Source organism: Novosphingobium sp. (assembly GCF_019748365.1).
In the GTDB taxonomy this organism is placed as follows: domain Bacteria; phylum Pseudomonadota; class Alphaproteobacteria; order Sphingomonadales; family Sphingomonadaceae; genus Novosphingobium.
Window position 1 is genome coordinate 54,745 of sequence record NZ_JAIEPN010000003.1, and the last position, 48,600, is coordinate 103,344.

Here is a 48,600-nt window from a genome sequence, read left to right on the forward strand (position 1 = left end):
GGCTCAAGGAAGAGAAGCGGGCCTGTGTTGCCTTTGCAGAGTTTCGCCAGACCTATCCCACCGAGCTGGCTGGCCGCTTGAAGTCTCAGTACGAGGCTGCAACCAAGCCGGTGGCGTGCAATTGATAGCGTGCTGGAAGCCCGTTTCGCTGCCGACTGGCTAGCGATCTGGCCCGAGAAAGCTCCTGTAGGCCTCGCAGTGTCGGGCGGGCCGGACAGCCTCGCCCTCCTGCTTCTTGCGCAAGCCACACTTTCTGGTGCCTTCAAAGTAGCGACAGTCGATCACGGACTGCGACCGGAGAGCGCCGACGAGGCGCGCTACGTTGCCGGAATATGCGCCGACCTCGGCATTCCGCACGAAACCCTGACAATCGCGCTGCTGTCAGGCCCGGCCTTGCAGGAGCGAGCGCGCGAAGCGCGTTATCAGGCGCTTGGTGAATGGGCGGTGCGCCATGGACTGGCTGCGATCGCAACGGCACATCATGCCGACGATCAGGCAGAAACGCTGATGATGCGGCTCTCGCGCGGTGCGGGCGTTCGCGGGCTTGCGGCCATGCGTGCTATTGCCCCTCTGCCGGGGAACCGTGACTGCCTTCTGCTCCGCCCTTTGCTCGGCTGGCGCCGTGACGATCTCGCGAAGATCGTAGTCGCTGCCGGAATCGAGCCGGTGCTTGATCCGTCGAATCGGGATCATCGCTTCGAGCGGGTCAGGATGCGCGCGGTGCTTACCAGCTTGACGGAAATCGATCCTCAGTCGATTGCAGCCAGTGCGCGGCATCTTGCGGAAGCCGATGCAGCCATCGATTGGGCGGCCGAGCATTGCCTGGCGGCGGTGAGAACCACGGGCGGCGTCGCCTGCTGGGATCATCGGGGCGTTCCCCGGGTCGTGGCGCTTCGCGTGCTTGAGCGTATCCTGCTCGATCTGGGCAGCCCGAAGCCGCGTGGAAATGCCCTGGCGCGTTGGCACGACCGTCTCTCCGCAGGCGAGATTGCGACACTCGCCGGGGTGCGCGGCGACGGCCGGAGGGCAGAATGGCGCTTTGCGACCACGCCAAAGCCGCGGCGTGTGCCGGATCCTTGTGAGGGACGTCCCTAGGGGCAAGAAATTCGCGCCGAAGGTTATATTGCGATTCCCCATGGGCGTCCTACATTGGAGAAGCAAAATCATCACGGATCGAAAGCCGCGCCATGAACGACGACCAGCCGCAGGGTAACCCCTGGATCAAGAGCCTCCTGATCTGGGGCGGCATCTTTCTCGCGCTGCTCCTTGTCGTCTCAATGTTCAACACGCGAACTGATCCGGCAGGGACCATGATCCCGTACTCGGACTTCCGCGCCAGTGTCGTGCAGGACAACGTCCGCGACGTGCAGGTCGGTCCAGACCGGATCACCGGCACGCTCAAGAACGATCAGCAGTTCAGCACTGTCCCGGTCCCCGGTGATGTGGAACTGACCAAACTGCTGCAGGAGCATGGCGTGCGCTATGCCGGCAAGGCGCAAGAGGAACCGAACCTTCTGCTCTACATTCTGGCGCAATCGCTGCCGTTCCTGCTGATTCTGGGTGTGGCTTTCTTCGCTCTTCGCCAGGTCCAGAAGGGCGGCGGCTCCGGCGCCATGGGCTTTGGCAAGTCAAAGGCTAAACTGCTGACCGAGCGATCCGGCAAGGTGACCTTCGACGACGTTGCCGGCATCGACGAAGCGCGTGAGGAATTGCAGGAGATCGTGGAGTTCTTGCGCGATCCCAGCCGCTTTTCGAAGCTTGGCGGTCAGATCCCGAAGGGCGCGTTGCTGGTCGGTTCGCCCGGTACCGGCAAGACCTTGCTCGCACGCGCGATTGCCGGCGAGGCAGGCGTACCGTTCTTCACCATTTCCGGCTCGGATTTCGTCGAGATGTTCGTCGGCGTTGGTGCCAGCCGCGTGCGAGACATGTTTGATCAGGCCAAGAAGAACGCGCCCTGCATCGTGTTCATCGACGAGATCGACGCGGTTGGTCGCCACCGTGGCCATGGTCTCGGCAATTCGAATGACGAGCGCGAGCAGACCTTGAACCAGCTTCTCGTCGAGATGGATGGCTTCGAGGCGAATGAGGGCATCATCATCATCGCCGCGACGAACCGGCCGGATGTGCTCGATCCGGCGCTCCTCCGTCCGGGCCGCTTCGATCGTCAGGTTGTCGTTCCGATTCCCGATATCGACGGTCGCGAAAAGATTCTCAGTGTGCACATGAAGAAGGTGCCGCTTGCCCCTGATGTTCTCCCGCGTGTCATCGCGCGCGGAACGCCGGGTTTCTCGGGTGCCGATCTTGCCAACCTCGTCAATGAGGCTGCACTGCTTGCCGCCCGCCGCAACAAGCGGCTGGTTGCCATGCAGGAGTTCGAGGACGCCAAGGACAAGGTCATGATGGGCGCCGAACGCCGCTCGATGGTCATGACCGACGATGAGAAGAAGATGACCGCCTATCACGAGGCGGGGCATGCAATCGTGTCGATCAACGAGGCTGCCTCCGATCCGATTCACAAGGCGACCATCATCCCTCGCGGCCGCGCGCTCGGTATGGTCATGCGCTTGCCGGAGCGGGACAGCTATTCGTATCACCGCGACAAGATGCACGCCAATCTCTCGGTGAGCATGGGTGGTCGTGTCGCTGAGGAGATCATCTTCGGTTACGACAAGGTATCGTCCGGCGCATCGTCGGATATCCAGTATGCGACCAGCCTGGCGCGGAACATGGTGACCAAGTGGGGCATGTCGGACAAGCTGGGACCGCTGCAGTATGAAGAAGCGCAAGAAGGCTATCTCGGCATGGGCGGTTCGCAGCGCACCATGATGTCCGATGAGACCAACAAGCTCATCGACAGCGAGATTCGCACCCTTGTTGACGGCGCGCATGCGCGGGCGACCGAGATTCTCAAGTCCAACGAGGACAAGCTTCATCTCCTGGCGCAGGCGCTGCTGGAGTACGAGACCCTGAGCGGCGAGGAAATTCGGGCCCTGATGGAGAACGGAAAGCTTGACCGGCCGGAGGCCCCGAGTGGCGCCACGCGGCCGGCGACTTCGGCCGGCGCCACGGTGCCCCGCGCTGGACGACGTTTCTCGGGATCAGGCGATCCTCACCCTGCCGGAGCGTAAGCAGAGAAACACAGTCAACATGGGTACCGCCAGCGAGGCGATCGTCATCCGTGGTTATGGCGCGCAGGATGTCATGAAGCTCGTACCCGTCGAGGTCGCTTCGCCTTTGGCTGGCGAACTGCTAATGCACCAGCATGCCGCTTCGGTGAACTTCCACGATATCTACGTTCGCTCGGGCTCCTACCGAACTCTTGACCTGCAGGGCCCGTGGGCACCGTTGCAGCGGTAGGTGAAGGCGTGGCGGAATTCGCAGTCGGTGCTCGCATCGCTTACATCGCCCGGAACTATGGCGGATACCCCCGGATCCGTATCATCAGCGCTGCGCTGGCCGCAGGATGCCATGAAGTCATTCTCTAACGCGAGGAAGACGTTACGGCGTGCGTGATGGCTTTCACGGGCGGCGAAGGTGTCGGCGCGGTCTACGATGCAGTTGGCGCGGACACGTGCGAGAGGTCTCTTGCTTCGCTGGCGATCAAAGGGCACCTCGTTCACTACGGTCAGGCCTCTGGGCCTATACCACCGTTCGACCTGTCGCGGCTTGGCGCAAAGTCGGCGAAAGTTTGGCGACCGTTCCTCTGGCCTTACATCTCGACCCGGGAGACGCTTGCTTGCCGCTTCCCAAAAACGCTTTGCGGCGATGGCGGCAGGGGCATTGCCGGTCACCCTTGGCGGTCGTAGCAACCTCCGCGACGCAGCAAAAGCACATGCCGCGCTTCAGGCGCGCGCTGCCGGCCCGTTCGTTCTCGATTGCTGAAACAGGCTCGGCGTTAGCCTGCGCTTGCTTCTGCCGCGATTGACACGAGATAGATGACCAGCGCCGCCAAGGCGAAGACCAGCAATGCTCCCGTGCGAACAAAGCCCCCCAGCCGGGAGGTGCCGTACGTTCCCCGCAACTGCTTGTACATGTGGATGGGCGGGACCAGGGCCATCAGGCCCGCTACGGGATCGGCACCAAGGGCTCCGGCGATCATGCCGGCTGCGAACAGCAGGGTCATGAAGCTGAGCGAGTAGGTCACGAAGACGGTATGGTCGTACAGATGGAAGCGGCGGCTGAAGGGAAACAGCAGCCAAAGGAACGGGACGGATATCGGCACCAGAGCCCAGCTGTATTTGTACGCGTGGCTCTGCATTTTATAGAGCACCAGCTTGGGATTGCTCTGGGTCTCGTCAATCACCTCATCAAGGATCGAAAAGCCGGTCGAGGAAAGCTTTTCCCCGCCGATTCGACGCATTGCGGAAAGCGCACGTTCCTGCTGCTCGATCTCGGTGTCGAGATCGTCGGTATCGCCGCCCTTCGCTTCCACTTCAGCACGCTTCGCCCGAGTTGCCTTGAGCGACTTCTCCACTTCTGCAGAGCTCTTCGACATCCCGACGTTGATGGCAACCTTGCCATCTTTGCCAAGATCGAGGTCACCGGCAGTCTGCTGGATTACGGCAAACATGATGAAAACGCTGAACAGGAATAGCGCGAGCGGTGAAACGTAGCGCGCGCGGCGCCCGTCGATGTATTCGCGCGTGAGGTTCCCCGGGCGGAAGATAAGCATTGGCAGCGTGCGCAAGATCTTGCCTTCGAAATGGAACACGCCGTGGAGCAGATCGTGGAAGAATGCACCCAATGTGCGATGGACATGCGCTGTCTGGCCGCAATTGTGGCAATGGCTCCCGATCAAGGGCGTGCCGCAGTTCAAACATGCGCTTTCGTGCGTATGCCCATTGTCCACCGCGCCTGCATCGGGTTCGACTGCACGCGCCGCAAGGCCCGCACCGATGGCATCACCCAGTACCTGTGCCTCGCTCATGCCGCCGCAGCCCCGCCTCGTTCAATTCAAACTACAGCCTACGTTAGCCAATCCGCTGCGTGGTGACCATGCCCGCAGAACGGCAAGGCCGGAATGCTCTGGCCCCTTGGTCGTTGAGCTGCATGCCGCAGGTTTACGCCGAATTAACCTTGCGGGTGCAGGGCTGCCAACGTGCTTGCAGTGCGCGGCACCCGGACCGGACGACCGGGTACGGCAGCGGAAAGGGAAGCAACCGGAGTGTTGGGCCCACGTGAGGAATTGGGGCTGGCCGGCTCGGCGACGTTCGGTCGCGCGCGCCCCGCCGTGGTGCCTGCACGTCGCTCGCCCATCCTGCCACCGCCAGAGCCGCCACCGCCTCCAACCTTTCGGGAAAGCAATCACCCAGTTGCAAAGCGGTGGACGCAAGTCTGCCAGCGCATTGAACGCTGGGCGGATCAATACACGCTGGCCCCCGATCTTGCCGAGAATGTCGGCAGTGCGGGATGGTTTGGCGGGCTGGGCCTTATGGTTGGCCTCATCGTGCTTGCGCTGATGTTCTGGCCCCGCTTTGCGCCCCTTGAAGCAGCGCCTCTCACGCCGTTGGACGAAGCATCGCAAGTCGAGTTCCGCGCGCAGTCCCTGCGGCCATTTGCAAAGGGCTCGACGCAGGGGCGCCACTTTGCCGCAACCGAGGCGGTCACACGACTGGCAGCGGCGCCTGAGCGCCCTGAAATCCAGCTTTCCGCAACTATCGGAGAAAACGACAGCCTGCCGCGCATGTTGCAGCGCGCTGGCGTCGGATCAGGCGATGCGGGGCAGATCGCGGCCATGGTCGCCAGCGCCGTCCCCCTTGCGGACCTTGCTCCGGGTACGCGCTTTGCCATCACGCTCGGCCCACGCAGCAACGCGTCGGATCCCCGGCCGCTCATGGCAATCGGCTTTCGTCCGCGCTTCGATCTCGCCATTTCAATCAGCCGACAAGGCGATGGCCTGACGCTTTCCCGCAAGCCGATCGCCGTTGATGTCACACCGCTGCGGATACAGGGACTGGTTGGCACGAGTCTCTACCGGTCTGCTCGGGCGGCAGGGGCGTCTGCTGGCGCTGTCCAAGACTATCTGCGCGCAATCGATCAGGCGATTCCCTTTGAAGAGATCGCGCCGACCGACACGTTCGACCTGGTCGTTTCCTACAAGCACACCGCCGATGGCGAGGGCGAAGCCGGAAATCTGCTCTATGCCGGCGTCGTCCGGTCAGGTCAGCCGCGCGCGCAATTGCTGCGCTGGGGTGCGGATGGAAGCTTTACATCACTGGCAGACCTCGCGGGCGGCGGACAAATTGACTCGGGCCTGTTTGGTGCTCCGGTCAGCGGACATGTGACGTCCGGTTATGGCATGCGTCGTCATCCCATCCTTGGTTATGTGCGCATGCATTCTGGCGTAGATTTCGCGGCGTCCTGGGGTTCGCCAATCTATGCCGTCACCGATGGCCGTGTGGAATATGCTGGGTGGCACGGAGGGCATGGCAACTACGTGCGGCTCGACCACGGCAGCGGCATTGCCACGGGTTACGGCCACATGAGCCGGATCGCCGTCGCGCCGGGGACGACGGTCCGGCGCGGGCAGATCATTGGCTATGTTGGCTCGACCGGCCTCTCCACCGGGGCCCACCTTCACTACGAGGTCTATCGCGGAGGGCAGACTGTGGATCCGTTCTCGATCCGGATGGTCCAGCGCCGTCAGGCGGTGGATCCCAAGCAGGTGGCTGCCTTCAAGGCGCGCTTGCAGGCCCTTCTCTCAGTCCGGCCAGGCGCCATTCTGGGCACGCAGAACTAGGCAGGCGATGTGGCCCGTTGCCCAAAGGTGCTACAACGCCTAGTACGAGCGCATGTCTGCTGGCTATCCCAACATCCGCCTGCGCCGCACCCGCGTCACCGCGTGGAGCCGCGCCCTGCACCGCGAAGTGCTTGTCACTCCTGCTGATCTGATTTGGCCCCTGTTCGTGACGGAAGGCCACGGTATCGAGGATCCGATCGGTTCCCTGCCAGGTGTGTCGCGTTGGTCCGTCGATCTGGTGGCCGAGCGCGCTCGCGAAGCGGCTGCAGCAGGCATTCCTTGTGTTGCACTGTTCCCGAATACGCAGCCGGAACGGCGCAGCGAGGATGGCGTCGAAGCGCTCAACCCCGATAATCTGATGTGCCGGGCGATCAAGGCCATCAAGGACGCGTGCGGAGAATCGCTCGGCGTTCTGACCGATGTCGCTTTGGACCCTTACACCAGCCACGGGCAGGATGGCCTGATTGATGGCGAGGGGTACGTCCTCAACGATGCTACGGTTGATGTGCTCGTCGGGCAGAGCCTCAATCAGGCGGCTGCGGGCGCAGACATCATTGCGCCGTCCGACATGATGGACGGGCGCATTTGTGCGATCCGCGATGCGCTTGAAGGGTCAGGCCATATCAATGTCCAGATCATGGCCTACGCGGCGAAGTATGCCTCCGCATTCTACGGCCCGTTCCGCGATGCAGTCGGATCGCGCGGCCTGCTCAAGGGTAACAAGAAGACCTACCAGATGGATCCCGGCAACGCCGAAGAGGCTCTGCGCGAGGTCGAACTCGATATCGCCGAGGGCGCGGACAGCGTCATGGTCAAGCCCGGCCTGCCCTATCTCGATATCGCACTGCGCGTGAAAGAGGCCTTTCAGGTGCCGGTCTTTGCCTATCAGGTCAGCGGTGAGTACTCGATGATCGAGGCGGCCGTGGCGGCGGGGGCTGGCGACCGCGACGCTCTCGTTCTCGAAACCCTGCTTGCGTTCAAGCGTGCGGGTTGTTCCGGCGTTCTCACCTACCATGCGCTCCACGCAGCGCGTCTGATGGGCGCCTGAAGCCGGGATGATCGAGACAGAGCGGCTTGTTCTGCGCCCCTGGCGCGATGCGTACCGCGAGCCATTCTGGGCCATGGCCTGCGATCCACGGGTGATGGAGTATCTTCCTCCGCTGACCCGTGCTGAAAGTGACGCTGCGGTGGATCGGATGATCTCAATCGAGCGCGAGCACGGTCACGTCTTCTGGGCCTTGGAGCGCAAGGTCGAGGGAGATTTCATCGGCTTTTGCGGCATACTTCCGCCTCGATCGCCTATCTTCGAACATGAGATCGGCTGGCGTCTTGCGCATCACGCCTGGGGGCAGGGCTATGCGCGTGAGGCGGCTGAGGCATCACTGGCCTGGGCGTGGGCCAACCTGCCGGTTACGGCCATCATGGCGATCACCAATCTTGCCAACACGCGCAGCTGGGGCTTGATGGAACGCTTGGGCATGATCCGGTATCCGGATGAGGACTTCGATCATCCCGAACTTGCAGAGGGTGATCCGCTGCGACCGCATATTCTCTACCGAATCCTCAGGCCCCAGCCCAAGGCGGATTGAAGGGAGCGCCATGCATCAGGACGTAACCATCGCGGCCATCCACGGCAAGGCACCGCGTATTCACCCGAGTGCTTTCATCGCACCGGGCTGTCGGATTATCGGTGATGTCGAGATCGGACCGGAGGCGTCAGTCTGGTACAATTGCGTGCTCCGCGCAGATGTGAACCGGATCGTGATCGGCGCGCGTACCAACATTCAGGATGGGACCGTAATCCATTGCGACAGTCCCGATCCGCGTCATCCGCAGGGCTTCCCCACGCTGATCGGAGACGATGTTCTCGTCGGTCACATGGTCATGCTGCATGGCTGCACGTTGGAAGACCGGGCGTTTGTGGGACTTGGTTCGGTGGTAATGAACGGCGCGGTGATCGAGGGTGATGGCATGCTGGCAGCGGGCGCACTGCTCACGCCGGGCAAGCGCGTCGCTTCGCGCCAGCTTTGGGGCGGCCGCCCTGCGGCCTACATGCGCGACCTTACCGATGCAGCCATCCACGAGATGCAACTGGGCGTTGCGCACTATGTTGGCAATGCACATGCCCACAGCACCGCACTGACCGGCCGTGGCGCGACCGAAGACTGATCTTCCCTCCGCCGAGGCACTGCGGTCACTGGCGGACGTCAATGGGCGGCTTTCTGTCAGAGTGACACCGGGTGCGCGAAGCGAGGGGGTGGAGATTGTCTCCGGCCGCGTCCTCATCAAAGTGAGGGCCAAGCCGGAAGAGAGCAAAGCGACTGCCGCAGCCATCGATCTGCTGGGGCAGGTTCTGGCCGTTTCGCCCTCGCAGATTGTCTTGTTGCGCGGCGCAACTTCGCGCGAGAAGCTTTTCAGGATTCCGCTGGCAGCCTGATTGCGGCGAGGGTCATCATTCCCGCCCAGGCTGCCGCGATCCACAGGCAGCCCAGAGGCCACTGGCTTTGGAAGAAAGCGCCCAGCACGGCCCCGATCAGCAGACCTGCCCAAAGCAGCCCCCACTGTATCCATCCCGCCTCTGCCTTGCCTGCGATCCGCAGAGCCAATCCCTGCCCGAGACGAACAAGCGCACCGGTCATGTAGGTCAAGCCAACGGTGACTTCACCGCCGCGTTGAAAGGTATTGTTCGTCACCCCCATAGCCAGCACCAGGGCGGCCGCCATGATCGGCTCATTGCCCAAGGCGCGCGCTGTTGCGCCGATCAGCAAGAGGAACGCGACCGTCCCCAGGATGACCGGCTTGCGGCGACTACCGACGCCGAGCGCCAACAGAGCCCCCAGCGTGACACCGCAGACAAATCCGGCAATCAGCAACGCAGGGATCAACGCCGCGCGCGATCCGGTGCTGAGCGCCACGCCCAGCCTTGTCGAATTGCCGGACATGAATGAGACGAAATAGCCATTGGCTGAAAGGAAGCCGACCGCATCGACGAACCCAGCGAGTCCGGAAAGGGCAATCGCCAGTCTGCGCCGATCTGGATCGTACCTCTGCATGACAGCAATCTAGCCGGTGGTTCGTTTCAGGCCAATCAAGCCTTTGCCATTCCCCTTGCCATCCGGTCCAACACGTCGGCGAGTGCCTCGGCGATTGCAGTATCGCCGGGTGCGGTATCGGCAATAGCATTGCGCATCGCATCGGCCCACTGGGCTGCAGTTTCGTGGTTGATGCCGAACGGAGCGTGCAGGCTTACCATGCATTTGCCCGGATTGGCCTCCCACCATGTGCGTGGGCCTCCACTCCAACCGGCGAGAAACAGCGACAGCGATTCGCGCATGGGCGCCAGATCGGGCGCATGCATGGCTCTCAGCGTCGCGAACGCCGGCTCGGTCTCCATCAGGTCGTAGAAGCGGTCGGTGATCCGGCGCAGAGCAACCAGGCCTCCGATCCGTTCGTAAGGACTGGCAGCGGGTGTTTCGGTCGTCGAGGCCACGAATGCTCACTCCAAAGCGAAAGTACGGCGACCCTCTGCTTGCCAGCCATCGGGGCAAGCTGCCTTGACCGAGATCAAGTTACCAGTGCGCGCAAGGTCTCCAGCCGATCGGCTTCATGCGGGGGTTTGTCCTGTCGAATCCGGTGAATGCGAGGGAAGCGCATTGCCATTCCCGACTTGTGCCGCTTGCTGAGATGGACTGAGTCGAACGCCACTTCGAACACCAGACTGCGGTCCGTTTCCCGTACTGGTCCGTACTTCGCCACCGTGTGCTGCCGAACATGCCGATCGAGGAACCGCAGTTCCTCGTCGGTGAAGCCGAAGTAGGCCTTGCCCACCGGCAGCAACTCCGCTCCGGCATCCGGATCGCCGTTCCAGCAGCCGAACGTAAAGTCGGAGTAGAACGAGGAGCGCTTCCCGGAACCGCGCTGCGCATACATCAGGACGCAATCGATCAGCAGTGGCGCGCGTTTCCACTTGTACCACAGGCCGGCCCGCCGCCCTGCCACGTAGGGCGATTGGCGGTGCTTGAGCATGATGCCTTCGATGGCCGCATCGCGGGCACCGGCGCGGATTTCTGCGAGGGCTTCCATGTCCTGTGCGGCAATGGTCTGAGACAGGTCAAAGCGCGCCGGATCAAGCTGCGGCATGAGCGCTTCAAGCCGGGCTCGCCGCTCTGACCAAGGCTGCTCACGCAGGTCATCGCCGCTCAGCATGAGGACGTCGTAGAGCCGGACAAAGGCAGGCGCGTCCGCCAGCATGGCCTTTGACACCGTTTTTCGGCCAAGCCGCTGCTGCAGCGCGTTGAAGCTGGCCGCACCACCGGCTTCTCCTCCTTGCGCTGCTCCGCGGACAAGGAGTTCGCCATCCAGAACGGCAGGAATGTGCAGCGCGCCTGCGATCTCGGGGAAGCTTGCCGAGATTTCATCTCCACCGCGCGAATAGACCCTCGTTTCGCCGCCGACATGGACGAGTTGAACCCGGATGCCATCCCATTTCCATTCCGCCACATAGTCGGCGAGGCTGATGGCCTCGTTCTCCAGCGGATGGGCGAGCATGAATGGACGGAAGAGCGGCAGCAGATCCGTACGTGGCGGGGGCGCAGTTCCCGTGGCCCAGGCAAAGAGGTCCGCGTATGGCGGTTCCAATCCGTGCCAGTACTCTTCGACCTTATCGACCGACACGGCGAACGCCTGCGCAAAGGCAACTTTGGCCAGACGCGCCGAAATACCAATGCGCAGTGCGCCGGTGGCAAACTTGATCAGCGCATAGCGCCCGGGTGTATCAAGCCTGTCCAGCAGACCGGCCAACACTAGCGGCGCGTTCGAACGCGTGGCTTGTGACATGGCGGCGACGACTTCGCCAAGTGTGGGTGGTGGTTCGAGCGAGCCATTCTCCGGCTCCGGCCAGAGCAGGCTCGCGGTTTCGGCCGTATCGCCCACGAAATCGCGCGAAAGCGTCCACAGGATCGGATCGACCCGATCGGCCATCAGACTCCTGACCGTACCGGCCTTGATCGCTGGAAAATCGACCGCGCCGGTCAGCGCTGCTAGTGCCCAGCCGCGATCCGGATCAGGCGTTTCACGCAGCAATCCTGAAATGAGCTCCAGCTTCTCGTTACGCGAGGGCGTCAGCAACAGGCTGTCGAGAAGGGCTGCAAACCGCTGCATCAGCGCCTGCCGTTTCCGGGAGCGAACGAATCAGTCATCTTCGTCCTCGTAACCGGTCAATGCGAGTGCACGGGCCTTGCGCTGATGCAGTTCGCACCAGCGCAGAAGAGCATCTTCGCGTCCGTGCGTGATCCATGTCTCGCCAGGATTCACCTCGGCAATGGTTGTGGTCAGTTCGTCCCAATCGGCGTGATCCGAGATGACGAGCGGCAGCTCCACGCCGCGCTGGCGCACGCGCTGACGCACGCGCATCCATCCACTGGCCATCGCCGTCAGCGGATCGGGCAGCCGCCGGCTCCAGCGGTCATTGAGTGCGGAAGGCGGGCAGATGACAATTGCACCAGCCAGAGCACTCTTCGGCACGCCGGCAACCGATCGCAGGTTGCCGAGCGGAACGCCCAGCGTCTGATAAAGGCGGCACATCGCCTCCATAGCGCCATGGAGATAGATTGGTTGATCCCAGCCAGCGGCTCGCAGTTCGGCGATGATCCGCTGCGCTTTCCCAAGGGCATATGCGCCCACCAGCACACAACGGTTCGGGTTCGCCTCGCGAGCGGTGAGCAGCTTCGCGATCTCGGTGCTGATCGGCGGATGGCGGAAGACCGGTAAGCCAAATGTGGCCTCGGTTATGAAGAGGTCGCACGGGGTGACAGCAAACGGCGGGCATGTCGGATCCGGACTCCGCTTGTAGTCCCCCGTCACGATCACCCGTTCATCGGCATGCTGTAGAAGGATCTGCGCAGAGCCCAGCACGTGCCCGGCTGGAAGAAAGGTTGCGGTTACCCCCCCGCCGATCGCAATCGGCTCGTGGTAGCGGGCAGTAACCGCCCCGTCCGCGACTCCATAGCGAACCGCCATGATCGCCAGGGTCTCTGAGGTTGCCACGGTCCGGCCATGTCCTCCCCGCGCGTGGTCTGCGTGGCCATGTGTCACCAACGCGTGCTCGACAGGGCGCGCGGGATCGATCCAGGCGTTTGCCGGAACGATGCGGATGCCCATCGGCTCCGCTTTGATCCACGTGAAACAACCGGCCATGATGAAATGAATGCCGGGATAGCCTTCGGGTTGCCAGAGACAAAAAGGGCGGAGACCCGAAGGCTCCGCCCCTTGCTTCAATGGTCGCCGGTATCAGGCTTCATCGGCATTCGGCTCCTCTGCCGTGGCCGACCCGCCCTTGCCCTTGCGCGCCTTCTTCTTGACCAGCTTCGGCGCCGCAGGAGTCAGCTCGAACGAAAGCGCCGTCGGCTTGCCTTCCTCTTCCTTGAGGCTGACATGGACTTCGCCGCCGTTGGCAAGCTTGCCGAACAGCAACTCCTCGGCGAGCGGCTTCTTGACCTTCTCCTGGATGACGCGGCCCATCGGGCGCGCGCCATACAGCCGGTCATAGCCCTGCTTGGCGAGCCAGGCACGGGCATCGCTGTCGAACTGGATGTGCACGTTCTGCTCAGCCAGCTGCAGCTCGAGCTGGAGGATAAACTTGTCAACGACCCGGCTGACGACTTCCGGCGGCAGGTAGGCGAACGGTACAATCGCATCGAGCCGGTTGCGGAATTCGGGGGTGAACATCTTCTTCACCGCCTCATCGCCCGCATCCGCCTTGGACACATCGCCGAAGCCGATCCCCTGCCGCGCCATGTCGCTGGCGCCGGCATTGGTTGTCATGATCAGCACGACGTTGCGGAAGTCGACCGTTTTGCCGTGGTGATCGGTAAGCCGGCCATTATCCATAACCTGCAGCAGGATGTTGAAAAGATCCGGGTGCGCCTTCTCGATCTCGTCGAGCAGCAGGACGCAATGCGGCTGCTGGTCGATCGCATCGGTAAGCAGACCGCCCTGATCGAAGCCGACGTAACCCGGAGGAGCGCCGATCAGGCGGCTCACGGAATGACGTTCCATGTATTCCGACATGTCGAAGCGCTGCAACGGGATACCCATGATCTGGGCAAGGCTGCGCGCCACTTCGGTTTTGCCGACACCGGTGGGGCCGGAGAACAGGAACGAGCCGATCGGCTTGTCCGGATCGCGAAGGCCGGCGCGGCTGAGTTTCATCGCTGAGGACAGGACTTCGATTGCCTTGTCCTGACCGAACACCAGCCGCTTGAGATCGCGGTCGAGATGCTCGAGCACTTTCTTGTCGTCGCTGGAGACAGACTTGGGGGGGATGCGCGCCATCGTCGCGATGACCTGCTCGATCTCGCGCGCGGTAATCACCTTCTTGCGCTTTGAAGGCGGCACCAGCATCTGCATCGCGCCAACTTCGTCGATCACGTCGATCGCCTTGTCCGGCAACTTGCGGTCGTTGATGTAGCGCGCCGAGAGTTCCACCGCGGTTTTGATCGCGTCCGGCGTATAACGAACCTTGTGGTGTTCCTCGAAGGCACTGCGCAGGCCCTTGAGGATCTTGATCGTGTCCTCGATCGTCGGCTCGTTCACATCGATCTTCTGGAACCGGCGCAGCAAGGCGCGGTCTTTCTCGAAGTGATTGCGGAATTCCTTGTAGGTGGTGGAACCGATGCACCGGATCGTGCCGCCCGAGAGTGCAGGCTTGAGGAGGTTGGACGCGTCCATCGCACCGCCACTGGTTGCGCCAGCGCCGATCACCGTGTGTATCTCGTCGATGAACAGGATCGCGTGCGGCATCTTCTCGAGTTCCGACACGACCTGCTTCAGCCGTTCCTCGAAATCACCGCGATAGCGCGTGCCCGCGAGCAGCGCGCCCATGTCGAGCGAGTAGATCACGGCCTCGCTGAGGACCTCCGGTACTTCACCCTCGACGATCTTGCGTGCGAGGCCTTCTGCGATGGCCGTCTTGCCTACGCCAGGATCGCCCACATAGAGCGGGTTGTTCTTGGACCGCCGGCACAAGATCTGGATCGTGCGATCCACTTCGGGGCCGCGGCCGATCAGAGGGTCGACCTTGCCGCTCAGTGCCTTGTCGTTGAGATTGACGGTGAATTGGTCGAGGGCCGAATCCTTTTTCGCGCCGCCCTTGGCGTCGGCCTTCTCTTCCTGCTGTGGCTGAGCTTCCTCGCTGCCCTTGGGGCTGCGGCTTTCGACCTGCCGACCGCCCTTGCCGATGCCGTGGCTGATGAAGCTCACCGCGTCGAGCCGACTCATGTCCTGCTGCTGCAGGAAGTAGACCGCATAAGAGTCGCGCTCGGAAAATAGGGCCACAAGCACGTTGGCGCCTGTCACCGTGTCCTTGCCCGATGACTGGACATGGAGGATGGCGCGCTGGATCACGCGCTGGAAGCCGGCTGTCGGCTGCGGATCGGCCTTGTCCTGCGTCTTGAGCGATTGATATTCCTGGTCGAGGTATTGGCGAACCACCTCGCCAAGATCGCCCAGATCGACGCCGCAGGCCTGCATGACCTGTGCGGCATCGGGGTCGTCGATCAATGCGAGCAGGAGATGCTCCAGAGTCGCATACTCATGGCTGCGCTCCGATGCATTGCTGAGCGCAGAATGCAGCGTTTTCTCAAGGCTTTGCGCGAAACTGGGCATGGCACTTCTTTCTGGTCGGCCGCGGGGTGGCCGAGTTCTGCTGGTTCCCTTGCGGGAGATGAACATGTTTGCGCTTAACCGGGGCTAAACCGAAGCTGCGCAAAAGGGACATCCGGTCGAGCGCAAAGCCCGGCTCAGTGACAATATGGGTACGCCGCCCGCTTACGTGAAGGGCGGCGCCGATCATGATCCACTGCCCTGTGACGAGGGCGTGCCAAATAACGCTTCCGCCGCACGTCGATGCGCCGCGGCCTTGTCGCGATGCGCGACGACGCGGGCGATCTCCGCTTCCAGCAACGCGATCCGCTCGTCGAGTTCGTGGTGCGAATAACTGTCAAGCGTCTCCAAGGCCAGTTGGCTGGCCATATCGCCTTTGGGGCGCGGGCGCTCATCAAGTTCCATCGCGTCACAGTTTGTGACTGCATAAGCCTTGCTGTCAACCGGCTCCGTAGGTACTTGGCGCAGCGAATTGTTTACCAATCGGCGGCGCAATCAAATACCAGACGCGCTGCAGCGGATCAGGGGGCATGGCATGAAGTCGGTACCAGCGACAATGACCGCCGTGGGGTTTGATTCTCCGGGTGCGCCAGATGTGCTGCGGCCGGAAACGTTGCCGGTTCCTGTCCCGGGTGCTGGGCAAGTCCTTCTTCGGGTCGCTTACGCCGGGGTCAATCGACCAGATGTGATCCAGCGTCAGGGCTTTTATCCACCACCGCCCGGCGCTTCTCCCATTCCCGGCCTTGAAGTTGCTGGGCAGGTTGTCGCGATGGGCGATGGCGTCACGACGCCGTTCGTTGGCCAAATGGTCTGCGCATTGGTCGCCGGCGGCGGGTATGCCGAGTATTGCCTGGCCGAGGCGGCCTTGTGCCTGCCTGTCCCAGAGGGGTTGCCGCTTGATCAGGCGGCCGCACTGCCGGAAACGCTGTTTACCGTCTGGCACAATGTTTTCGAACGCGGATGGGCGACCGAAGGCGAGCGCGTCCTTGTGCACGGCGGCACCAGCGGGATCGGTACGATGGCGATCCTGCTCGGCAAGCTGTTCGGTCTTGAGGTGATTGTGACTTGTGGCGGGCCGGACAAGTGTGCAGCTGCGCTGGCACTCGGTGCGGCCTATGCCATCGATTACAAGGCCAGCGATTTTGTCGAGGAAGTCGCGCGAATCACCGATGGTGTCGGCGTCCAGCTCGTGCTCGACATGGTGGCCGGGGACTATGTCGCCCGAAATCTGAAGTGCCTGTCTGAAGATGGTCGGCATGTGACCATTGCGGTGCAAGGCGGTGTACGTGCGGAACTGAACATGGCCGAGGTAATGCGCCGGAGGCTTACGCTTACGGGCTCGACGCTCCGACCGCGATCAAACGAATTCAAGGGTTTGCTGGCAGACGAGATCCACAAGACGGTCTGGCCTCTCGTTGCGGACGGTCAGCTCCGGCCGGTGATGGATATGGCGTTCCCCTTGCGCGAGGCGGCTGCGGCACACGCCCGGATGGAGGCAGGCACCCATATCGGCAAGATCGTCCTCGTGGCGGATCAATAACCTGCAAGGCCAACTTCGCAGCTGAATTGATGGGAATGGGCTTGCCGTGAGCTGCCCTGTCGCCTACATCGCGGGCACGATGGCCGCTCCGCAAGGGGCGGCCCTTATTGTTTCCGCTGTCCGGAGGGGCTCCCCTTGAGCAACCAGTCAACCTTTCCGCTGATGCCGCATGCCACGGCATCGTGGCTTGTCGACAACACCGCGCTGACGTTCGAGCAGATTGCCGAGTTCTGCGGATTGCACATCCTCGAAGTGCAGGCGATGGCCGATGATCTGGCCGGTGCCAAGTACACTGGTCGCGATCCTGTGCATTCCGGCGAACTGACACAGAGCGAGATCGAGCGCGGTCAGGCCAATCCCGAGTATCGACTGCGCATGCAGAAGGCGCCGATTTCGGTCAGTCGCACGAAGGGGCCGCGCTATACGCCGGTCTCGAAGCGGCAGGATAAGCCGGACGGCATCGCTTGGATCCTGCGCCATCATCCTGAGATCTCGGATGCGCAAATCGGCAAGCTGATCGGTACAACGCGCAACACGATTGCCGCGATCCGCGATCGAAGCCACTGGAACATTTCGAACATCAACCCGAAGGATCCGGTTACGCTGGGTCTGTGTTCGCAGCGTGAGCTCGATGCGCTGGTCGCCAAGGCTGCCAAGCGCGCCGGGATCGAGGAGGATGATACGGCCAGCAACCTGCGTCTCGGCAACGACCGTGAGGCACTCATCGAGGAGCTGCGCGCCGAGCGTGAGGCTCAGGCCAAGGCGGCATCACAGGCTGCGCAGGAAGCCGAAGCGGCTGCGTGGCTCGAAGCCCGCCGTGCCGAAGGGCTGTCTGACAGCTGACCTTCTGTCTTGCACTGCCCTGCCGTTGAAGGGCAGTCGAACATATAAACCCCTCCCCTGCCGGGAGGGGTTTTGTTTATCAGTTGGCAAGATCCAGTGGCGTCTCGCTATCAATAGGCTCAAGTCCGTGGCTGAGCCTGCCGTCGATGTGCGCACCCTGTTCGATTGTCAGCGCGTCATACTTCACATCGCCGTGAATGCGGGCAGTCTTGAGCACCACAAGTTGGCCGACCTCGATTCCGCCTCGAACAGTGCCAGCCAAGCGCGCAGTCTGGGCGCGAATCGCCCCGTGGATTGCGCTTGCCTCGCCCTGAACGAGGCCGGAGCACGTGATGTCACCTTCGACATGGCCATCGATATGCAGCTCAGCGCTGGCAGTGATATCGCCCTTTACAGCAAGATCGGCGCCAAGCACGGAAAACGTGGTCGCAGCCATGGCGCTACCTTGCCCGGACGTCCGGGTGCCCATGTCCGGCCCTGGCGTTGGCTTCTTGGAAAACATGCGGCATCGCCTCCAGAAACGGTCGCGGATCAACCGGTCGATCGGCGACCCGCACCTCAAAATGCAAATGAGGTCCAGTCGATCGGCCGCTGCTGCCAATTGCGCCGATCACCCGGCCCGGCCCAACGACCTCGCCGACGCGTGCCATGATCCGCGACATGTGAGCATAACGTGTCATCAGACCGTTGCCGTGGCTGATTTCCACGCAAGTACCGTACCCTTGCTTGGCGCCCGTAAAGCTCACAGTGCCGGCGGCAGCTGCGCGAATCGGCGCACCGATCGGGCCGCGAAAATCAAGGCCTGCGTGGAATGCGCCACCTCCGGTAAAGGGATCGACGCGGTAGCCAAACCCGCTCGAGATGGAGTCCACGCTTGCCGGAAGCGTATTGGGGATGCGCACCAGAGCGTGTTCCATCGCGCTCATACGGGCAAGGCTAGCACCGAAGCGCGCGAACCGCGGATCCAGTGTGTTTCCTTGACCGGTAGTCATCGGAATCAGCGGACCACCCATCGCGCTGCGGTCCGACGCAGCCACAACCCTGGGGTTCAGCCCAAGACGGCGCATGGCGGTCTCCGCGCGGGCCGAGCGCATGTCGGCGTAACGGGTCAAGGCTTCGATGAAGGCAAGCTGGCGAGCCTCGATTTTGGCGAGGCCGGTCGCCTCAGGCAAAATCATCGAAATCTTGCGCACGGTCTTGCCCGCCTCGTCGGTGCTGTCCGAGACTGTCCCAGAAGGCAGTGTCCGCGGCAGCTGACCGATCGCGCCCTGCACGCTCTTCTCGATGAAGTCCTGTCTTTTGGCGAGATCGCTGGCGACCGAGCCGAGCCCCGATCGATACTTCGCGACGCGGCTTTCGGCTGTCGCGACCGCAGCTTCTCGTTCCAGCAGCGAGGCTTGATTGTAAACGGCAATGGCCTGGCTGATGACCATCCAGCCCATCATCAGCACCCATAGCAGGACAGCGCCTGCCACGGCCCCGGCGACGCGCATCTGCAGCTTGGCAGAAACACGGATAAAGCGAACATGACCGTTCGAGCGCATGAAGAACTCGCGGTCGGGGAACCAGCTGTGCACCCGGTCCACGAGTGCCCGCCAGCGGGTTGGCGGACGACCGCCATCCTTTGGCGGCCCCGCCTTGGACCGAGTTGTTACTGGTAAGATAGCGACCCCCGTCCCTACGTGCTGCATGATCGTTTTTGGGAGCGTGCCGCTTAGTCGCCCCCGCCAGGTCGGTCGAATCCACCGGGAGCCGAGCAAGATGAACCGTGCAAATCAGTCGACGAACTGTGCTGCAAGCGAGTTTGAAGCCACTGTGCGGCGGACGGTTCCTGAAGCCAGCCGCTCGGGTAAACGGCAAATGTTGGCGACTCGGCGGTTGGTGGGCTGCTTCAGCCATTCCGGCTGACAGCACTTGGCGGGGATGATAAGGGCGCACAATGAACGCGCACGTTTCTCCCGTAGCCACCGCCGATCCTGCCAAGCAGAGCGCAGAGGCGGTCGATGCCCCTGCCCTCGTGCAACGTCTCGCCCGCGCTGGCCGTGCCGCGCAGCGCGTGCTGGCAAGCATGCCGTCCGCCCAGCGTGCGCAAGCACTGCGGCTCGCCGCTGCAGCCCTGCGCCGGGCTGAGCCGGAGATTCTGGAAGCCAATGCACTTGATGTCGCGGATGGCATTGCGGGTGGGTTGTCGTCCGCGATGGTAGATCGTTTGCGGCTGGATCCAGCGCGGATCGAGGCGATTGCGGCTGCAGTTGAACAGGTAGCCACCCTCGATGATCCCGTTGGTCAGATCATCGACGAAACCCGTCCGCCCAATGGACTGGTCTTGCGCAGGGTGCGCGTGCCGATCGGTCTGATTGGAATCATCTACGAAAGCCGTCCGAACGTGACGGCCGATGCAGCGGTGCTATGCGTGCGCTCGGGCAATGCAGCGTTGCTGCGGGGCGGGAGTGAAGCAGCCCGCTCCAATCGCGCCATCCACAAGGCGCTGGTCCAGGGTCTGGTCGAGGGCGGCGTTCCTGCCGAGGCTGTGCAACTGATGCCGACCCAGGACCGCGCCGCTGTCGGTGCGATGCTTGCTGCGGCCGGTTTGATCGACATGATCATTCCACGGGGCGGCAAGAGCCTTGTTGCCCGGGTCCAGGCCGATGCGCGCGTGCCGGTGCTCGCGCATCTGGATGGTATCAACCACACATTTATCGACAGATCAGCGAATCCCGCGATGGCCAAGGACATTGCGTTCAACGCCAAGATGCGCCGTACCGGCATCTGTGGCTCGATGGAAACGCTGTTGGTCGATGCCCAGTTCTCCGATCCGCATGGTCTCGTTGCGCCGCTGCTCGAAGCCGGGTGCGAGCTGCGTGGTGACGCACGGGCCTGCGCAATCGATCCCAGGATCAAGCCCGCTGACCCTTCCGATTGGGACACCGAGTATCTCGATGCCGTGCTTTCGGTCGCCGTAGTCGATGGGCTCGATGGCGCGCTTGCGCATATCGCGCGCCATGCTTCGGGGCATACGGATGCCATCGTCACCGACGATGAGGATGTCGCTGCCAGATTCCTGTCCGAGGTCGACAGCGCCATCGTCATCCACAACGCCTCGAGTCAGTTTGCAGATGGCGGCGAGTTCGGATTGGGCGCCGAGATCGGCATTGCGACCGGGCGCCTGCATGCGCGGGGGCCAGTCGCTCTCGAAGGGTTGACCACCTACAAGTGGCTCGTCCTCGGCTCCGGGCAGATCCGCCCCTGAAACCCGTGCTTACCGGCCTGCTTGGCGGCAGTTTCAACCCTGCGCATGGAGGGCATCGGCGAATCAGCTTCTTCGCGCGCGAGGCCTTGGGGCTGGACGAGGTGTGGTGGCTGGTGTCTCCGGGCAACGTCCTCAAGCCTGTAGCCGGGATGGCGCCGCTCGCTGCCCGCTTCGCATCGGCGCGGAGGGCCGCTCGCGGTGCGCCGATCCAGGTAACGGCGATCGAAGCTGAAGCCGGTACGCGCTACACACTCGATACGCTTCGCATGCTCAAGCGCCGCTATCCCAAGCGGCGTTTTGTGTGGCTCATGGGAACGGACAATCTTGCGCAGTTTCATCGCTGGCGGGGCTGGCGCCGGATCGCACGCGAGATGCCGATTGCTGTTGTTGCCCGTCCGGGCTATGATGGTAGGGCTATGACGAGCCCCGCCATGGCATGGCTGCGCCGCTGGCGTCGGCGGCACAGTCAGGATTTCATCGGCGCGAAGCGGAGCGCCCCGGCGCTGGTCATCTTGCGTTTTGACCCCGATGCCCGGTCTGCAACGGCTCTCCGTGCGGCAGATCCTGACTGGTATTGCCGTGTCCCGCTCGTGCATCAGAGCGATATGCTAACCCACCGGCCGATTGGTGCAGCCGCACGGGAGAGGGCGCGTTGAGCGCCGTTCTGCTCTCGAATGCCCTTTTGGCCGCGCAGCCCCGGCCAAGCCACTTCAACCTAGGAACATTGAACTGTCAGCCATGGAGACCATCTACACACCCATGACAAGCCCACAGCCTTTGCCGGTCGATACCGGCATCACCTCCAATTCCGCTTCGGAATCATTGGCCGCTGCGCCGGGAACGATGCTGGAACTGGTCCTGCGTTCGCTCGATGATGATCAGGCGCAGGAAATTGTCACGATCCCGCTTGAGGGCAAGAGCTCGGTGGCTGATCATATGGTGATCGCCTCGGGCCGCTCGACGCGTCAGGTCGCAGCCATGGCACAGAAGCTTGCGGAGCGGATCAAGCAGGGTGGCTTCGGTCATGTCCGGATCGAAGGCCTTCCGGCCGCAGACTGGGTCTTGATCGACGCGGGTGACATTGTCGTCCATCTCTTCCGGCCCGAAGTGCGCAGCTTCTACAATCTCGAGCGCATGTGGGCCTTCGGAGATCAAGGCGCAGCCTGAGTCAGGTCCGGCACTCCACAGCTCCGGAAGCGCAGGGATTCATTGCGCCGTCGTTCTGGGCTAGGGCAAGATCATGCTCCTTCACGTGATCGCCCGCGGAAAGATTGGTCGCTCGCCCGAGGCGGAGCTCGTTGATCGCTACGCGCGCCGGATCACCTGGGGCTTCAAGGTTACGGAGTTGCCTGATCGCGGTGGCGCGATTCCTCCTTCAACGGTCTCACCAATGCGCACCGTGGCCCTCGACGAGCGCGGCAAGCAACTCGAATCCACTGCCTTTGCCGCGTTGTTGGGTCGTTGGCGCGACGATGGTGTTCGCGAAGTGCGCTTCCTGATCGGCGCGGCGGATGGGCATGAGGCGACGCTCAGGCAAGAGGCGGACCTCTTGCTCGCGTTCGGGGCCGCCACCTGGCCGCACATGCTGGCCCGAGCGATGCTTGCCGAGCAGCTTTGGCGGGCCACAAGCATCCTTTCCGGCCACCCCTACCATCGCGATGGCTGAAGCCATGACGTCACGCTCGGCATTCATCGCCTTGACCTTGTCGCTGGCGGGCCTCGCGGGCTGGCAGAGCCTCGCGCAGGATGCGCCGTTTGAAAGTGCCGATCAGGCCGGCGACGCACTGCGCGCTGCTACCCAAGCCTTGGCAGAGGCCCGAAAGCGCGGTGATGCGCTGGAAGAGGCCGCGCAGCGTGCAACTGCCGCTGCCGATCGGACCGCCAGCGAGGCTGCGGCGGTTGCCGCCCGAATTCAGCAATCCGAGGCAGAGATCGCGCTGGCACAGGCCAGTGTGCGCGAGATTGACCGACAACGTGCGGCATTGCGGCTGCGCATTGCAGCCCGGCAGGAACCAGTGGTGCGGCTGACCGCTGCTCTCCAGTTGATGTCGCGCCGCCCGCTCGTATTCAGTTTGATGCGTGCGGATACCGTGCGTGAGACGGTCTATCTCCGCGCTGTTCTTGAAACGATGTTGCCGGAAGTCCAGCGCCGGACCGCCGGGCTGCGTTCGGAAATTGTGCGTGGTCGCCAACTGCAGGATCGCGCACGACGGGCAGCCGCGAACCTCAAGGCCAGCGAGGAGGTGCTGACGGTGCGTCGCCAGCAACTGGTTGCGGTGGAGAGTCGCCAGCGCATCGCTTTACGCAGTGCTCAGGGCATCGCCAGCCGCGAAGCTGATCGCGCGTTGGCACTTGCCGAGGACACCCGCGATATTGCCGCCTTGATGGAACGATTGCGCACCGACGGCGCTTTGCGCAGCGAGCTTGCCGCCCTGCCCGGCCCCGTCCCCCGGCCCGATCGCCCCGGCTCCATGCTGGTTGTTGACGAGCGTGCACCTGTTCGCACGCCTGCCGATGGCTTTTCGTGGATCATGCCGGTGAGCGGCCGGATCGTAAGCGGGTTTGGCGATATGACCGGCGCGACCCGTTCAATCGGCGTGACGCTCGCACCTGCGGCAGGCGCACAAGTTGTCGCACCCGCGGCCGGCCGTGTCGCCTTTGCAGGCGACTACCGAGGCTTCGGGCGGATCGTCATCATCGACCATGATGGCGGCTGGACGTCGCTCATCACCAACCTTGGAAGGCTGGACGTCGCCGTCGCGGCCAAGGTGCTGCAAGGTTCGCCGCTTGGCCTGGCGGGGCCCGGCCGGCCTTCGATGACGATCGAACTGCGCAAGGATGGAACGCCGGTCAATCCGCTGGCGCTGATCGGGCGGTAATTGCCCTTTCTGCATGGCGCTGGCCCATCTGGCGTTAATCGTCGTGGCTCTATAGAAGCAACGCAAGGCTCTGCACTCTTTGCCGAAAGATGATCATGGCGTTCAAGTTTGTTCCCTTGCTGCGTGCTGCTGCCCTTGTCAGCGCCGTCGCGCTGATTCCGGCGACCACAGCCGGGCTTGCCGCCGTTGACGCGCGTTCGGGGCCGGAGTTCAGCAAGCTCATGGCAGTCTACGAGCGGATCAAGACGAGTTACGTCGAGCCGGTCGATGACGACAAGCTGATCAAGGGCGCGATTAGCGGCATGCTTGCGGCGCTTGATCCGCACAGTTCCTATCTCGACGCGCGTGATTTCGAGAACCTGCGCACCCAGACCGATGGGTCCTACGGCGGGCTCGGTCTTTCGGTTACGATGGATGATGGCGCGGTAAAGGTCATTGCGCCCACCAAGGGCAGTCCGGCCGATGCCGCCGGTGTCAAGGCTGGCGACTTTATCACCCATATCAACGGGAAGCTGATCTACGGCGGCACGCTCGACGAAGCGGTGGACCAGATGCGCGGACCTCCGGGCACCTCGATCAGCCTGACCCTGTTTCGCACCGGCCGAGATGAGCCGATCGAAGTCAGGATCACGCGCCAGATCATCGAACTGAAGCCGGTCGACTTCAAGGTTGAGGGCAATGTTGGCGTGATCTCGGTGTCGAGCTTCAGCGCTAATGTCGGCAGCGAAGTGCTCGACGCATTCAAGCAGATCAAGTCCAAGACCAACGGAAGGTTGACCGGTCTGGTCCTCGATCTGCGCGGTAATCCTGGCGGGCTGCTCGATCAGGCGGTCGCGCTTTCCGATCTTTTCCTCGATCACGGCGTGATTGTCTCGCAGCGTGGTCGCTATTCGCGGGACAACGAGACCTACAACGCCGAATCGATGACCCCGGGCGATATTGCCAAGGGCATTCCGATGGTCGTGCTGATCAATGAAGGCTCCGCGTCTGCGTCCGAGATCGTCGCTGGCGCCCTTCAGGACCAGCACCGCGCGGTCCTGATGGGGCAGCGCAGCTTCGGCAAGGGCAGTGTGCAGACATTGATGCCCCTGACCCGCGACACCGCTCTCAAGCTTACCACGGCGCGCTACTACACGCCCTCGGGCCGATCGGTGCAGGAGGGCGGCATCGATCCCGATATCGCGGTGCCGCAGATCTCGGACCCGGACCTCCGCAAGCGCGCACAGCGCTTCTACCGCGAAAGCGATCTGCGCGGTCACCTGATCAACGAAATCAAGGACGACAAGGATCTCGAGCGCGACAAGGTTCAGGACCCGCGCTTCAAGATGACGCCAGAGGAGCTCAAGACCAAGGGCATCGACGACTTCCAGCTCTACTATGCGCTGCAGACGCTGGGGCGGACGGCGCCGCAGGCGCTGGCTTCGCGCAAACGGTGAGATCATGGTGGCGTCGGTGAAAAGCCCCACGCAGGGGGCCTACATGCTCGCGCTGGCGGTGCCGGCTGCGCTCATCGCGGCCGTCTATGTCGCACAGTACGGCTTCGGCCTCGCCCCTTGCGACATGTGCTGGTGGCAGCGCTATCCCCATTTTGCCGCGATCGCCTTCGCGCTGGGCGGACTTGCCACACGCGGAACCCGTCTCGGCAACGCCCTCGTCATGCTGGCGGCCCTCGCGATCGGGATCAGCGGTGCGATCGGTGCCTTACATGCGGGTGTCGAATATGGCTGGTGGCAGGGGCCAACAGCATGCTCATCGACCAGCCTCGGCAGCGATCCGCTGGCGTCCATCATGAATGCTCCACTGATCCGGTGCGATACCCCTGCCTGGACCATGTTCGGCATTAGCCTTGCCGGCTTCAATTTTCTGATCTCGGTAGCCAGCGCCGTGGTGATCTTCGTCCTCCTCAGCCGCCCCAGCAAGGGATTACTACGATGACTGAAACGCGCGAAGCAATGCTGCGGGTCAATCAGGCCGGAGAATTTGGAGCGATCCGGATCTACGCCGGGCAACTGGCGGTGATGGGAGACCGCACTGCCATCTCGGGAGAGATCGCGACGATGGCCCAGCAGGAAGCTGCGCACCGCGAACGCTTCGATGCGTTGCTGGTCAAGCGCGGTGTACGTCCCACTGTACTGCAACCGCTCTGGTCTGCTGCCGGCTTTGCGCTTGGTGCCGCCACGGCGCTGATTGGCCCCGAAGCCGCGATGGCCTGCACTGCGGCGATCGAGACCGAAATCGACCGTCACTACACCGAGCAGCTCGAACAGCTCGGCGAGGATGATCCCGAGCTTGCCGGCATGATACGCGAGTTTCGCGATGACGAGCGCGAGCATCGCGATACGGCGCTCGCATCGGGTGCAGAGAAGGCACCGGCCTATCCGCTCCTGTTCAATGCGATCCGGATGGGTTGCCGGGTGGCGATCGCGGTTTCGAAGCGGATTTGACCGCGTCACGCTTGATCCACCGCAAGGCTCGGACTTCAGCTATCGTTCACGCGATAGAGGCCTTATACCACCAGGCATGACCCCCAGTTGGAGCTTATCTGCGATGAAGCGCCGTTCTGCCGCCGCCCTTGCCCCTGCATTGGCTCTCGTCGTGCTTCTTGGCGTGCCGCTCCCCTCTGCTGTGCAGGCGCAGGACAATCCCACCGAGAAGATCAACCAGCTGATCGTCTATGGCGACGATCCTTGCCCGGCTTCGTCTGATGGCTCGATTACGGTGTGCGCCCGGAAGGACGAATCCGAGCGTTTCCGCATTCCCAAGCCGCTGCGCGACAATCCCAATGATTCGGTCAATCAGGGTTGGACGCAAAGGGTGAAAGCTTACGAGACTGTTGGCGCATTCGGCACCAACTCCTGTTCGCCGATCGGCGCGGGCGGTGCCACGGGGTGCATGTCGCAGCTGATCAACAGCGCCTATGCCGAGAAGAAGCAGAGCAGCGACGTGCAGTTCGGCAAGCTCATCGAAGAAGAGCGTGCCAAGCGTCTCAAGACAATCGATGCCGATACCGCAGCCGAACAGGCCCGGGTTGAAGTGCTCGAAAAGGAATACGAGGCAAAGCTCAAGCGCGAACGCGACGGTGAGACCAAGCCCGCCAAGCCTGAGACACCATCGCCGAGCGAACCCTTGACCACGCCGCCTCAGCCCTGATCATCTGCGGGCTTTGGCGAGGCCACTCATGTCAGCCCAAAGCGATGTCCGGCGCGTCTTCCTGCTTCATCCCTACGGTGTGATAACCCGAATCGACATGATGGACTTCGCCTGTCACGCCTGAAGCAAGGTCGGAAAGCAGGTAGAGCCCTGCGCCGCCCACATCGTCAATCGTGACATTGCGACGCAGCGGCGCATTGAGCTCGTTCCATTTCAGGATGTAGCGGAAGTCGCCGATCCCGCTTGCCGCGAGCGTCTTGATCGGGCCGGCGGACAGGGCGTTGACGCGAATGCCCTCGGGGCCGCAGTCATTGGCGAGGTAGCGGACGCTGGCTTCAAGCGCGGCCTTGGCGACGCCCATGACGTTGTAGTGCGGTATAACCTTCTCGGCGCCGTAGTAGGTCAACGTCAGAATGGAGCCGCCACCGCTCTTCCCACCGCTTTCGTCTTGCACTTGCGGCATCATCGCAGCCGCGCGCCGGGTCACGGCGACCATGCTGTAGACCGAGATGTTCATGGTCATCAGGAAGTTGTCGAGCGAGGTGTCCATGTACTTCCCGCGCAGCTCGGTCTTGTCCGAAAAGCCGATGGCATGGACGAGGAAATCGATCGTGGGCCAGCGCGCTGCCAGCGTCTCGAACGCAGTATCGAGCGCGGCCATGTCGGACACATCGCATTCGATCAGAAAATCGCTGCCAAGGCTGGCGGCCAGCGGACGCACACGCTTCTCGAGCGCTTCGCCCTGATAGGAAAAGGCGAGTTCGGCGCCTTGCTCATGCAGTTTGCGGGCAATCCCCCATGCGAGCGACTTGTCATTGGCGAGGCCCATGATCAGGCCGCGCTTTCCATCCATTAGTCCTGTCATGCGACCCCTTGCTTCACTCGTCCTGTTGCGTCTGTCCGGTCGCGCCTGTTTTCGCGGCGCGAGCCCGGTTGTCGGCTTGCCCAATCAGATCCTGCTCCACTGGCGTTTCCGCCAGAGCAGCGTTGAGTTCGGCCCCTATGACCATCCCTAGGCCAATCAGCCAAAAAAAGAAAAGTGTGATCATCACGCCGGCAAGGCTTCCATACGTCAGATCGTAGACGAACAGGTGCCGCAGCAGCTTGGGCAAGATTGTGGTGACCGCGAGCCACCAGACCGTGACGAACAGGGCGCCAGGCCATTTGGGATAGATCCGCGCGCTGTATGCGCCCGGGGTCAGCGAGATGAAAAGCAGCCAAAGCGACGCGAACAAAACCAGCGCAGGGATCACGCGGTAGAGCGCCAGCGTTGCGATCAGATCGGTTGCTTTCGGCAGAAGCGCCGTGACCGCTTCCAGTACGGTACCGATCAGCACTTGTGCTGCGATCGAGAGCAGGATGAGAACGACCGAGGCAATGATCAGGCCGGTCGACATCAGGCGGTATCGCCAGAAAGCATGCACCAGCCTCGTCCCATAGGCTCGGCGCAGAATATCGCGGATGGTCTCGACCAGACTGCCAACAGTCCAAAGACCTACCAGGCCGCCGATCCACAGCAGGCCGCCCGTCCGCGCCTCGATCACGGTATGCGCGACGGGTGAGAGCACGTTCGCGACATCCGGCGGCATCGCCATCAGGACAGTGTTGACCGCCGCCGTCCGATCATTGGCTTCGCCAAGCAGGGAAAACAGCGCTGCACCGGTGATAAAGAAGGGAAATAGCGCGATGAGTACCATGTAGGCAAAGTTGCCAGCGTGGATTGTTCCATCGTGGATTACGCCCACCCACACCCTTCGCAGCACTTCGATCGGACGCAGCCGGTGCGCGGAGCGGACGCCCGCGAACGCGAGGCCCTGTTGCCGAGCCATCGCGGCACGGCGTCTTGCTTCGGGAGAGAGATCGATAACCGGCTCGCCAGGTGGGGCGTTACCAGGGGGCGTCCGCGCTGGAGCGTCGCCGCTCACGAGGCTAGACCGCAAACCTGGCCCGCAAGTCGCGGCTGTCGCGCCATCCCTCCAGACGCGCCTGGAGGTCGGGGTCCTCTGCTGGGATGTCCACCATCAGGGTTACCAACTGGTCGCCGCGTTCACCGTTCTTCCGGGTGAACCCACGGCCCTTGAGCCGCAGCGTCTTGCCGCTGGTGCTACCCGGCGCGATGGTCATCATCACCGGCCCCTCTACCGTTGGAATGCGCACCTTGGCGCCGGCCATCGCTTCGTCGAGGCTGATCGGCACCTCGAGCAGGATATTGTCACCATCCCGCACGAAGTATGGGCTTGGCTGGATTTCAATGGTCACGATCGCATCGCCAAAGCCGCCCGGGCCCTGTTCGCCCTTTCCGCCGAGACGGACTTGCTGTCCGTCAACCAGGCCTGGCGGCAGCTTGAGATCGATAGTCTTGCCATCAGCAAGGGTGACCCGCTGCGGCTCGCGGCGGGCAGCCTCATTGAAAGGAACCTTCAGGGTGTAGGTGACGTTCGCACCGCGCGGTGCAGGACGCCGCCGTGCGCCAGCACCCGGGCCTGCCCCCATTCCGCCGCGCCCACCGAACAGGCCTTCGAAGATGTCACCTAGATCGATGCCTTCGCTGCCACTCCCGCCAAAACCTTCAAACCCATCATGACGATATCCGCGCTGTGCTCCGGCAAAGCCGCCGCCTGCATCGCCGCCAAAGCCGAATGGCCCGGTCGGATTGCCGTCCGCATCGATTTCCCCCCGGTCGAACCGGGCGCGCTTGTCCTTGTCGGACAGCAGATCATACGCCCGGGTCACTTCGGCAAAGCGCTCGGCGGCATTGGGCTTTCCCGCATTGCGATCGGGGTGCAGCTCTTTTGCCAGCGTGCGATAAGCGGACTTGATGTCCTTTTCGCTCGCGGTGCGCGGCACACCAAGAATGGAATAGGGATCGGCCATACCCTTTAGCTAGGGTTGACCCCGTCTACCCGCAAGGCTCGCTTTGCACTCAGGCACGGCTAAGCTAGGGCAAACCCAGCTGAACAACAGTTTTCTGGAATGGACAGGACCCCAGCCGTGCCGACCGACGTGAACGACGATGCCATTCCCGGTACGGATCCCTTCGCCATTTTCGAGGCGTGGTTTGCCGAAGCGAGGGCGAGCGAGCTCAACGATCCCAATGCGATGGCGCTGGCGACAGCAACGCCCGGTGCGGCCCCTTCGGTGCGCATGGTCTTGCTGAAGGGGCACGGACCGGATGGCTTTGTATTTTACACCAACTTCCAAAGCCGCAAGGGCGGGGAACTGGCTGCCAATCCGCAGGTTGCGCTCCTGTTCCACTGGAAGAGCCTGCGCCGGCAGGTGCGGATCGAGGGGATCATCAACGAAGTCACGCCAGCCGAAGCGGACGCGTACTTCGCCAGCCGTCATCCCGAATCGCGCCTTGGCTCCGCCGCATCTGATCAATCCCGCCCGCTGCCTTCGCGTGAGGTTTACATGGCACGCGTCGAGGCGCTGCGCGGCGAGTATCCGGATGGATCGGTGCCGCGCCCGGCCCATTGGTCCGGCTACCGTGTGACGCCCCATGCCATCGAGTTCTGGCAGGACCGTGCCTTCCGCCTCCACGAACGCCGCCGTTTCACCCGTCTGGACCGGGGTCAGTGGACCAGTTCGCTGCTCTATCCCTGAGAGACAGCAAGGCTCCACCATGGACATGACCCGCAGCCCTGATCACGGCGAGCTCAATCGCCGCGCTGCCTATGCCAGCATCGCCGTTGCAGCGCTGCTGCTGGGGATGAAGGGCTATGCTGTGCTCACGACCGGCTCGACGGCAATGCTGGGCAGCCTTGCCGATACCGGGCTCGATCTGGTCGCCAGTCTTGCCACATTGCTGGGCGTCTGGATTGGTGCACAGCCGGCCGATGCGAACCACCGGTTCGGCCACGGCAAGGCCGAGGCACTGACGGCCATGTTTCAGGTCGTGCTGATCTCGCTATCTGCCCTAGGTCTCGCGTGGCGCGCGATCGAGGAGTTCTTTGGCGGCGGACGGCCTGCCGATGCGGAAGCCGGCATGCTCGTATCGCTTGTCGCGATCGGGGCGACCTTCTTTCTGCTCGGCTATCAGCGCCGCGTGATCCGTGCGACGGGGAGCCTCGCCATTGCGACAGACAATCTCCACTACACCTCGGACCTTGTGCTCAACCTTGCGGTCATCGCCGCGCTGGTGCTCGATCACTGGTTGGGCCTTGCCGGTGCGGATGCCCTGTTTGCGTTCGGCATCGCGCTTTGGCTTGGTTGGGGCGCGTGGGGTGCTTCGCAGGCGGCAATCGAGCAGTTGATGGATCACGAGTGGCCGCTCGAAAAGCGCGAGCGCTTTCTTGCCGTGGTGGCCCAGCATCCGGAGCTCAAGGGCCTCCACGATCTGCGCACGCGGACAAGTGGCAACCGCGACTTCGTACAGTTTCACGTCTGGGTCGATGGCCGCATGACTGTGACAGAAGCGCACCGTGTGATGGACGAAATCGAGGCCAAATTGCTCGATGCATTCCCGGGCGTAGAAATCCTGATCCATCCCGATCCTGATGGTCATGTCGATGAGGCAGTGTTCGGTGCGCAGGATCTGCTGGCGCCGGGATCTGATGGCACCAGCCCCGCAGTTCTTGCGCAGGGTGCGCCTGCTCGCCGCTAATTGCCGCGCGGAAACAGCGCGACAAGTTCACCCAGCCGCGTTGTTACCGGATCAAGCTGGTCTTCCTGCGTCTTCCCGAGGCGTACGACCACAAGCTGTCGTGACGGCGACACCAGCACATACTGGCCGAGGTGACCCAGGCAGGCGAACAGATCGCGCGGGCCCCGTTCGGGGAACAGCGCCGGTTTCCCTTTTGTCGGCGTCCGGTTGAGCCAGATTTGTGCACCATACTGCGCCTCGCGCGGGGATGGTGTGACCATGAAATCGATCCATTGGCGCGGAACCAATTGCGCACCCGCCACTGCTCCGCGATTGCGCAGGAACTCGCCGAAGCGCGCCCAGTCGCGGGCCGTCCCATGGATCAGGCTGCCGCCGATCAAGGTGCCGGAGGCATCGAACTCGGGCAGCATCGAGCGCATGCCGACCGGGTCAAACAGGCGCGTCCGCAAGTAGTCGGCGACGGCACGGCGGCGGCTTTCCGGGTCAGGCGCCGGGGATAGCACGCGCGCGGCAAGGTCAGCGAGAATGACACTCGTAGCGGTCGAGTAGGCCCATTTGCGGCCCGGCTCGTATTGCAGCGGCTGATCCTCCGCATAGCGCGCCATCGCATCGCGCCCATCAAGGAACAGCATGCGGACTTCATCGGACTTCCACGGGGGCGATATGGCCTCGGCATGACGTAGCCCGGAGCGCATCTGCAGCAGCTGGCGCAGCGTGATCTCGCCACGCGGATCTCCAGGACGTTGCCAGGCCGGGATGGGCGCCGGTTCGTCCAGCCGCAGCCGGCCATCCGAAATCAGCATGCCGATCATGACACCGGTGATCGACTTGGCCATCGACCAACTCACGAAGCGGGTATTCTCGTGATAACCCGGCGCATAGCGCTCGGCGATGACACGCCCGCCCTGCATCACGATCACGGAACGCGTTTCGGCCGCGTCTTTCTCGCTGAACAAAGCATCGACCCGGCGCGCAAGCTCTTCGCGCGGAACGCCGGGATTGGCTGATACTGCTTTCAGCGCCTCCGCCGAAACCGGTGCCGGCGCCGGTGGTGAAGCAGGGCTGCAGCCGAACAGGGCTGGCACAAGCGCAAGCGGGGCGATAAAGGCAAAAACACGTCGGGCCATCAGGCGGCCAGCTTTTCTCCAGATCGACCCCGCATGGCAATGGCCAAACCAACTGCTTCCCCCAAACCGTCCTCTCCCTCCTCGCAGCCACGGCGGCTGCATTTGCGCTGGGCCGTGCTCGTTCTTGCGATCTTCGTTGGTGCCGGGGCCTTCATCTGGCCCCAGCTGCATGGCTATGCGGTTACCGGTGCTGCCTATGGCGCGCGTGTGGCGTGTTCCTGCCGCTTCGTCGGTGGCAGAGCGCTCGGCGATTGCCGCAAGGATTTCGAACCTGGGATGGACCTCATCACCCTGACCGAAGATACTGCCGCGCGCAGCGTGACCGCGCGGTTTCCGCTGATCGCTCGGCAGACCGCAACCTATCGCGATGGCTGGGGCTGCGTGCTGGAGACTTGGAGGAACTGACAGGCGCTAGATGCTTTCGGCCCAGGGCGAGGTTTCCTCGATCCAGCCGCCGCCGATGACCCGGTCGCCGTCATACAACACCGCAGCCTGCCCTGGGGCCACACCATACTCGGGCTGTTGGAAGCGGATGACGCAAGGGGCCCCTGCACCGATCTGGCCCTCGATGGTCACCGGCACCGGCTTTGCCAGCGAGCGCACTTTGGCGGTGATCGAAGCGCCATCGGGGATTGCGCCAATGCGGTTGGTCTCACCAACGCGCGCTGCGCCGACGGCCAACATGGCTTTGGGCCCGACCATCACGCGCCGAGCCGGGGCATCAAGCGCCGTCACATAAAGCGGTTCGCTTTGTCCGCCGATCTCGAGACCGCGCCGCTGGCCCACCGTATAGTGGATCACACCGCGATGCGTTCCCAGCACCGCCCCGGTTGCAGCATGAACAATCTCGCCCGGTGCCGAACCTTGCGGCCGCATCTTCGTGACAATCGCCGCATAGTCGCCGTCTGGCACGAAGCAGATGTCCTGGCTGTCGGGCTTGGTTGCCACACCAAGTCCGAGTGCGGCGGCCATCGCCCGCACCTCCGACTTGGGCAGACCGCCGAGAGGGAAGCGCAGGAAGGCCAACTGTTCCACGGTGGTACCATAGAGGAAGTAGGACTGATCGCGCGCCGGATCGATGGCGCGGTGCAGTTCCGGTCCGTATTCGGTCTCAATGCGCCGCACGTAGTGTCCGGTTGCCAGGCAGTCGGCGCCAAGGTCGCGCGCCATGGTCAGCAGGTCGGTGAATTTGGGCCCCATGTTGCAGCGGATGCAGGGGATCGGGGTGCGTCCGGCAAGATAGTCATCGGCAAACCGCTCGACCACATCCTCGCGAAAGCGCGACTCATGGTCGAATACGTAGTGGGCGATGCCAAGCCGGTCGGCGACAGCGCGCGCGTCGCGGATGTCATCGCCCGCACAGCAGGCGCCCTTGCGACCGGTCGCGGCGCCGTAGTCATAGAGCTGCAGTGTCACGCCGATCACTTCCGCGCCGCTAGCTGCCGCGAGGCCCGCGACGACCGAACTGTCCACTCCGCCGGACATGGCGACGACGATTCGCCTCGGCTCTTTTCCTTGCGGAAGTGAAAAAAGTTCTGCGGCCTCGCTCCCGCGCAGCGGCAGCATGGGCGCTGGCTGAGGCGCGTTTCCAGTCACGGCAGATGCTGCGTTAGGGCCCAAGTTGCTTTGCATTCCGGCCCCATAGGCCCTTTCGGAGGCGAGCGGCAGGTCAAAAAAGCTCCCTCGATCACGAGGACCCGCGCGCCTCAAAACCTAACTCTTGGTGAAGGGGGGGTTTACCCTCCTTTATGGGACCGTGGGCTAGAGACTTGCCCATGGAGATGAGATTTTCCGATTCATGGCCGCATGCACCGGGCGATTCGGGCCGCAGATTGCGCCCGCTCGGCTGGAGCGAGCTCTGTGCCCGGCTTGTCGCAGCGCACGACACGCGCGGCGTGCTTCCCGCGACTGGGTCAGGATTGGTAGTCGCCAGCAGCGCAGGTTCGGATGGCGGCGCATCCGGGCCACACGGCGGAAAGGGCTTCAGCTTCCATGAATCAGCTGCGGTGTTGCTCCGGCGCGTTGAAATGGAGGCTGAAGAGCCTGTTAACCCCGCCTCTTCAGCGAATGGAAATGACGTGACCGGCACAAAGGGGCCAGTTCCCGAAGTCGCCCCGCAACGTCGACCAGACGAGAATTGACATGATTGAGAATCAAAAAATCAAGCCGTCGCAAGTCATTGGCCCTCTCGGGGAGCCCCTGACCCTTGACAGCCTCCCGCCCCCCTCGACCACGCGCTGGGTTGTCCGCCGCAAGGCCGAGGTCGTGGCCGCCGTTAATGGCGGTCTGCTCACGATCGACGAGGTGTGCGAGCGTTATGGTCTCACGCTCGAGGAATTCGCCTCCTGGCAACGGGCGGTCGATCGCTCGGGCATGCAGGGTCTGCGCGTGACGCGCATCCAGCACTACCGCGATCTCTACGAGCGCCAGCTCAAGTTCTGACCTGCTGGCTGCGGCCGGTTGCACGATCTGCCTGAAGCGATGGCCGCCCCGGTAATCGGGGCGGCCATCTGCTTTGGTTTGCCCTCAAGGGTTGGCTTCACGGGACGATTGCGGTTGCATCGTAACCACGCTCGAATCATTTGTTCATGCGCTTCGTCGAGCCGCAATTGTCACTCGTCGGATGCGACGCTAAGACTATGATTGCGTGCGGCACAGCGTGGCTCCCCGCGCTTGCGGGAAGTGATATAGTCAGATAATACACTTCCGCCATGGTGGGGATCGGCCCCTATCTCTGGCTGTTCGGCGCCCGACCGGGACTAAGGCACGTGAACGACATGAATTATGAAACGAAAATCAGATCCGGGCTGCAGCCCGCTGTCGATCCGGTGATGGTCGATGGTGATTTCGGTTCGACGGGCGGTGGACAGCGCCGCCTTGCCATTGTTGCGGTACTGATCGCGGTTGCGCTCGGCCTTGGCTGGTATTTCATGCACAAGTCGCCTGCCGCGACCGATGCCGAGGCGGCGCGCAATGCTCAGGCCCAGTCGGTCAGCGTCATCACGCCTGGCCGTATCAGCGTCACTGGCTCGATCACGGCAAGCGGCACCATCGCGGCTCGGCGCGAGATGCCGGTGGGCGCCGCCGGCGAAGGCGGGCGCGTGGTCAGCGTACTGGTAGATGCGGGTGATTGGGTGCAGGCCGGTCAAGTCCTTGCCGTCGTCGATCGCTCGGTCCAGGCCCAGCAGATTGTCGGCCAGGCTGCCACCATCGAAGTCCAGCGGGCCAACGCCCGCATCGCGCAGTCCAATCTCGACCGTGCGCTCAAGCTGGTCGAGCGCGGGTTTATTTCCAAGGCCGATGTCGACCGTCTGATCGCGACGCGCGATGCCGCCGTTGCGCAGGTCCGGGTTGCTGACGCCGCGTTGGGCCAACTGCGCGCCAGCACAGCGAGGCTGAACATCATCGCGCCGGCAGCCGGCCTTGTGCTCACCCGCGGGGTCGAACCTGGCCAGATCGTCAGTCCCGGCAGCGGCGTGCTGTTCCGGATTGCCAAGGATGGACAGCTTGAGATGCAAGCGCGGCTTGCGGAAAACGATCTGGCGCGGCTCGCCGTGGGCCAGTCGGCCGAAGTGACCCCCGTCGGCACCAGCAAGCCGTTCATCGGCCAGATCTGGCAGCTTTCGCCCACGATCGATGCGCAAACGCGCGAAGGGATCGCGCGCATCGCGTTGGGCTATGATCGGGCTTTGCGTCCCGGTGGCTTCGCAAGCGCGCAGATCCGCAGTGGCTCCGTGACGGCACCGATGCTTCCGGAATCGGCCATTCTGTCCGACCAGCAGGGTCCGTTTGTTTATGTCGTCGACAAGGGCAACAAGGTCGTCCGCCGCAGCGTGAAGACGGGTGAAGTGACGGCTGCAGGCATCGTGGTGACAGACGGGCTCACGGGCAACGAACGTGTTGTCCTGCGCGCCGGCGGCTTCCTCAATCCGGGGGATGTCGTGCGCCCGGTGACTGCAACTGCCCCAGCCGCCGTTACCGGCTCCGGTTCATAACCGGGGGCCGCGCACATGAACTTCCGCAATATCTCTGCCTGGTCCATCCGCAACCCGGTGGTGCCGATCGTCATGTTCCTCGGCCTCACCCTGGCCGGGATCGTGGCGTTCATGGGCATGAAGGTGCAGGACCAGCCGGACATCGAGTTCCCGCTGGTCATTGTGACCATATCTCAGCCGGGCGCAGCGCCGACCGAGATTGAGAACCAGATCACCCAGCGGATTGAATCCGCCGTGCGAACGATCGCGGGTGTTGATACCCTGAGTTCGACGGCCACCGAAGGGTCGAGCCAGACGATGGTCCAGTTCGCCATCGGCACGGACATCAATGCCGCGGTGAACGAGGTCAAGAACGCGGTCGATCAGGTGCGCGGCGACTTGCCCGAGGGTATCCTTGAACCGCAGGTGGTCAAGGCACAGACTTCTTCTGACGCGATTGCGTACTTTGCCGTCTCTGCCGACGACATGACCATCGAACAGCTCTCGTGGTTCATAGACGATACTGTCCGCAAGCGCCTGCTTTCTGTTCCCGGCATGGCCGAGGTCGACCGCAATGGCGGTGTCAGCCGCGAGATCGCGGTCACGCTCGATCCAATGCGCATGAAGGCGCAGGGTGTGACGGCCACGCAGATCAATGCCGCGCTGCGCCAGGTCAACCTGAACGCGGCTGGCGGGCGTGCGGAAGTTGCTGGTTCGCGCCAGGCCGTGCGCGTGCTCGGCAATGCGGCGAGTGCATTCGAGCTTTCCCGCATGCAGGTCGGCATTTCGAATGGCCGCACCGTCCGCCTTTCTGACGTTGCCGATGTGCGCGACAGCTTCAGCGAAATCACCTCGATTGCCAAGAACAACGGCAAGCCGGTGGTTACCTTCAGCATCGCCCGCGCGCGCGGCGAATCCGACGTCAGCGTGTTCGATGACACGGTCAAGGAACTCGCAAAGATCGAGAAGGAGCAGGGCGGCCGCGTCCACTTCATCCAGCTGTTCTCGAGCGTGGGCTACACCAAGGAACAGTACAAGTCCTCGATGTCCGCGATGGTCGAAGGCGCCGTGCTGGCGGTGATCGTGGTGTTCTTCTTCCTGCGCGACTGGCGCGCGACGATCGTCTCGGCAATTGCGATTCCGCTGTCCTCGATCCCTACTTTCTGGCTCATGAGCCTGATCGGTTTCACGCTCAACACAATGTCCTTGCTGGCGCTTGGCCTCGTTGCAGGTGTCCTTGTCGACGACGCGATCGTGGAGATCGAGAATATCGTCAGGCACATGCGCATGGGCAAATCCGCCTATCAGGCCGCCATCGATGCGGCTGACGAGATCGGTCTCGCCGTGGTGGCGACCACTTTCTCGATCGTTGCGGTATTCCTGCCGGTTGCGCTGATGCCCGGCGTTTCGGGCCAGTTCTTCAAGAACTTCGGTCTCACCGTCGTCATTGCGGTGCTGTTCTCGCTGCTGGTCGCGCGCATGATCACACCGATGATCGCGGCCTATTTCCTCAAGGCCCATGGTCAGGCCGAACATGGCAACGGGCCCTGGATGCAGCGCTACATGCGTGTGCTCGAATGGTCGCTAGATACCCGCAGCGTTGCCGCTTATCGCCAGCGGTTCCCGCGGCGGTGGTTTCGCGCAAGACTGCTCGATCACCGCTTGTGGATGATGGGCGTTGCGGCGGGTGCGTTGGCGTTCACGGTCGTGCTGTTCATGGCCATTCCGTCGCAGTTCTTCCCGGAGACGGATGGCGATTTCAGTCGCATCACCATCGAGATGGTGCCCGGAACCACGATCGAGCAGACCGAACGCAAGGTGGATGAAGTGCTGGCTCTCGTGAAGGACGAGCCGGAGATCGACGTTGCGCTCGAGCGCATCAACGAGGGCAACGGCCGCGTATTTCTGGAACTCAAGCGCGACCGCGCGCGGTCCAGCATCGAGTTCGAGCGCGCGCTGACTCCGCGACTGCAGAAGGTTGCGGATGCGCGCGTCAGCTTCATGAACCAGAACGGCGGCGGCCCCGGCGGCGGTTCGGGTCGTGCCATCAGTGTCATGCTGTCCGGTTCCGATCCCGAGCTCCTGCAGAAGACAGCGCAGACGCTGGTCGAGCAGATGAGCCAGCTCAAGGAAGTCGTGGCCCCGCGTATCAGTGCCGATTTGCGCCGCCCGGAAATCGTCATCACGCCGCATCTCGACCTTGCTGCCTCCCTTGGGGTCACCACCCAGCAACTGAGCCAGGTGATCCGTATCGCAACACAAGGTGAGATCGACCAGAACAGCGCGAAGTTCTCGCTCTCTGACCGGCAGGTGCCGATCCGGGTCAAGCTGCCCGTGGCCTCGCGCCGCGATCTGTCCACGCTGGAGAATCTTCCGGTTCCGACCATCTCTGGCGGGTCGGTGCCGCTGTCGCGCGTGGCGACTATCGGGTTCGGCTCGGGCCCGACGAGCATCCAGCGCTACAATCAGAACCGCCGTGTGTTCATCGGTGCGGACCTGCCGCCGGGTGTCGTCAAGGGCACTGCGGATGCCGCGATCAAAGCGCTGCCGATCATGAAGAACCTGCCGCAGGGCGTCTCGAATGCACCGGCCGGCGAAGACCGCTGGCAGCAGGAAATGCTCTTCAACTTCATGGTCGCGCTGGCCGCCGGCGTGCTGCTGGTGTTCTCCGTGCTGGTGCTGCTCTATCGCCGCTTTATCTCGCCGCTCGTTAACATGGGTTCGCTGTTCCTCGCGCCTTTGGGCGGTCTGCTGCTTCTGCTGGCGACAGGTCAGGCTCTCTCGCTGCCGGTATTCATCGGCGTCCTCATGCTGTTCGGGATCGTCGCAAAGAATTCGATCCTGCTCATCGACTTCGCCATTGAGGAAATGGCCAAGGGCACGCCCAAACTCGATGCGATCATCGAAGCCGGACACAAGCGCGCCCAGCCGATCGTGATGACCACCGTGGCAATGATTGCGGGCATGGTTCCGACCGCTGTTTCCCTCGGCGGCGACGCGGGTTGGCGCGCACCGATGGGCATTGTCGTGATCGGGGGTCTCGCGCTTTCGACCCTGCTTACGCTGCTGCTCGTTCCGGCCGGTTTCAGCCTTGCCGACGGCCTCGAGAAGCGCGTTGGTCCGTGGATCGGACGCCGTGTTCTCTCGTATGACCCGCGCGAGGCTGCGAGTGACCGGCACGCGGCGGGCGAGGGCTTTCCGGCGGAGTAATCGCGACGCCAAGGGGACCTTCTGCCAACACCGCGACAGAGCAATCGGCGCGCACGCGTCCGATGGACGATCCTGCACGCCGGATGCGGCTCATCGCGACTGCCCTGCTGCTGCTCATGGCGGTACTGTTCCTCGCAGCGCGGCAGCTTGAGACGGTACATGCTGGCTGGGGTTTCCTGCGCGCTTTCGCCGAAGCGGCCATGGTCGGCGGCTTGGCGGACTGGTTTGCGGTGACGGCGCTGTTCCGGCACCCACTTGGTTTGCCCATTCCGCACACCGCCATCATCCCGGAGAACAAGGACCGCATTGCCGATTCAATGGCGGCCTTTCTCAGAGCAAACTTCCTCACGCCGCCCGTCGTGGCGCGCCGGTTGCGCGGGCTGAATGCCGCCAACGCCGCTGGCCAGTACCTCGCTAACCCGCGCCCAGGTGAAGGCCGGCTCGGAGCGGGTGCGGCCAGCCTCATTGCCGATGTGCTCGAATCGCTCGATCAGGAGAAGTTGGGCGGGATGGCAAAGGCCGCACTGCGCAGCCGGATCGAGCGCCTTGCGCTGGCACCGCTGCTCGGCAATCTGCTCTCCGCGATGATCGCCGAGGGCCGCCACATGCCCTTGATCGAAGCGTTGATCCGCCGGTCAGCCGAAGCGCTCGAAGCCAACGAAGACCTTGTGCGCCGGATGATCCACGACAAGGCGAATGCCGTGATGCGTTGGACTGGCCTCGATGAGCGTCTGGCCAACGGCATTCTCGATGGTCTTTACAAGCTCCTTGCCGAGACGGTGGTCATCGCGGACCACCCGCTGCGCATGAAGATCGAGGAGAGCCTCAGGGCGCTGGCAGAAGCGCTGGTGAACGATCCGGCGATGCACGCGCGGGTCGAAGCCATGAAGCGCGACGTGCTTGCGAACCCGGCGTTCGCGGCCTGGCTTGATGGCCTTTGGGAACGGGGGCGGGCCCAACTTCTGCGGGCGGTCCGCTCCGGTGGCAGCGGCGCAGCCGACGGAGGAGACCGCATCGGCGCCTGGCTGGCCGAGCTTGGCCGTGCATTGCAGCATGACGCGCGGCTGCAGACGCTGGTGAACCGCTTTGCCCGCCGCACGCTGGTGGGCGTCGCTACGCGCTATGGCGGTGAGATTGTCCGGCTGGTCTCCGAAACTGTCCGCCGTTGGGATGCACGCACGGTGACTGCTCGCATCGAGGGCGCTGTCGGTCGTGATCTTCAGTTCATCCGCATCAACGGAACACTGGTTGGCGGGCTTGTCGGTGTCGCAATCCACGCGGTAGACGTGGTGCTATGAATGGACCCGAATTTTCGACCGAACGTCTCGAAATGTGGCGACCGGCGCCCCGCGATCATGCTGCGCTGGTCGATCTGATGGCAGACGACGAGGTGCGCCGTCATCTCGGGAGCCGGCCGACCAGCGCGGTCGAGGAGTTCAATCGGCTGTGCCGCAATGCGGGTTCCTGGGCGTTGTTCGGCTATGGCATCTTCAGTTGCCGCGCGCGCGGAACGGACGAGGTGCTGGGCATCTGCGGGGTGTTCCATTCGTGGCGCGGCTTTGGCAACGGGCTCGACGATACGCCGGAGATCGGCTGGATCTTTGCCCGCAAGACGTGGGGGCGGGGCGTGGCGACCGAGGCGGCCCGCGCCTCGCTCGCGTGGTTCGATGCGGCTTTCCCTGGCCGCCGTGTCGCCTGCATGATCGATGACATCAACCTGCCATCGCTTGCGGTGGCCGGCAAGCTCGGCTTCGTGAGGTACGACGAGCAGGTCGATGGTGATACCACGCTGATCCTGCTCGAACGTCCGGCCTAGCCGACGAAGGCGCGCTCGATCACGTATTCGCCCGGATGTGAATTGGCGCCTTCGGTGAAGCCGAAGCCGTCGAGCATCGCGGCGACTTCCTTGATCATCGTCATCGAACCGCAGAGCATGACGCGGTCGTGTATGGGGTCGAAGTTCTTGGGATCGCCCAACGACCCCTGGAACAGCGTGCCATCGAGCATCAGGCCTTCGATGCGCTTGTTGGTATGGAACGGCTCACGCGTGACGGTCGGGATGTAGGTGAGGCGCTCTGCCGCCATCTCGCCCACCAGCGGATCATCGGCCAGACGCGCTTCCAGCATGTCGCGATAGGCAAGGTCGGATACGCCGCGCACCGAATGCACAACCGCGATCTGCTCGAACCGATCGTAGATATCGGGATCGCGGATCAGCGACATCCATGGCGCGAGGCCGGTGCCGGTGCCGAGCAGGAACAGGCGGCGGCCGGGAAGCAGCGCATCGGCAACCAGCGTGCCGGTGGGCTTGCGGCCGAGATAGATGTGATCGCCCTCCTTGATCTTCTGGAGGCGCGAGGTGAGCGGGCCGTCCGGCACCTTGATCGAGAGGAACTCGAGCACCTCGTCATAGGCGGGCGAGGCCATGGAATAGGCGCGCAGCAGCGGACGGCCGTTTTCGCCCATGAGGCCGATCATCACGAACTCTCCCGAGCGGAAGCGGAAGCTCGGCGGGCGGGTGATCGTGAAAGAGAACAGAAACTCGTTCCAGTGGCGCACCGAGACGACGGTTTCGACCGAAAGGCTGGAGGTGGGTTCAAGGGGAAACTGGTCGGGCAAAGCGCGGCCCTCCATAGTTTGCAGCAATGCTGCCGGATGGGTGACAATCAGTCTTTACAGATAGACTGTCAAATTGAATTCACACTTGGCCCATGCGGGCGGTGCGAAGCGGCTTGGGGTGTCAGTGGCCCGCCGGATCGGGCACGAAGGCCGGAGGCGATGCCTCGCTGGCGAAACGCCAGGCGGAAAGATAGGCGAGCTTCACGATCTTCGTCATCTTGGGGTAGTTGATCCGGTCTGCAGTATCGGTGGTGTGGTGGTAATCTGGGTGGAAACCGGTGTTGAACCACATCGCCGGTACGTCCTTCAGAACGAAGGGGAACTGATCGCTGCGGAAGAACACGTTGAGGGCATTCTCGTGGTCGAAACGGTCATCGAGGTCCAGTCCGACACTGCGATTGGCGGCCCGCACAGCCCGGTCGAAATCGGGACTGTAGGCGGCGCCGATCAGGTTCAACCGGTTGGTCGTGTCCTTGGGAATCTCGATAAGCCCGGTGGTCTGGTCGCTCGGTTCCTCGTTGCGGCCGATCATGTCGAAGTTGATCATCGCGCGGGTGGTGGCAAGCGGGCGGAGCGGGTGCAGGGCCATATAGTAGCTTCCGAGCAGCCCGCGCTCCTCGGCCGCGAAGACGGCAAAGAGAATCGAGCGCTTGGGCTTGACCGGATTGGCCATGAAGGCCCGGGCCAGCGCAACCACGCCGACAGTGCCGGAGCCGTTGTCATCTGCGCCGTGCCAGATCTCCGGCCCGCTGCTGCCATCGTGATCGTGGTGGGCGCTGATGATCACCGTTTCGGGCGCGAGCGTCGGGTCCGAACCCGGCAGCAGGCCGACCACATTGGCCGACACGCCCCGGCTGCGCGCGGTGTTCTCAAGGTGGAGCGCCACGGTGGTATCCGCCAGCGGGCGCGACTGGGGGCTGAGGCTCTGATCAATCGCGGACTGCAGCGCCTGCGCGGTAGCGCCGGCCTTGGCGAGCAAGGCGGTTGCAACCGTATCCGAGACAGTCAGCACGGGGATGCGCAGCTCGTCATCGGGCAGCGCCTGACCGGGCAGCGGCGGCACACGCTTTGCGCTGCCGCCGATCCGGTTGACGCGTTCCAGGTTCGAGGGGTGCTTGCGGTTCGGTTCGGCCATGACCAGCAGCGCGACGGCGCCGCGGGCCTGCGCGTTGAGCGCCTTGACCCGGTTGGTGGCATAGCGCGTGTTGCCCGTCCCGTTGAAGCGCGAGGCAGGGTCGTTCTCCTGCGGCTCATGCTCGAAAACGAGCACGACTTTGCCCCGCACATCGAGGTCCCTGTAATCGTCGTAACCCACGCCGGGCGCGCTGATGCCGAAGCCGGCGAACACGAGCGGTGCGGCGAGCTCTAGATCATCGCGGAAGCCGCCGATGAGTTCAGGCGCCTTCCAGCTTTGCACTGCGGTGCCGATGCGCAGGGTCAGCGTGTTGGCCGCGGGATTGGGCCGGTATTCGATGAGCGGCACGCTCTGGAGATAGCTGGGTTTGCCGGTTGCATCGGCAGCGGCCGGCTGGAGGCCGGCCTTGGCGAACTCGGCAGCGATCCACTGGACCGAAGCGTCGTCACCCGGCTGCAGCGACATGCGGCCTTGCAGCGCATCGGAGGCGACGAACGTGAGATCGGCGCGCAAGTCCGCCTCGCGAATGCGCTCGAAACCGGGCGCCTGTGCGGCAGGGACGGGGGCAAGCTTGGGGGCTTCGGCCTGGGCCGCCCCCGCAAACGCCAGCATTCCGAATGCGGCGCTGATTGCCACGTTGCGCATCGCCGTTCCCCCCGACCGATAAGTCCGAATCGCTATGGCGTGCCGGAGCAGCTTGTCCACTGGCCCTTGGGGGACTCGCGCCGAATTTAGGTCAGGTTGACACAGTTGACACAGTCCTGAGGAGAAACTCCGCGTTCCGGTTTTCCGGCCTGAACAGGAGGTGCGGGCGGAAAGGGTCGGGATGCCGGTCATGGCTGCCACCCTACGCCCCTCGCCACTTGTAGGACAGCCCTGCCGGGACGAGGGCAATCACCCGCCCGCGTCGATCAGTGCCTGCACCTTGCGGTAGAACGCCTCGCGCCCTTCGCCTTCGGGGCCTTCGTCGGCGCGGGTCCAGTCGGCATTGCTGGCGATCACCAGCCGCCGCTTGGGATCGATGAAGATGCCCTGCCCGAAGATGCCCTGCGCGGCGACCGAGCCATCGTCGTAGGTCCACCACTGGTAGCCATAGCCGCGGCCGGGCGTGCCGATGTCCTTCTGTTTGTGCGCGGCGGCGGCGAACCAGTCCGGCGGCACGATCTGCTGGCCGCCGGCGTTGCCGTTGGCGAGCACGAAGAGCCCCATGCGGGCAAAATCGCGCGTCGCGGCCTGGATGCAGCAGCCGGCGATCTCGTGCCCGGTCTTGCCCAGCAGCCAGGTCGCCTTGGCTTCCATGCCCGCGGGCTTCCAGATCTTCTCCTCGAGGTATTGCGAGAGCGGCTTTTTCACCGCCGAGGAGACGAGCACGCCGATCAGGTTGGTTTCGCCGGTGTTGTAGTGCCAGACGGTGCCCGGCGGATGCGCGCGGGGGAGCTTCCTCATGTAGCTGACGGTGGCGTCCATGCCCTGTTCGGGCTCGGCATTGTTGAACGAGGCCACATCGGACTTGGGGTCCTCGTAATCCTCGTTCCAGCGCACGCCCGAACTCATGGTGAGCAGCTGCGCGACGCTGACGTCGTCATAGGCAGAGCCCTTGAGGTCCGGAATGTACTGGCTGACCTTGTCGTCGAGGCTTTTGATGAAGCCGTCCTTGATCGCCGCGCCGACGAGCGTGGATGTGAACGACTTCGCCACCGAGAAGCTGGTCCAGCGGCCCTGCGCAGCAAAGCCGAGGCCATAGCGTTCGAAGCGCACCTTGCCGTCCTGCACGATCACCAGCCCGGCGGCGCGCTGGCTGGCCATGTAGGCCTCGACGCCGGGGATGGTGAGCGGCTTGCCGGCGGGAAGCGGCAGAGGCTTGTCCGAAGGGGCGATCTCGCGCGCTTCGGCCAGCACGGGCAGGCGGTCCATGGCGCGGAAGGCGGCATCGCGCTGCGGGACCGTCCACATCAGCACGTCGCGGTCGGTGGGCATGGCCGCGAGCAGCCCGCGCGTTTCGGCATCGAGGCTGGCATACCAGCCGAGGCCGGCAAGCCCGACAACGCTCGCCGCGATCAACCCCATGGTGCGTTTGCGCATCCCGATCCCCCTTGTGCCATGCTTTGACCGGCAAGGTAGCGTGGCGGTCGGCCCTGTCTACAGGGGCATGTGGCAGGGGGATGCAACGGGACATCGCCATCGCGCCTTCGCCGTTGCCGAAGCTGGTCAGATCGCCGGGATCGCAGGGGCCGGGCCGACCGCAAGTTTGGCGCTTCTGCAAAACTGCTTTGCGATATCGCGCATTTGTCGGTCGGCGGGCATCAGATAGCCCTTTACTCATTCGAGCAAGGAGTACCGATCATGAAGCTTTCTCTACTTGTCGCCCTTTCAGCCATTGCCCTGGCGACGCCGCTGCGCGCGGAGCCAGTGCCTGCGCAGCAGCCGGTGGCGACGATCGTGGTGGTGCAAACACCGGCTGGTCTTTCGCGTGCAGCGATCGAAACAGGCTTCCAGCAGGCGGCGCCCACCTATCGCAAGGTGCCCGGGTTGCTGCGCAAGTACTTCACAGTCAATGCAACGAGCTTTGGCGGGATGTATCTCTGGTCCAGTCGCGCGGCGGCGGAGGCCTGGTTCACGCCGCAGTGGCGCGCGCGGGCCAAGGCGACCTACGGCACGGAGCCCGAGCTGATCTACTTCGATTCGCCGTTGCAGATCGACATGACCGGTACGGGCGAAAAGTGATGCGCCAGCTCACCTTCCTGAAGCCGGGCCGGTTCGAATGGCGCGAGGTGCCGGCCCCGGTTGTATCGGGCCCGCGCCATGCTGTGGTGCGGCCGCTGGCGGTGGCGCGGTGCGACCTCGACTTGTACATCGCAACGGGTGTCGCGCCCTTCGCCGGGCCTTTCGCCTTCGGGCACGAGGCGGTCTGCGAGGTGGTCGATGCAGGCGATGCTGCCGGGGTTGTGCCGGGTCAGCGGGTCGTGGTGCCGTTCCAGATCTCGTGCGGCGACTGCGAAAACTGCCGCCGCGGCTTTACCAACAGCTGTTCGGGCGTACCGGCCTACGCGGCTTATGGTCTTGCCGGGAACGGGCGGCCAGACTTCGGCGGGGCGCTGAGCGATCTCATGCTGGTGCCTTATGCCGATCACATGCTGGTGCCGCTGCCAGACGGAATCGACCCGGTGGCCGCCGCGAGCGCCTGCGACAACATCGCCGATGGCTGGCGCGGCGTGGCGCCGCATCTGGCGGCAAGGCCGGGGGCTTCGGTGCTGGTGGTCGGAGGTCTCGCGCAGAGCGTCGGCATCTATGCCGCGGGCGCAGCGGTGGCGCTGGGAGCGGGGCGGGTGCTCTATCTGGATGACAACGCCGCCAATTGCGCGCGGGCGGCAGCAATGGGCGCGCAAGTCGCCCCGCTCGCGCTGGGGGAGGGCCGCGCGCCTGCCGCGCAGTTCGAGATCGTGGTCGAAGCCGCAGGCACGGCAGCCGGGCTCGCCTTCGCCATCCGTTCGACCGCGCCCAACGGCGTGCTCACCAGCGTTTCGATGCATTTCGCACCAACGACGCCGGTGCCGCTGACCGAAGCCTACTACAAAGGGCTGACCTTCCACACCGGCCGCGTCCAGTCCCGCCCGGTCCTGCCCGAGGTGCTGGGGTGCATTGCCTGCGGCAGACTTCATCCCGAACACGTGACGCACCGCGTGCTGCCGTTTGGCGAGGCCGGGGAAGCGATGGCCGATCCGGGGCCGAAGCTGGTTTTCGTGCCCTAGAGCCTGTCCTGATGAGGTGACGATGCCTCCACCTCATGAGGATAGGCTGTAAGGATGGCCGGACAAGAAAAAGGGCCGGAAGGTTTCCCCTCCGGCCCCGTTTCTCTGTTTGGCTGTGGCGTCGGACTTAGAAGTCCATGCCCCCCATGCCGCCCATGCCGCCACCCATCGGGGGCATCGCGGGCTTGTCTTCCGGACGCTCGATGATCGCGGCTTCGGTCGTGATCAGCAGGCCGGCAACCGACGCGGCATCCTGAAGCGCGGTGCGCACGACCTTGGTCGGGTCGATGACGCCGGCGGCCTTCAGGTTCTCGTAGGTGTCGGTGGCAGCGTTGAAGCCCTGGGTCTCATCGCCTTCGCGCAGCAGGTTGCCCGAAACGACCGCGCCATCGTGGCCGGCGTTCGTGGCGATCTGGCGAACCGGGGCCATGATCGCCTTGCGGACGATGTCGATGCCCTTGGTCTGGTCGTCGTTCGCGCCCTTGAGGCCGGCAAGGACCTTGGTCGCGTAGAGCAGCGCGGTGCCACCGCCGGGGACGATGCCTTCCTCGACCGCCGCGCGGGTGGCGTGGAGCGCGTCGTCGACGCGGTCCTTGCGCTCCTTCACTTCGACTTCCGAAGCGCCACCGACCTTGATCACGGCCACGCCGCCAGCAAGCTTGGCAAGGCGTTCCTGCAGCTTCTCGCGGTCGTAGTCGCTGGTGGTGACTTCGATCTGGGCACGGATCTGCTCGACGCGGGCCTTGATCTCGTCAGCCGAACCGGCGCCGTCGACGATCGTGGTGTTGTCCTTGTCGATCGTGACCTTCTTGGCCTGGCCGAGCATCGGGAGCGTGACGCTCTCGAGCTTGATGCCGAGGTCTTCGGAGATCATTTCACCGGCGGTCAGCGTGGCGATATCGCCCAGCATGGCCTTGCGGCGATCGCCGAAGCCGGGAGCCTTGACCGCTGCGACCTTGAGGCCGCCGCGCAGCTTGTTGACGACGAGGGTGGCGAGGGCTTCGCCTTCGATGTCCTCGGCGATGATGAGGAGCGGACGACCCGTCTGCACCACGGCCTCGAGCACCGGCAGCATCGCCTGGAGCGACGAGAGCTTCTTCTCGTGGATGAGGATGTAGGGG

General features: G+C 63.6%; 49 protein-coding genes (1 of these 49 only partly in view). 31 read left to right on the forward strand and 18 right to left on the reverse strand.

The genetic code is table 11. The features are described 5' to 3' along the window. From K5Q19_RS00455 to K5Q19_RS00475, 5 genes are all read left to right on the forward strand, one after another. Window positions 1-125 carry the final stretch of a tetratricopeptide repeat protein gene (locus K5Q19_RS00455; RefSeq protein ID WP_292939670.1) on the forward strand. The gene continues 868 nt to the left of window position 1, outside the view, so the window shows 125 of its 993 coding nt (coding positions 869-993); its start codon lies beyond the left edge, outside the window; its stop codon occupies window positions 123-125. A 4-nt stretch (window positions 126-129) separates the two neighbouring features. Then, complete coding sequence (tilS, locus tag K5Q19_RS00460; protein WP_292939672.1) at window positions 130-1,095, forward strand: tRNA lysidine(34) synthetase TilS; 966 nt, start codon at window positions 130-132, stop codon at window positions 1,093-1,095. Window positions 1,096-1,187: 92 nt separating this feature from the next. Beyond that, window positions 1,188-3,128 (forward strand): ATP-dependent zinc metalloprotease FtsH, encoded by a 1,941-nt coding sequence (gene ftsH / locus K5Q19_RS00465; RefSeq protein ID WP_292939674.1) that lies wholly within the window; start codon window positions 1,188-1,190, stop codon window positions 3,126-3,128. 19 nt (window positions 3,129-3,147) lie between these two features. Continuing rightward, entirely contained in the window at window positions 3,148-3,357 is a 210-nt protein-coding gene (locus K5Q19_RS00470) for a hypothetical protein (RefSeq protein WP_292939677.1), read from the forward strand. A gap of 155 nt (window positions 3,358-3,512) precedes the next feature. Beyond that, on the forward strand, window positions 3,513-3,806 hold the full coding sequence (locus K5Q19_RS00475; RefSeq protein ID WP_292939803.1) for a zinc-binding dehydrogenase: 294 nt from the start codon (window positions 3,513-3,515) through the stop codon (window positions 3,804-3,806). A gap of 89 nt (window positions 3,807-3,895) precedes the next feature. On the opposite strand, the gene K5Q19_RS00480 is transcribed toward K5Q19_RS00475, so the two are convergent. Next, a complete protein-coding gene (locus K5Q19_RS00480; protein ID WP_292939679.1) occupies window positions 3,896-4,927 on the reverse strand; it encodes a DUF3667 domain-containing protein in 1,032 nt (343 codons plus the stop codon). Between the two features lie 237 nt (window positions 4,928-5,164). Here K5Q19_RS00480 and K5Q19_RS00485 point away from each other — a divergent pair, with 237 nt between their 5' ends. The 5 genes from K5Q19_RS00485 (at window position 5,165) to K5Q19_RS21930 (ending at window position 9,176) form a co-directional block, all read left to right on the forward strand. Next, window positions 5,165-6,739, forward strand: a complete 1,575-nt coding sequence (locus K5Q19_RS00485) for a M23 family metallopeptidase (RefSeq protein ID WP_292939682.1) — start codon at window positions 5,165-5,167, stop codon at window positions 6,737-6,739. 52 nt (window positions 6,740-6,791) lie between these two features. Further along, window positions 6,792-7,787, forward strand: coding sequence for a porphobilinogen synthase (hemB, locus tag K5Q19_RS00490; RefSeq protein ID WP_292939685.1), 996 nt, complete (start codon window positions 6,792-6,794; stop codon window positions 7,785-7,787). A gap of 7 nt (window positions 7,788-7,794) precedes the next feature. Continuing rightward, window positions 7,795-8,328 carry a GNAT family N-acetyltransferase gene (locus K5Q19_RS00495; protein WP_292939688.1) on the forward strand — a complete coding sequence of 178 codons (534 nt, stop codon included), beginning with the start codon at window positions 7,795-7,797 and terminating at the stop codon, window positions 8,326-8,328. A 10-nt stretch (window positions 8,329-8,338) separates the two neighbouring features. Continuing rightward, window positions 8,339-8,908 (forward strand): gamma carbonic anhydrase family protein, encoded by a 570-nt coding sequence (locus K5Q19_RS00500; protein ID WP_292939691.1) that lies wholly within the window; start codon window positions 8,339-8,341, stop codon window positions 8,906-8,908. Window positions 8,909-8,996: 88 nt separating this feature from the next. Next, window positions 8,997-9,176, forward strand: a complete 180-nt coding sequence (locus tag K5Q19_RS21930) for a DUF167 domain-containing protein (protein WP_365757916.1) — start codon at window positions 8,997-8,999, stop codon at window positions 9,174-9,176. Here the strand turns inward: K5Q19_RS21930 and K5Q19_RS00510 are convergent. From K5Q19_RS00510 to K5Q19_RS00535, 6 genes are all read right to left on the reverse strand, one after another. Then, a complete protein-coding gene (locus K5Q19_RS00510) occupies window positions 9,154-9,792 on the reverse strand; it encodes a YoaK family protein (RefSeq protein ID WP_292939697.1) in 639 nt (212 codons plus the stop codon). The genes K5Q19_RS21930 and K5Q19_RS00510 overlap by 23 nt on opposite strands. A 35-nt stretch (window positions 9,793-9,827) precedes the next feature. Further along, the gene (locus K5Q19_RS00515) at window positions 9,828-10,229 is read right to left on the reverse strand and encodes a group II truncated hemoglobin (protein ID WP_292939700.1); all 402 of its coding nucleotides are present in this window, start codon (window positions 10,227-10,229) and stop codon (window positions 9,828-9,830) included. Between the two features lie 74 nt (window positions 10,230-10,303). Beyond that, entirely contained in the window at window positions 10,304-11,899 is a 1,596-nt protein-coding gene (locus tag K5Q19_RS00520) for a cisplatin damage response ATP-dependent DNA ligase (RefSeq protein ID WP_292939703.1), read from the reverse strand. A gap of 30 nt (window positions 11,900-11,929) precedes the next feature. Further along, complete coding sequence (locus tag K5Q19_RS00525; protein ID WP_292939805.1) at window positions 11,930-12,934, reverse strand: ligase-associated DNA damage response exonuclease; 1,005 nt, start codon at window positions 12,932-12,934, stop codon at window positions 11,930-11,932. Window positions 12,935-13,027: 93 nt separating this feature from the next. Beyond that, the gene (clpA, locus tag K5Q19_RS00530) at window positions 13,028-15,403 is read right to left on the reverse strand and encodes an ATP-dependent Clp protease ATP-binding subunit ClpA (RefSeq protein ID WP_292939706.1); all 2,376 of its coding nucleotides are present in this window, start codon (window positions 15,401-15,403) and stop codon (window positions 13,028-13,030) included. 183 nt (window positions 15,404-15,586) lie between these two features. Beyond that, on the reverse strand, window positions 15,587-15,805 hold the full coding sequence (locus tag K5Q19_RS00535) for a DUF1192 domain-containing protein (RefSeq protein WP_292939709.1): 219 nt from the start codon (window positions 15,803-15,805) through the stop codon (window positions 15,587-15,589). A gap of 151 nt (window positions 15,806-15,956) precedes the next feature. Here K5Q19_RS00535 and K5Q19_RS00540 point away from each other — a divergent pair, with 151 nt between their 5' ends. Together K5Q19_RS00540 and K5Q19_RS00545 are read left to right on the forward strand one after the other, a co-directional pair. After that, window positions 15,957-16,940 carry an NAD(P)H-quinone oxidoreductase gene (locus K5Q19_RS00540; RefSeq protein ID WP_292939712.1) on the forward strand — a complete coding sequence of 328 codons (984 nt, stop codon included), beginning with the start codon at window positions 15,957-15,959 and terminating at the stop codon, window positions 16,938-16,940. 135 nt (window positions 16,941-17,075) lie between these two features. Then, complete coding sequence (locus tag K5Q19_RS00545) at window positions 17,076-17,783, forward strand: DUF1013 domain-containing protein (protein WP_292939715.1); 708 nt, start codon at window positions 17,076-17,078, stop codon at window positions 17,781-17,783. Between the two features lie 79 nt (window positions 17,784-17,862). On the opposite strand, the gene K5Q19_RS00550 is transcribed toward K5Q19_RS00545, so the two are convergent. Together K5Q19_RS00550 and K5Q19_RS00555 are read right to left on the reverse strand one after the other, a co-directional pair. Beyond that, window positions 17,863-18,219 carry a polymer-forming cytoskeletal protein gene (locus K5Q19_RS00550; protein WP_292939718.1) on the reverse strand — a complete coding sequence of 119 codons (357 nt, stop codon included), beginning with the start codon at window positions 18,217-18,219 and terminating at the stop codon, window positions 17,863-17,865. A gap of 4 nt (window positions 18,220-18,223) precedes the next feature. Beyond that, complete coding sequence (locus K5Q19_RS00555) at window positions 18,224-19,369, reverse strand: peptidoglycan DD-metalloendopeptidase family protein (RefSeq protein WP_365757894.1); 1,146 nt, start codon at window positions 19,367-19,369, stop codon at window positions 18,224-18,226. Between the two features lie 353 nt (window positions 19,370-19,722). Here K5Q19_RS00555 and K5Q19_RS00560 point away from each other — a divergent pair, with 353 nt between their 5' ends. The 9 genes from K5Q19_RS00560 to K5Q19_RS00600 all read left to right on the forward strand — a co-directional run bounded on the left by K5Q19_RS00560 (window position 19,723) and on the right by K5Q19_RS00600 (window position 27,062). Continuing rightward, on the forward strand, window positions 19,723-21,033 hold the full coding sequence (locus tag K5Q19_RS00560) for a glutamate-5-semialdehyde dehydrogenase (protein WP_292939721.1): 1,311 nt from the start codon (window positions 19,723-19,725) through the stop codon (window positions 21,031-21,033). 5 nt (window positions 21,034-21,038) lie between these two features. Beyond that, the gene (locus K5Q19_RS00565; RefSeq protein ID WP_292939724.1) at window positions 21,039-21,689 is read left to right on the forward strand and encodes a nicotinate-nucleotide adenylyltransferase; all 651 of its coding nucleotides are present in this window, start codon (window positions 21,039-21,041) and stop codon (window positions 21,687-21,689) included. A 187-nt stretch (window positions 21,690-21,876) separates the two neighbouring features. Next, the gene (gene rsfS, locus K5Q19_RS00570; RefSeq protein ID WP_292939810.1) at window positions 21,877-22,200 is read left to right on the forward strand and encodes a ribosome silencing factor; all 324 of its coding nucleotides are present in this window, start codon (window positions 21,877-21,879) and stop codon (window positions 22,198-22,200) included. 73 nt (window positions 22,201-22,273) lie between these two features. Continuing rightward, window positions 22,274-22,699 carry a 23S rRNA (pseudouridine(1915)-N(3))-methyltransferase RlmH gene (locus K5Q19_RS00575; protein WP_292939727.1) on the forward strand — a complete coding sequence of 142 codons (426 nt, stop codon included), beginning with the start codon at window positions 22,274-22,276 and terminating at the stop codon, window positions 22,697-22,699. 4 nt (window positions 22,700-22,703) lie between these two features. Next, complete coding sequence (locus tag K5Q19_RS00580; protein WP_292939730.1) at window positions 22,704-23,912, forward strand: peptidoglycan DD-metalloendopeptidase family protein; 1,209 nt, start codon at window positions 22,704-22,706, stop codon at window positions 23,910-23,912. 95 nt (window positions 23,913-24,007) lie between these two features. Then, window positions 24,008-25,348: a S41 family peptidase gene (locus K5Q19_RS00585; protein WP_292939733.1), complete on the forward strand. Its 1,341-nt coding sequence runs from the start codon at window positions 24,008-24,010 to the stop codon at window positions 25,346-25,348. Between the two features lie 4 nt (window positions 25,349-25,352). After that, a complete protein-coding gene (locus K5Q19_RS00590) occupies window positions 25,353-25,847 on the forward strand; it encodes a disulfide bond formation protein B (RefSeq protein WP_292939736.1) in 495 nt (164 codons plus the stop codon). Beyond that, entirely contained in the window at window positions 25,844-26,356 is a 513-nt protein-coding gene (locus K5Q19_RS00595) for a demethoxyubiquinone hydroxylase family protein (protein ID WP_292939739.1), read from the forward strand. The genes K5Q19_RS00590 and K5Q19_RS00595 overlap by 4 nt, the downstream gene beginning before the upstream one ends. Window positions 26,357-26,459: 103 nt before the next feature. Beyond that, entirely contained in the window at window positions 26,460-27,062 is a 603-nt protein-coding gene (locus tag K5Q19_RS00600) for a hypothetical protein (RefSeq protein WP_292939741.1), read from the forward strand. A 31-nt stretch (window positions 27,063-27,093) separates the two neighbouring features. On the opposite strand, the gene fabI is transcribed toward K5Q19_RS00600, so the two are convergent. The 3 genes from fabI to K5Q19_RS00615 form a co-directional block, all read right to left on the reverse strand. Next, window positions 27,094-27,927 (reverse strand): enoyl-ACP reductase FabI, encoded by an 834-nt coding sequence (gene fabI / locus K5Q19_RS00605; RefSeq protein ID WP_292939744.1) that lies wholly within the window; start codon window positions 27,925-27,927, stop codon window positions 27,094-27,096. A gap of 13 nt (window positions 27,928-27,940) precedes the next feature. Then, window positions 27,941-28,891, reverse strand: coding sequence for a YihY/virulence factor BrkB family protein (locus tag K5Q19_RS00610; RefSeq protein WP_292939747.1), 951 nt, complete (start codon window positions 28,889-28,891; stop codon window positions 27,941-27,943). A gap of 100 nt (window positions 28,892-28,991) precedes the next feature. After that, window positions 28,992-29,936 (reverse strand): DnaJ C-terminal domain-containing protein, encoded by a 945-nt coding sequence (locus K5Q19_RS00615; RefSeq protein WP_292939750.1) that lies wholly within the window; start codon window positions 29,934-29,936, stop codon window positions 28,992-28,994. Between the two features lie 99 nt (window positions 29,937-30,035). On the opposite strand from K5Q19_RS00615, the gene pdxH reads away from it, so the two are divergent. Both pdxH and K5Q19_RS00625 read left to right on the forward strand, forming a co-directional pair. Next, window positions 30,036-30,665: a pyridoxamine 5'-phosphate oxidase gene (gene pdxH / locus K5Q19_RS00620; RefSeq protein WP_292939753.1), complete on the forward strand. Its 630-nt coding sequence runs from the start codon at window positions 30,036-30,038 to the stop codon at window positions 30,663-30,665. Between the two features lie 19 nt (window positions 30,666-30,684). Continuing rightward, a complete protein-coding gene (locus K5Q19_RS00625; RefSeq protein WP_292939755.1) occupies window positions 30,685-31,665 on the forward strand; it encodes a cation diffusion facilitator family transporter in 981 nt (326 codons plus the stop codon). Here the strand turns inward: K5Q19_RS00625 and K5Q19_RS00630 are convergent. Beyond that, entirely contained in the window at window positions 31,662-32,792 is a 1,131-nt protein-coding gene (locus K5Q19_RS00630; RefSeq protein WP_292939758.1) for a serine hydrolase, read from the reverse strand. The two genes, K5Q19_RS00625 and K5Q19_RS00630, sit on opposite strands and share 4 nt — an antisense overlap. Before the next feature lie 114 nt (window positions 32,793-32,906). Between K5Q19_RS00630 and K5Q19_RS00635 the strand changes: the two genes are divergently transcribed. Further along, entirely contained in the window at window positions 32,907-33,197 is a 291-nt protein-coding gene (locus tag K5Q19_RS00635) for a hypothetical protein (RefSeq protein WP_365757904.1), read from the forward strand. A gap of 6 nt (window positions 33,198-33,203) precedes the next feature. Here the strand turns inward: K5Q19_RS00635 and mnmA are convergent, their stop codons facing one another. Then, window positions 33,204-34,358: a tRNA 2-thiouridine(34) synthase MnmA gene (gene mnmA, locus K5Q19_RS00640; protein ID WP_292939761.1), complete on the reverse strand. Its 1,155-nt coding sequence runs from the start codon at window positions 34,356-34,358 to the stop codon at window positions 33,204-33,206. A 576-nt stretch (window positions 34,359-34,934) separates the two neighbouring features. Here mnmA and K5Q19_RS00645 point away from each other — a divergent pair. From K5Q19_RS00645 to K5Q19_RS00665, 5 genes are all read left to right on the forward strand, one after another. Then, a complete protein-coding gene (locus tag K5Q19_RS00645) occupies window positions 34,935-35,234 on the forward strand; it encodes a DUF1153 domain-containing protein (protein ID WP_292939764.1) in 300 nt (99 codons plus the stop codon). 389 nt (window positions 35,235-35,623) lie between these two features. Beyond that, entirely contained in the window at window positions 35,624-36,787 is a 1,164-nt protein-coding gene (locus K5Q19_RS00650; RefSeq protein WP_292939814.1) for an efflux RND transporter periplasmic adaptor subunit, read from the forward strand. A 15-nt stretch (window positions 36,788-36,802) separates the two neighbouring features. Further along, window positions 36,803-39,976 (forward strand): efflux RND transporter permease subunit, encoded by a 3,174-nt coding sequence (locus K5Q19_RS00655; protein ID WP_292939767.1) that lies wholly within the window; start codon window positions 36,803-36,805, stop codon window positions 39,974-39,976. 83 nt (window positions 39,977-40,059) lie between these two features. Then, window positions 40,060-41,274: a DUF445 domain-containing protein gene (locus K5Q19_RS00660; RefSeq protein WP_292939816.1), complete on the forward strand. Its 1,215-nt coding sequence runs from the start codon at window positions 40,060-40,062 to the stop codon at window positions 41,272-41,274. Then, on the forward strand, window positions 41,271-41,792 hold the full coding sequence (locus tag K5Q19_RS00665; RefSeq protein WP_292939770.1) for a GNAT family N-acetyltransferase: 522 nt from the start codon (window positions 41,271-41,273) through the stop codon (window positions 41,790-41,792). The genes K5Q19_RS00660 and K5Q19_RS00665 overlap by 4 nt, the downstream gene beginning before the upstream one ends. Here the strand turns inward: K5Q19_RS00665 and K5Q19_RS00670 are convergent. The 3 genes from K5Q19_RS00670 to K5Q19_RS00680 all read right to left on the reverse strand — a co-directional run bounded on the left by K5Q19_RS00670 (window position 41,789) and on the right by K5Q19_RS00680 (window position 45,812). After that, a complete protein-coding gene (locus K5Q19_RS00670) occupies window positions 41,789-42,610 on the reverse strand; it encodes a ferredoxin--NADP reductase (protein ID WP_292939773.1) in 822 nt (273 codons plus the stop codon). The two genes, K5Q19_RS00665 and K5Q19_RS00670, sit on opposite strands and share 4 nt — an antisense overlap. Window positions 42,611-42,716: 106 nt before the next feature. Further along, window positions 42,717-44,375, reverse strand: a complete 1,659-nt coding sequence (locus K5Q19_RS00675) for a M20/M25/M40 family metallo-hydrolase (RefSeq protein ID WP_292939776.1) — start codon at window positions 44,373-44,375, stop codon at window positions 42,717-42,719. A 249-nt stretch (window positions 44,376-44,624) separates the two neighbouring features. Continuing rightward, complete coding sequence (locus K5Q19_RS00680) at window positions 44,625-45,812, reverse strand: serine hydrolase (protein WP_292939779.1); 1,188 nt, start codon at window positions 45,810-45,812, stop codon at window positions 44,625-44,627. A gap of 261 nt (window positions 45,813-46,073) precedes the next feature. Between K5Q19_RS00680 and K5Q19_RS00685 the strand changes: the two genes are divergently transcribed. Both K5Q19_RS00685 and K5Q19_RS00690 read left to right on the forward strand, forming a co-directional pair. After that, window positions 46,074-46,454, forward strand: a complete 381-nt coding sequence (locus K5Q19_RS00685) for a YdhR family protein (RefSeq protein WP_292939782.1) — start codon at window positions 46,074-46,076, stop codon at window positions 46,452-46,454. After that, on the forward strand, window positions 46,454-47,479 hold the full coding sequence (locus tag K5Q19_RS00690; protein WP_292939785.1) for an alcohol dehydrogenase catalytic domain-containing protein: 1,026 nt from the start codon (window positions 46,454-46,456) through the stop codon (window positions 47,477-47,479). The genes K5Q19_RS00685 and K5Q19_RS00690 overlap by 1 nt, the downstream gene beginning before the upstream one ends. 127 nt (window positions 47,480-47,606) lie before the next feature. Here the strand turns inward: K5Q19_RS00690 and groEL are convergent. After that, window positions 47,607-48,600, reverse strand: a 994-nt coding sequence (gene groEL / locus K5Q19_RS00695) for a chaperonin GroEL (RefSeq protein WP_292939788.1), incomplete at its 5' end; no start/stop codon positions are given.

What these genes read in the sequence shown, in the direction of transcription:
- ftsH (WP_292939674.1), top strand. Translation starts at nt 1,188, where the DNA reads ATGAACGACGACCAGCCGCAGGGTAACCCCTGGATCAAGAGCCTCCTG.
- K5Q19_RS00470 (WP_292939677.1), top strand. Translation starts at nt 3,148, where the DNA reads ATGGGTACCGCCAGCGAGGCGATCGTCATCCGTGGTTATGGCGCGCAG.
- K5Q19_RS00475 (WP_292939803.1), top strand. Translation starts at nt 3,513, where the DNA reads ATGGCTTTCACGGGCGGCGAAGGTGTCGGCGCGGTCTACGATGCAGTT.
- K5Q19_RS00480 (WP_292939679.1), bottom strand. Translation starts at nt 4,927, where the DNA reads ATGAGCGAGGCACAGGTACTGGGTGATGCCATCGGTGCGGGCCTTGCG.
- hemB (WP_292939685.1), top strand. Translation starts at nt 6,792, where the DNA reads ATGTCTGCTGGCTATCCCAACATCCGCCTGCGCCGCACCCGCGTCACC.
- K5Q19_RS00495 (WP_292939688.1), top strand. Translation starts at nt 7,795, where the DNA reads ATGATCGAGACAGAGCGGCTTGTTCTGCGCCCCTGGCGCGATGCGTAC.
- K5Q19_RS00500 (WP_292939691.1), top strand. Translation starts at nt 8,339, where the DNA reads ATGCATCAGGACGTAACCATCGCGGCCATCCACGGCAAGGCACCGCGT.
- K5Q19_RS00510 (WP_292939697.1), bottom strand. Translation starts at nt 9,792, where the DNA reads ATGCAGAGGTACGATCCAGATCGGCGCAGACTGGCGATTGCCCTTTCC.
- K5Q19_RS00520 (WP_292939703.1), bottom strand. Translation starts at nt 11,899, where the DNA reads ATGCAGCGGTTTGCAGCCCTTCTCGACAGCCTGTTGCTGACGCCCTCG.
- K5Q19_RS00525 (WP_292939805.1), bottom strand. Translation starts at nt 12,934, where the DNA reads ATGGCCGGTTGTTTCACGTGGATCAAAGCGGAGCCGATGGGCATCCGC.
- clpA (WP_292939706.1), bottom strand. Translation starts at nt 15,403, where the DNA reads ATGCCCAGTTTCGCGCAAAGCCTTGAGAAAACGCTGCATTCTGCGCTC.
- K5Q19_RS00535 (WP_292939709.1), bottom strand. Translation starts at nt 15,805, where the DNA reads ATGGAACTTGATGAGCGCCCGCGCCCCAAAGGCGATATGGCCAGCCAA.
- K5Q19_RS00540 (WP_292939712.1), top strand. Translation starts at nt 15,957, where the DNA reads ATGACCGCCGTGGGGTTTGATTCTCCGGGTGCGCCAGATGTGCTGCGG.
- K5Q19_RS00550 (WP_292939718.1), bottom strand. Translation starts at nt 18,219, where the DNA reads ATGGCTGCGACCACGTTTTCCGTGCTTGGCGCCGATCTTGCTGTAAAG.
- K5Q19_RS00560 (WP_292939721.1), top strand. Translation starts at nt 19,723, where the DNA reads ATGAACGCGCACGTTTCTCCCGTAGCCACCGCCGATCCTGCCAAGCAG.
- rsfS (WP_292939810.1), top strand. Translation starts at nt 21,877, where the DNA reads ATGCTGGAACTGGTCCTGCGTTCGCTCGATGATGATCAGGCGCAGGAA.
- K5Q19_RS00575 (WP_292939727.1), top strand. Translation starts at nt 22,274, where the DNA reads ATGCTCCTTCACGTGATCGCCCGCGGAAAGATTGGTCGCTCGCCCGAG.
- K5Q19_RS00580 (WP_292939730.1), top strand. Translation starts at nt 22,704, where the DNA reads ATGACGTCACGCTCGGCATTCATCGCCTTGACCTTGTCGCTGGCGGGC.
- K5Q19_RS00585 (WP_292939733.1), top strand. Translation starts at nt 24,008, where the DNA reads ATGGCGTTCAAGTTTGTTCCCTTGCTGCGTGCTGCTGCCCTTGTCAGC.
- K5Q19_RS00590 (WP_292939736.1), top strand. Translation starts at nt 25,353, where the DNA reads ATGGTGGCGTCGGTGAAAAGCCCCACGCAGGGGGCCTACATGCTCGCG.
- K5Q19_RS00595 (WP_292939739.1), top strand. Translation starts at nt 25,844, where the DNA reads ATGACTGAAACGCGCGAAGCAATGCTGCGGGTCAATCAGGCCGGAGAA.
- K5Q19_RS00600 (WP_292939741.1), top strand. Translation starts at nt 26,460, where the DNA reads ATGAAGCGCCGTTCTGCCGCCGCCCTTGCCCCTGCATTGGCTCTCGTC.
- fabI (WP_292939744.1), bottom strand. Translation starts at nt 27,927, where the DNA reads ATGACAGGACTAATGGATGGAAAGCGCGGCCTGATCATGGGCCTCGCC.
- K5Q19_RS00610 (WP_292939747.1), bottom strand. Translation starts at nt 28,891, where the DNA reads ATGGCTCGGCAACAGGGCCTCGCGTTCGCGGGCGTCCGCTCCGCGCAC.
- K5Q19_RS00615 (WP_292939750.1), bottom strand. Translation starts at nt 29,936, where the DNA reads ATGGCCGATCCCTATTCCATTCTTGGTGTGCCGCGCACCGCGAGCGAA.
- pdxH (WP_292939753.1), top strand. Translation starts at nt 30,036, where the DNA reads ATGGACAGGACCCCAGCCGTGCCGACCGACGTGAACGACGATGCCATT.
- K5Q19_RS00625 (WP_292939755.1), top strand. Translation starts at nt 30,685, where the DNA reads ATGGACATGACCCGCAGCCCTGATCACGGCGAGCTCAATCGCCGCGCT.
- K5Q19_RS00630 (WP_292939758.1), bottom strand. Translation starts at nt 32,792, where the DNA reads ATGGCCCGACGTGTTTTTGCCTTTATCGCCCCGCTTGCGCTTGTGCCA.
- mnmA (WP_292939761.1), bottom strand. Translation starts at nt 34,358, where the DNA reads ATGCTGCCGCTGCGCGGGAGCGAGGCCGCAGAACTTTTTTCACTTCCG.
- K5Q19_RS00645 (WP_292939764.1), top strand. Translation starts at nt 34,935, where the DNA reads ATGATTGAGAATCAAAAAATCAAGCCGTCGCAAGTCATTGGCCCTCTC.
- K5Q19_RS00650 (WP_292939814.1), top strand. Translation starts at nt 35,624, where the DNA reads ATGGTCGATGGTGATTTCGGTTCGACGGGCGGTGGACAGCGCCGCCTT.
- K5Q19_RS00655 (WP_292939767.1), top strand. Translation starts at nt 36,803, where the DNA reads ATGAACTTCCGCAATATCTCTGCCTGGTCCATCCGCAACCCGGTGGTG.
- K5Q19_RS00660 (WP_292939816.1), top strand. Translation starts at nt 40,060, where the DNA reads ATGCGGCTCATCGCGACTGCCCTGCTGCTGCTCATGGCGGTACTGTTC.
- K5Q19_RS00665 (WP_292939770.1), top strand. Translation starts at nt 41,271, where the DNA reads ATGAATGGACCCGAATTTTCGACCGAACGTCTCGAAATGTGGCGACCG.
- K5Q19_RS00670 (WP_292939773.1), bottom strand. Translation starts at nt 42,610, where the DNA reads ATGGAGGGCCGCGCTTTGCCCGACCAGTTTCCCCTTGAACCCACCTCC.
- K5Q19_RS00675 (WP_292939776.1), bottom strand. Translation starts at nt 44,375, where the DNA reads ATGCGCAACGTGGCAATCAGCGCCGCATTCGGAATGCTGGCGTTTGCG.
- K5Q19_RS00680 (WP_292939779.1), bottom strand. Translation starts at nt 45,812, where the DNA reads ATGCGCAAACGCACCATGGGGTTGATCGCGGCGAGCGTTGTCGGGCTT.
- K5Q19_RS00685 (WP_292939782.1), top strand. Translation starts at nt 46,074, where the DNA reads ATGAAGCTTTCTCTACTTGTCGCCCTTTCAGCCATTGCCCTGGCGACG.
- K5Q19_RS00690 (WP_292939785.1), top strand. Translation starts at nt 46,454, where the DNA reads ATGCGCCAGCTCACCTTCCTGAAGCCGGGCCGGTTCGAATGGCGCGAG.